Annotated in this window: 53 protein-coding genes and 1 tRNA gene (2 of these 54 running past the window's edge); 34 read left to right on the top strand and 20 right to left on the bottom strand. The window is 63.8% G+C overall.

Features of this window, described 5'->3' with window-relative positions:
• A protein-coding gene (locus tag ACF3ND_RS06285; RefSeq protein WP_394065218.1) for a TolC family protein crosses the window boundary here: on the top strand, positions 1 to 604 show its 3' portion. The gene continues 821 nt to the left of window position 1, outside the view; 604 of the gene's 1425 nt are visible here — the last part of the coding sequence; its start codon lies off the left edge, out of view; it ends in the stop codon at positions 602 to 604.
• Between the two features lie 19 nt (positions 605 to 623).
• Here ACF3ND_RS06285 and ACF3ND_RS06280 read toward each other — a convergent pair whose 3' ends face one another.
• Complete coding sequence (locus ACF3ND_RS06280; protein WP_394065217.1) at positions 624 to 1757, bottom strand: aminotransferase class V-fold PLP-dependent enzyme; 1134 nt, start codon at positions 1755 to 1757, stop codon at positions 624 to 626.
• A gap of 130 nt (positions 1758 to 1887) precedes the next feature.
• On the opposite strand from ACF3ND_RS06280, the gene ACF3ND_RS06275 reads away from it, so the two are divergent.
• Both ACF3ND_RS06275 and ACF3ND_RS06270 read left to right on the top strand, forming a co-directional pair.
• Positions 1888 to 2562 carry a metallophosphoesterase gene (locus ACF3ND_RS06275; RefSeq protein WP_394065216.1) on the top strand — a complete coding sequence of 225 codons (675 nt, stop codon included), beginning with the start codon at positions 1888 to 1890 and terminating at the stop codon, positions 2560 to 2562.
• Positions 2559 to 3425, top strand: a complete 867-nt coding sequence (locus ACF3ND_RS06270; RefSeq protein ID WP_394065215.1) for a PhzF family phenazine biosynthesis protein — start codon at positions 2559 to 2561, stop codon at positions 3423 to 3425. Before ACF3ND_RS06275 ends, ACF3ND_RS06270 begins: the two co-directional genes overlap by 4 nt.
• Here the strand turns inward: ACF3ND_RS06270 and ACF3ND_RS06265 are convergent.
• Both ACF3ND_RS06265 and ACF3ND_RS06260 read right to left on the bottom strand, forming a co-directional pair.
• Positions 3422 to 5107: an alpha/beta hydrolase gene (locus ACF3ND_RS06265; protein ID WP_394065214.1), complete on the bottom strand. Its 1686-nt coding sequence runs from the start codon at positions 5105 to 5107 to the stop codon at positions 3422 to 3424. The genes ACF3ND_RS06270 and ACF3ND_RS06265 overlap by 4 nt on opposite strands.
• Before the next feature lie 58 nt (positions 5108 to 5165).
• Entirely contained in the window at positions 5166 to 5924 is a 759-nt protein-coding gene (locus ACF3ND_RS06260) for a class I SAM-dependent methyltransferase (protein ID WP_394065213.1), read from the bottom strand.
• A gap of 499 nt (positions 5925 to 6423) precedes the next feature.
• Here ACF3ND_RS06260 and ACF3ND_RS06255 point away from each other — a divergent pair, with 499 nt between their 5' ends.
• Both ACF3ND_RS06255 and ACF3ND_RS06250 read left to right on the top strand, forming a co-directional pair.
• Positions 6424 to 6966: a GNAT family N-acetyltransferase gene (locus tag ACF3ND_RS06255; protein WP_394065791.1), complete on the top strand. Its 543-nt coding sequence runs from the start codon at positions 6424 to 6426 to the stop codon at positions 6964 to 6966.
• A gap of 1197 nt (positions 6967 to 8163) precedes the next feature.
• On the top strand, positions 8164 to 8682 hold the full coding sequence (locus ACF3ND_RS06250; RefSeq protein WP_394065212.1) for a hypothetical protein: 519 nt from the start codon (positions 8164 to 8166) through the stop codon (positions 8680 to 8682).
• Positions 8683 to 8695: 13 nt separating this feature from the next.
• Here ACF3ND_RS06250 and ACF3ND_RS06245 read toward each other — a convergent pair.
• Positions 8696 to 8772: transfer RNA gene (locus tag ACF3ND_RS06245), tRNA-Met, on the bottom strand.
• A 323-nt stretch (positions 8773 to 9095) separates the two neighbouring features.
• Between ACF3ND_RS06245 and ACF3ND_RS06240 the strand changes: the two genes are divergently transcribed.
• The 4 genes from ACF3ND_RS06240 to ACF3ND_RS06225 all read left to right on the top strand — a co-directional run bounded on the left by ACF3ND_RS06240 (position 9096) and on the right by ACF3ND_RS06225 (position 15291).
• Positions 9096 to 10496 (top strand): GntP family permease, encoded by a 1401-nt coding sequence (locus tag ACF3ND_RS06240; RefSeq protein ID WP_394065211.1) that lies wholly within the window; start codon positions 9096 to 9098, stop codon positions 10494 to 10496.
• Positions 10497 to 11552: 1056 nt separating this feature from the next.
• Positions 11553 to 14366, top strand: a complete 2814-nt coding sequence (locus ACF3ND_RS06235; RefSeq protein ID WP_394065210.1) for a xanthine dehydrogenase family protein molybdopterin-binding subunit — start codon at positions 11553 to 11555, stop codon at positions 14364 to 14366.
• Positions 14363 to 14905, top strand: a complete 543-nt coding sequence (locus tag ACF3ND_RS06230; protein WP_394065209.1) for a (2Fe-2S)-binding protein — start codon at positions 14363 to 14365, stop codon at positions 14903 to 14905. Before ACF3ND_RS06235 ends, ACF3ND_RS06230 begins: the two co-directional genes overlap by 4 nt.
• 113 nt (positions 14906 to 15018) lie before the next feature.
• On the top strand, positions 15019 to 15291 hold the full coding sequence (locus ACF3ND_RS06225) for a hypothetical protein (RefSeq protein ID WP_394065208.1): 273 nt from the start codon (positions 15019 to 15021) through the stop codon (positions 15289 to 15291).
• Positions 15292 to 15323: 32 nt separating this feature from the next.
• On the opposite strand, the gene ACF3ND_RS06220 is transcribed toward ACF3ND_RS06225, so the two are convergent.
• The 3 genes from ACF3ND_RS06220 to ACF3ND_RS06210 form a co-directional block, all read right to left on the bottom strand.
• A complete protein-coding gene (locus ACF3ND_RS06220) occupies positions 15324 to 16340 on the bottom strand; it encodes a tripartite tricarboxylate transporter substrate binding protein (protein WP_394065207.1) in 1017 nt (338 codons plus the stop codon).
• Positions 16341 to 16366: 26 nt separating this feature from the next.
• A complete protein-coding gene (gene nadC / locus ACF3ND_RS06215) occupies positions 16367 to 17230 on the bottom strand; it encodes a carboxylating nicotinate-nucleotide diphosphorylase (RefSeq protein ID WP_394065206.1) in 864 nt (287 codons plus the stop codon).
• 138 nt (positions 17231 to 17368) lie between these two features.
• The gene (locus tag ACF3ND_RS06210; protein WP_394065205.1) at positions 17369 to 18313 is read right to left on the bottom strand and encodes a hypothetical protein; all 945 of its coding nucleotides are present in this window, start codon (positions 18311 to 18313) and stop codon (positions 17369 to 17371) included.
• Between the two features lie 398 nt (positions 18314 to 18711).
• Between ACF3ND_RS06210 and ACF3ND_RS06205 the strand changes: the two genes are divergently transcribed.
• The 3 genes from ACF3ND_RS06205 to ACF3ND_RS06195 all read left to right on the top strand — a co-directional run bounded on the left by ACF3ND_RS06205 (position 18712) and on the right by ACF3ND_RS06195 (position 23165).
• Entirely contained in the window at positions 18712 to 20442 is a 1731-nt protein-coding gene (locus ACF3ND_RS06205; protein ID WP_394065204.1) for a methyl-accepting chemotaxis protein, read from the top strand.
• A 291-nt stretch (positions 20443 to 20733) separates the two neighbouring features.
• The gene (locus tag ACF3ND_RS06200; RefSeq protein ID WP_394065203.1) at positions 20734 to 22386 is read left to right on the top strand and encodes a methyl-accepting chemotaxis protein; all 1653 of its coding nucleotides are present in this window, start codon (positions 20734 to 20736) and stop codon (positions 22384 to 22386) included.
• 251 nt (positions 22387 to 22637) lie between these two features.
• The gene (locus ACF3ND_RS06195) at positions 22638 to 23165 is read left to right on the top strand and encodes a methylated-DNA--[protein]-cysteine S-methyltransferase (protein ID WP_394065202.1); all 528 of its coding nucleotides are present in this window, start codon (positions 22638 to 22640) and stop codon (positions 23163 to 23165) included.
• A 29-nt stretch (positions 23166 to 23194) separates the two neighbouring features.
• Here ACF3ND_RS06195 and ACF3ND_RS06190 read toward each other — a convergent pair whose 3' ends face one another.
• Together ACF3ND_RS06190 and ACF3ND_RS06185 are read right to left on the bottom strand one after the other, a co-directional pair.
• Positions 23195 to 24511, bottom strand: a complete 1317-nt coding sequence (locus tag ACF3ND_RS06190; protein ID WP_394065201.1) for a DUF445 domain-containing protein — start codon at positions 24509 to 24511, stop codon at positions 23195 to 23197.
• Positions 24512 to 24861: 350 nt separating this feature from the next.
• The gene (locus ACF3ND_RS06185; RefSeq protein ID WP_394065200.1) at positions 24862 to 26028 is read right to left on the bottom strand and encodes a FliC/FljB family flagellin; all 1167 of its coding nucleotides are present in this window, start codon (positions 26026 to 26028) and stop codon (positions 24862 to 24864) included.
• Positions 26029 to 26286: 258 nt separating this feature from the next.
• Between ACF3ND_RS06185 and ACF3ND_RS06180 the strand changes: the two genes are divergently transcribed.
• Together ACF3ND_RS06180 and ACF3ND_RS06175 are read left to right on the top strand one after the other, a co-directional pair.
• Positions 26287 to 27552, top strand: coding sequence for a tyrosine-type recombinase/integrase (locus tag ACF3ND_RS06180; RefSeq protein WP_394065199.1), 1266 nt, complete (start codon positions 26287 to 26289; stop codon positions 27550 to 27552).
• A gap of 332 nt (positions 27553 to 27884) precedes the next feature.
• Positions 27885 to 28727, top strand: a complete 843-nt coding sequence (locus tag ACF3ND_RS06175; protein WP_394065198.1) for a flagellin — start codon at positions 27885 to 27887, stop codon at positions 28725 to 28727.
• 19 nt (positions 28728 to 28746) lie between these two features.
• Here the strand turns inward: ACF3ND_RS06175 and ACF3ND_RS06170 are convergent, their stop codons facing one another.
• From ACF3ND_RS06170 to ACF3ND_RS06125, 10 genes are all read right to left on the bottom strand, one after another.
• A complete protein-coding gene (locus ACF3ND_RS06170) occupies positions 28747 to 28914 on the bottom strand; it encodes a hypothetical protein (protein WP_394065197.1) in 168 nt (55 codons plus the stop codon).
• A gap of 74 nt (positions 28915 to 28988) precedes the next feature.
• Complete coding sequence (locus tag ACF3ND_RS06165) at positions 28989 to 33350, bottom strand: glycosyltransferase (protein WP_394065196.1); 4362 nt, start codon at positions 33348 to 33350, stop codon at positions 28989 to 28991.
• Between the two features lie 32 nt (positions 33351 to 33382).
• Complete coding sequence (locus ACF3ND_RS06160; protein WP_394065195.1) at positions 33383 to 34489, bottom strand: DegT/DnrJ/EryC1/StrS family aminotransferase; 1107 nt, start codon at positions 34487 to 34489, stop codon at positions 33383 to 33385.
• A gap of 29 nt (positions 34490 to 34518) precedes the next feature.
• A complete protein-coding gene (locus tag ACF3ND_RS06155; protein WP_394065194.1) occupies positions 34519 to 35232 on the bottom strand; it encodes a class I SAM-dependent methyltransferase in 714 nt (237 codons plus the stop codon).
• 22 nt (positions 35233 to 35254) lie between these two features.
• On the bottom strand, positions 35255 to 35686 hold the full coding sequence (locus tag ACF3ND_RS06150; RefSeq protein WP_394065193.1) for a VOC family protein: 432 nt from the start codon (positions 35684 to 35686) through the stop codon (positions 35255 to 35257).
• Positions 35676 to 36269, bottom strand: coding sequence for a GNAT family N-acetyltransferase (locus tag ACF3ND_RS06145; RefSeq protein WP_394065192.1), 594 nt, complete (start codon positions 36267 to 36269; stop codon positions 35676 to 35678). Before ACF3ND_RS06145 ends, ACF3ND_RS06150 begins: the two co-directional genes overlap by 11 nt.
• Positions 36259 to 36498 (bottom strand): phosphopantetheine-binding protein, encoded by a 240-nt coding sequence (locus tag ACF3ND_RS06140; RefSeq protein ID WP_394065191.1) that lies wholly within the window; start codon positions 36496 to 36498, stop codon positions 36259 to 36261. Before ACF3ND_RS06140 ends, ACF3ND_RS06145 begins: the two co-directional genes overlap by 11 nt.
• The gene (locus ACF3ND_RS06135; protein ID WP_394065190.1) at positions 36495 to 38138 is read right to left on the bottom strand and encodes an HAD-IIIC family phosphatase; all 1644 of its coding nucleotides are present in this window, start codon (positions 38136 to 38138) and stop codon (positions 36495 to 36497) included. Before ACF3ND_RS06135 ends, ACF3ND_RS06140 begins: the two co-directional genes overlap by 4 nt.
• Before the next feature lie 53 nt (positions 38139 to 38191).
• Entirely contained in the window at positions 38192 to 38698 is a 507-nt protein-coding gene (locus ACF3ND_RS06130; RefSeq protein ID WP_394065189.1) for a sugar 3,4-ketoisomerase, read from the bottom strand.
• A 59-nt stretch (positions 38699 to 38757) separates the two neighbouring features.
• On the bottom strand, positions 38758 to 39516 hold the full coding sequence (locus tag ACF3ND_RS06125) for an RNA polymerase sigma factor FliA (RefSeq protein ID WP_394065188.1): 759 nt from the start codon (positions 39514 to 39516) through the stop codon (positions 38758 to 38760).
• 249 nt (positions 39517 to 39765) lie between these two features.
• On the opposite strand from ACF3ND_RS06125, the gene ACF3ND_RS06120 reads away from it, so the two are divergent.
• The 20 genes from ACF3ND_RS06120 to fliR all read left to right on the top strand — a co-directional run bounded on the left by ACF3ND_RS06120 (position 39766) and on the right by fliR (position 55765).
• The gene (locus ACF3ND_RS06120; RefSeq protein ID WP_394065187.1) at positions 39766 to 40167 is read left to right on the top strand and encodes a flagellar protein FlaG; all 402 of its coding nucleotides are present in this window, start codon (positions 39766 to 39768) and stop codon (positions 40165 to 40167) included.
• Between the two features lie 93 nt (positions 40168 to 40260).
• Positions 40261 to 41664 (top strand): flagellar filament capping protein FliD, encoded by a 1404-nt coding sequence (gene fliD / locus ACF3ND_RS06115; RefSeq protein WP_394065186.1) that lies wholly within the window; start codon positions 40261 to 40263, stop codon positions 41662 to 41664.
• A 6-nt stretch (positions 41665 to 41670) separates the two neighbouring features.
• Complete coding sequence (gene fliS, locus ACF3ND_RS06110; protein ID WP_394065185.1) at positions 41671 to 42102, top strand: flagellar export chaperone FliS; 432 nt, start codon at positions 41671 to 41673, stop codon at positions 42100 to 42102.
• Between the two features lie 77 nt (positions 42103 to 42179).
• A complete protein-coding gene (locus ACF3ND_RS06105; RefSeq protein ID WP_394065184.1) occupies positions 42180 to 42515 on the top strand; it encodes a flagellar protein FliT in 336 nt (111 codons plus the stop codon).
• Positions 42512 to 43744: a flagellar hook-length control protein FliK gene (locus ACF3ND_RS06100; RefSeq protein WP_394065183.1), complete on the top strand. Its 1233-nt coding sequence runs from the start codon at positions 42512 to 42514 to the stop codon at positions 43742 to 43744. Before ACF3ND_RS06105 ends, ACF3ND_RS06100 begins: the two co-directional genes overlap by 4 nt.
• Positions 43734 to 44054 (top strand): EscU/YscU/HrcU family type III secretion system export apparatus switch protein, encoded by a 321-nt coding sequence (locus ACF3ND_RS06095; RefSeq protein ID WP_394065182.1) that lies wholly within the window; start codon positions 43734 to 43736, stop codon positions 44052 to 44054. Before ACF3ND_RS06100 ends, ACF3ND_RS06095 begins: the two co-directional genes overlap by 11 nt.
• Before the next feature lie 142 nt (positions 44055 to 44196).
• Positions 44197 to 44532, top strand: a complete 336-nt coding sequence (fliE, locus tag ACF3ND_RS06090) for a flagellar hook-basal body complex protein FliE (RefSeq protein ID WP_394065181.1) — start codon at positions 44197 to 44199, stop codon at positions 44530 to 44532.
• A 116-nt stretch (positions 44533 to 44648) separates the two neighbouring features.
• On the top strand, positions 44649 to 46364 hold the full coding sequence (gene fliF, locus ACF3ND_RS06085; RefSeq protein ID WP_394065180.1) for a flagellar basal-body MS-ring/collar protein FliF: 1716 nt from the start codon (positions 44649 to 44651) through the stop codon (positions 46362 to 46364).
• Positions 46351 to 47361, top strand: a complete 1011-nt coding sequence (fliG, locus tag ACF3ND_RS06080) for a flagellar motor switch protein FliG (protein WP_394065179.1) — start codon at positions 46351 to 46353, stop codon at positions 47359 to 47361. The genes fliF and fliG overlap by 14 nt, the downstream gene beginning before the upstream one ends.
• Complete coding sequence (gene fliH / locus ACF3ND_RS06075; RefSeq protein ID WP_394065178.1) at positions 47354 to 48088, top strand: flagellar assembly protein FliH; 735 nt, start codon at positions 47354 to 47356, stop codon at positions 48086 to 48088. The genes fliG and fliH overlap by 8 nt, the downstream gene beginning before the upstream one ends.
• A gap of 5 nt (positions 48089 to 48093) precedes the next feature.
• Positions 48094 to 49545, top strand: coding sequence for a flagellar protein export ATPase FliI (fliI, locus tag ACF3ND_RS06070; RefSeq protein ID WP_394065177.1), 1452 nt, complete (start codon positions 48094 to 48096; stop codon positions 49543 to 49545).
• 2 nt (positions 49546 to 49547) lie between these two features.
• Positions 49548 to 49997, top strand: a complete 450-nt coding sequence (gene fliJ, locus ACF3ND_RS06065) for a flagellar export protein FliJ (protein ID WP_394065176.1) — start codon at positions 49548 to 49550, stop codon at positions 49995 to 49997.
• A 13-nt stretch (positions 49998 to 50010) separates the two neighbouring features.
• Positions 50011 to 51294, top strand: a complete 1284-nt coding sequence (locus ACF3ND_RS06060) for a flagellar hook-length control protein FliK (protein ID WP_394065175.1) — start codon at positions 50011 to 50013, stop codon at positions 51292 to 51294.
• Positions 51295 to 51470: 176 nt separating this feature from the next.
• On the top strand, positions 51471 to 51986 hold the full coding sequence (locus ACF3ND_RS06055) for a flagellar basal body-associated FliL family protein (protein WP_394065174.1): 516 nt from the start codon (positions 51471 to 51473) through the stop codon (positions 51984 to 51986).
• Positions 51986 to 52993, top strand: coding sequence for a flagellar motor switch protein FliM (gene fliM / locus ACF3ND_RS06050; RefSeq protein ID WP_394065173.1), 1008 nt, complete (start codon positions 51986 to 51988; stop codon positions 52991 to 52993). The genes ACF3ND_RS06055 and fliM overlap by 1 nt, the downstream gene beginning before the upstream one ends.
• Positions 52990 to 53487 (top strand): flagellar motor switch protein FliN, encoded by a 498-nt coding sequence (fliN, locus tag ACF3ND_RS06045; RefSeq protein WP_394065172.1) that lies wholly within the window; start codon positions 52990 to 52992, stop codon positions 53485 to 53487. The genes fliM and fliN overlap by 4 nt, the downstream gene beginning before the upstream one ends.
• Positions 53487 to 53786 carry a flagellar biosynthetic protein FliO gene (gene fliO, locus ACF3ND_RS06040; protein ID WP_394065171.1) on the top strand — a complete coding sequence of 100 codons (300 nt, stop codon included), beginning with the start codon at positions 53487 to 53489 and terminating at the stop codon, positions 53784 to 53786. The genes fliN and fliO overlap by 1 nt, the downstream gene beginning before the upstream one ends.
• A gap of 6 nt (positions 53787 to 53792) precedes the next feature.
• A complete protein-coding gene (gene fliP, locus ACF3ND_RS06035) occupies positions 53793 to 54563 on the top strand; it encodes a flagellar type III secretion system pore protein FliP (protein WP_394065170.1) in 771 nt (256 codons plus the stop codon).
• A gap of 10 nt (positions 54564 to 54573) precedes the next feature.
• Positions 54574 to 54843 carry a flagellar biosynthesis protein FliQ gene (fliQ, locus tag ACF3ND_RS06030; protein WP_394065169.1) on the top strand — a complete coding sequence of 90 codons (270 nt, stop codon included), beginning with the start codon at positions 54574 to 54576 and terminating at the stop codon, positions 54841 to 54843.
• Between the two features lie 136 nt (positions 54844 to 54979).
• Positions 54980 to 55765: a flagellar biosynthetic protein FliR gene (gene fliR / locus ACF3ND_RS06025; RefSeq protein ID WP_394065168.1), complete on the top strand. Its 786-nt coding sequence runs from the start codon at positions 54980 to 54982 to the stop codon at positions 55763 to 55765.
• A 15-nt stretch (positions 55766 to 55780) separates the two neighbouring features.
• Here the strand turns inward: fliR and ACF3ND_RS06020 are convergent, their stop codons facing one another.
• A protein-coding gene (locus tag ACF3ND_RS06020; RefSeq protein WP_394065167.1) for an exonuclease domain-containing protein crosses the window boundary here: on the bottom strand, positions 55781 to 56121 show its 3' portion. Its footprint extends 346 nt past the window's final position; only the last 341 of its 687 coding nucleotides appear in the window; its start codon lies off the right edge, out of view; the stop codon is at positions 55781 to 55783.

Below are 56121 nucleotides of genomic sequence, written 5' to 3'. Positions count from 1 at the left end.
GGGCAACGCCGCCTTGCGGCAGGCCATCGCCCGGCGCCCCGACGTGCAGGCCATGCAGGCGGCGCACCAGGCCAGTCTGGCCGGCGTGGACTCGGCCCAGGCCAGCTTCATGCCCAAGCTCATGCTGATGGGCTTTGTCTCCAGGCGGATCGGTTCGCTGAGCGTGGGCAACCTTCCCGAAGTCAGCCCGCAGGCATCCTCCAGCGGCGCGGTGCTGGCCCTGTCCATTCCCTTGTACGACGCCGGGCTGCGGACCAAGCAGACCCGCGAGGCGCAGCTGCGCGCCGAGACCGCCCGCGAACGGGTGCAGAAAACGGAGCGGGACGCCTACAAGCAGATGGTGATCGCCGCCGATGTGCTGCGCGCGGCCCTGGAATCCCATCGCGCCGCCGGCGAGCTGGTGCAGGCCGCCCAAGTCACTTACGACGGCGCGCTGGAGTCCTACAAGGAAGGGCTGACGGGCATGACGCTGCTGACCGAGGCCCATAGCGGCCTGCTGGGCGCGCTGGAAGCGCAGAGCGCCGCCCATGCGGCCGGCCTGGTGGGCTCGGTCAACCTGGCTTTTGCCATGGGCGAGCTGAACCAGGCGCCCGCCCTGCCGTGAACGCCGCCGGCGCGCGGCTTCAGTTGGCCTCGATGGCCCGCAGGGCCTTGTCCAGGCGATCCACCGTGCGGTCCAGGTTGTCAAGCTTGTCCAGTCCGAACAGGCCGATGCGGAAAGTCTTGAAGTCCGCCGGTTCGTCGCACATCAAGGGCACGCCGGACGCGGCCTGCAGGCCCGCCTTGGCGAACTTGGCGGCCGAATGGATGCCGTCGTCGGTGGTGTAGCACACCACCACGCCGGGCGCTTCGAAGCCGGGAGCGGCCACGCTGCGAAAGCCATGTTCGCGCAGCAAGGCCCGCACCCGACGGCCCAGCTCGAGCTGCCGGGTCCGGATGGCGTCAAAGCCATGGCTTTCCGTTTCCGCCATGGCTTCCTGCAGCACTTTCAGGGAGTCCGTGGGCAAGGTGGCGTGATAGGCATGGCCGCCGCTTTCATAGGTTTCCATGATCTGCAGCCACTTGCGCAGGTCGCAGGCGAAACTGGTGCTGACCGTGGTCTCGATGTGCAGCCGGGCGCGTTCGCTGAGCATGACCAGGCCGCAGCAGGCCGAACCTGTCCAGCCCTTTTGCGGCGCGCTGATCAGCACGTCCACGCCCACCGCCTTCATGTCCACCCAGGCCGTGCCCGAGGCGATGCAGTCCAGCACGAACAGGCCGCCGACCGCATGCACGGCTTCGGCCACCTGGCGCATGTAATCATCCGGCAGCATGATGCCCGAAGCGGTCTCCACATGAGGCGCGAAGACCAGCGCGGGCTTTTCGGCATGGATGGCGGCCACCACCTCGGCGATGGGCGCGGGCGCATAAGGGGCCTGGCTGCCGGCCTCGACGGGGCGGGCCTTGAGCACCGTGGTGCTGGAGGGGATGGAGCCCATGTCGAAGATCTGCGTCCAGCGGTAGCTGAACCAGCCGTTGCGGATCACCAGGCATTTGCGGCCTGTGGCGAACTGGCGCGCCACCGCCTCCATGCCGAACGAGCCGCTGCCCGGCACCACGATGGCGGAATGCGCCTGGTAGACCTGTTTCAGCGTGCGGGAGATTTCGCGCATCACCTGCTGGAAGGTCTTGGACATATGGTTCAGGGCGCGGTCGGTGTAGACCACCGAATATTCGAGCAGGCCGCCGGGATCGACGGAATTGCTTGTATCAGACATGAAGACCTCGGGATTCAGAAACAAAAGATATAAGGATCAAGGTGATTTTAGTCCATGCGGGCAAGCGCAGGTTGACGATGCGGCTGCCTCTGGGTACCTTGAGGGCCACGCTTCGCACTTCCCGGAAAAAATGATGCGCATACCTCATTTCACCCTGAACACCCAGGGGCGGGACATCGCCGTGGGCGATGTGCACGGCTGCTTCAGCAAGCTGGAGGCGGCCCTGCGCCGGGTCCGTTTCGACCCCGCCAAGGACAGGCTGTTTTCCGTGGGCGACCTGGTCGACCGCGGACCGGAATCCAGGCAGGCCCTGCAATGGCTGGACCTGCCCTGGTTCCATGCCATCTGCGGCAACCACGAACTGATGACCTGGCGGCGCGCGGACGGCCGCCCCATCCAGGAATTCGATCATCGCACCCATGGCGGCCTGTGGCTGGACGACTGCCCGCCCGAGGAACAGCAGCGCATCGCCCGGCGCCTGCAGGCTCTGCCCCTGGCCATGGAAGTGGACACGCCCGAGGGCGTGGTGGGCATCGTGCACGCCGACTTCCCCTACGAAGACTGGAACGCCATCCACGGCCCAGGCTTCGACGCCAGCGACGAATATGTCTGCCTGTGGTCCATAGACCGCTACGAAACCCGCTACGCCGGAACCGTGCGCAACGTGCGCGCCCTGATCCATGGCCACCGCACCACCCGCACGATGCTCCAGCTTGGCAACGTCTACTTCATCGACACCGGGGGCTGGCGCGAAGGCGGCCGCTTCACCCTGCTGGACCTGCATACCTTGAAGCCCTTGTCATGAAGCCATGGAAACCATTGCAGGGCGTCACCATGCCCCATGAACTAGGCCGCCAGCGCATCCATGCTTTCGCCGACGGAGAGCGCGGCGGCAACCCGGCCTATGTCATCGCCAGCACGGAGCCTGCGGCGGCGCGGCAAAGCGAGCTCATCGCCATCGCCCGCGCCCAAGGCTGCGAGGTCACGCACCTGCACTTCACCGGCGAACCCGGCACGGCCCGGGCCCGCTTTTACGTACCGACGGGCGAGATCGCCTTCTGCGGTCACGGCGCCCTGGCGGCTGCGGCCTGGGCGATGCGGGCCGGGCAGGCGCAGGATCGTTTGCTGCTGGTCCATCAGGGCGGCGAAATCCTCATGCAGAGGCACAACGATGGCCAGACAGGTTTCACCGACACCGCCGGCAATACCCGCGAACACCCCATGACCCGCCCCCTGCTCCGGGAATTGCGCGCCATGCTGGGGCTGCCGGATCTGCAAGGGGAAGACGTGGCCTTGCATCTGGGCGGCAAGCAGCGGCGCAAAGCCCTGATCGCCCTGTCCAGTCCGCGCTGGCTGGCCCGGATAAGCCTGGATGCCGAGCGGCGCGACCGCTTCTGCCGGCACCATGAGCTGACCGGCATTTATCCCTTTGCCGTGTCGGCGCACGGCGACATCCTGAGCCGTCACTTCCCCCTGGCCGCGGGTCTGGACGAAGACATGGCCACGGGTAATATCGCGCCCACCGTCGCCGCCCTGGTCTGCGGCGACCGGCCCTGGCCGCTGAACATTCTTCAGGGCGGCCCGAACTGCGACACGGCGCGCCTGCTGTTGCAGCCGACGGAGGACGGACTGTGGTTCGTAGGCGGCTATTGCCGCCACGTCGCCTAGCCGCCGCGCAGGTCCTCCTGCGCCGCCAGCATCCGCCGGCGCAGATGCTGCTTCAAGTCCAGCAGGTCCTCGTCCGTCCAGGAACGCCCCGGCGCCACCTCGCGCCACGCATCGATGTAGTGCTCGGGCGCATACACATGTCCGTAGCCCAAGGGGGCGCCCATGGACAGGCTCATGTCCAGGGCCAACTGCAGAAAGGTCACGACCGGATACCAGCGGAACTGCGGCGAGACGTCGGGACCACGAGGCGCGTTCATCCATTCCGGCTGCCGGTACAGCGCATGCTGGTCGAAGAAGGTCACCGCGTCGCTGGCGTACTGCAGATAGACGATGCGCAGCGGCCCCCAATCCTCATGCTTGCCGGGAGCCTGGCCGTCCTGATTGAGGAAGCGCACGAACGCGCCATCCCGGAACACCGGCAGCCAGGCCGGGCTGCCGGCGTTCCTGTCCCGAGTAATCCGCCGCCAGTCGCTGCTCATGAAGGGCGGGCCGCTCCATAGCGCGCCATGTATGGGGTCTTCCAGCATCTCGAACAGCAGCAGGGATTTTTCGGAGTTCATGGCGCCCAGGCTCAGGCCATGCAGATACAGCCGGGGACGCTCCTGCCTGGGCAGTTGCTTCCAATAGCCATAGACCTCGGAAAACAAGGCGCGAGCCGAATCCGCCCCCATGTCCGCCTGAAACAGCAGCGACAAAGGGCTGTTCAGGTAGGAGTACTGCATGGCTACGCTGGCCACATTCCCGTCATGCAGATACTCCAGGCCATCGATGGCGGCCGGATCCACCCAGCCTGTGCCCGTGGGCGTGATGATGACCAGCACGTCGCGCTGGAAGCCGCCTTGCCGGATCAGCTCGGCCAGCGCCTGCCTGGCCCTGTCCTGCACGGACTGCCCCACATTCAAACCGGCGTACACCCGCACAGGATCCAGGGCATCACGGCCCGTCACGGAACGGATGTCGGCCGCGCCCGGGGCGGACGCCACGAACTCCCGCCCCGCTCGTCCCAGGTCCTTCCAGGCCAGCAAGGAATCGGGTCCGCCGGTCTTGCCGGCCTGCGTGGGCTGCGGCCGTTCCGGCTCGATCAAGGCGTCATATTCCTGAAAGGACCGATCCGCCAGCGTGAACACCGCCTGCACCAAGACCCCGTTGACCAGAGTCCAGAGCAACGCCACCGTCACGCCCACGCCCAGCACCGTCCCTACCTTGCGCGGCAGATACCGCCGGGCGCCGGCCACGATCCGGCCGCCCAGCCACAACGCACAGCGGGTGAGCAGCAAGAGAATGAAGAAACTGAACAGCGCCAGCGCCGACACGCGCAAAGGATAGGCGCTGTCCAGCGGCTCCATGCGCATCACGGCATGAATGGAGTTCTGCCATCCTACCGACAAGGCCAGCGCCGCGATCGCCGCGGCCAGGCAAGCCAGGCCGATGACGGTCAGTGCGCGGCGGCGCAGCGGCGCGCCCGGTTCCGGGAGTTCCAGATAGCGCCACAAGCGGCGCAGCAGATAGCCCAGGCCATAGCCGCAACTGAAGGCCACCCCGCACAAGACCCCTTGCATGACGAAACTGCGCGGCGCCAGACTGGGCGTCAGCGCCGCCGCAAAAAACAAGGTCCCCAGCAACAGGCCCATGCCCGACAGGGAGCGGCGCAGCGCCTGGAACAACTGGATGAGCCTTGGCATAGACAACCCTGGTGAAGAGTCTCGATCTTTCATTTGAAGCAAGGCCGCTGCCCGACGCTCACAAACGACCCAGACGCATGGCGATGGGCCACGAAACGGTACGACGGATATCCTGGTCACCCCACGACCCTGCAATTTCCTTGGCGAAGGCCGCCAGCATGCCCTCCCGGCCCGCCTCCCGAGCTCGACGCACGGCGGACCAGGTCTGCACATAGCCCAGGAACTGCTCCAAATTCCAGTCCAGGCGAATGCTCAGCTCTGGACCCTGCAACTCCTTGAACGGAAAATCCAGGGTGGCGTAGCCACTGTCCACCAGCTTGCGTTCCGCCGGCCAATACGGTCCGACCTCATCATGATAAAAATGCTGGAAACGCTCATTCAAACTCGGCTCAAGCTGCATCACTCCATAGCTGACCAGCGCCAGCACACAGCCCTGACCGCCCACCCGCCTTGCTTCCGTGTAAAACGCCGGCAAATCAAACCAATGCGCCGCCTGGGCGACCGTGATCAAATCGGCGCAGCCGTCCGGCAAAGGCATGCGCTCCGCGGGCGCGCGCACATACGACACGCCCTCATGCGCCACCGCATTGGCCAACTGATCCGCACTGGGATCCACGCCAATCACCGCTCCGAAAAACGGCGCCAGCAACGTCGTCAGTTGCCCTGTCCCGCACCCCACATCCACAGCCATATCCCGGCCCGAAGCCAGCGACGCCAAAAATCCAGCCAAGTCCGCCGGATACGCCGGTCGAAACCGCGCATACGCGTCCCCGCCTTGATCAAACCAGTTGTGCGACGAAGTAGCTTGAACGGACATGGGCGAAGCCTCCTAGTGAAGGGCTAATGATGATGTCGGAAGGTTGAAACTTGAAACCTGTTGATCTTAGAGCATGGGGCCCACCATGTGGCAGGAGCAGAGCCTGGCCAAATCAGACCGCCGAACCCGGAACATAAAATACGCAGGACAAGCATTCAGCCGACAGGCGCCGTATTCCTGATTGGTCGCAACCGCCTGGCCTGCAGCTATGCGAGCTTGCCGAAAAAAGAAGTATTCCCGTTCGACCGCGGGTCATCATCCTGTGCATGAAATGGCGGAGCAAGACATTCGATTTGCGCGAGCTTGCCCTGTTTCCGTATTTCCTTTTATTGCAACAGCTCTTTGCATCGGCTCGAATGCCGAAAAGGACGCGCTTGTCGACTGCGTGCCTGGCAAGCCGGCGATACACTAGTCATACTCGAATCCGCCCCTGAAGCCGCCGGAGCCTGCGCGGCGCAAACAATGACAGGAACCAGCCCTCATGAGGACACTCGCGTCGATGCAAGCGCATAGCGTCACCGTCCGCCGCGCGGATACCGCCGATCTGCCGCACCTTGCCCGCTGCGACTTTTCCTTCGAAGTCGCCGCTGAGCTTGTCGAACCATTCGAGGCTATGCAGGCTGCGCCAGTCGAGCCGCCTTACCGGAAAGACTATGGCTTTGACGCGGATGAGCTGGCGGATTACCTTGATTTGTCCGATGGGGGGCTTTTCGTGGCCCTGGCGCGCCGGGCCCCTGTTGCTTACATGGCCGTATCCCCAGGCTGGAACAACTACGCCGTCATAGAAGACATAGCGGTGGATGCTCCCCATCGAGGAAACGGCATAGCCCGCCTCATGCTGGACACGGCGGTGGCATGGGCGCGGGAAACATCCTTGGCAGGCCTGCGGCTTGAAACCCAGTCCGTCAACGTGGCCGCCTGCCGCTTCTACAAGCGATACGGATTCCTGCTCGGCGGCCATGATCGATATCTGTACCGTGGACTGCACCCCGACAGCCGAGAAGTCGCCCTCTTCTGGTACCTGCCTTTTCAAGCTTATTGATGGCGACAGGCCATACGCGGGATTCAAGACACAATCATGCAGCGCGGACCATTTTTGATGACACGCCAATTCCAGGCACGTTTTCAGTCGCTTCACTATCAGTGATCCATTCGAAAAGGCATTTTGCTATTACCTCTGCGACAAGGGAGATCCAGAATGTTCAAACGCCTGATACTGCATTTCACGGCTGGCATTTTTTTGATTCTTCGAGGAATTCCAGGAGCCAATTTGCCAGGTCAATGACGAAATTTGCCCGGTCGATGCCGAACTGTTCTTTTTTAAAGACGCCGTTCAAGGCACAGAAAGAGCGGACGGGGCTGATGTCTTGCCGCCGCCGGCCTCATACCCTGTGCGAGACGCCATCCTGTCCTGTTGCCCTTCCGACTGTCGACCTTGAAAGCAGAACCCAAGACAGACACACAAGGATACATTTGAGACTCTTGATCACGTTTATGGGTTTGTAACTCCGGAACGGTTGGGTATTATTCCCACGCGTCTCGTTACACGCATATTCACTCTGGAAACGGATGTCAAACCCACGATTTTTCGTTATTTAGTCTCTAAGAGGAGAAGGAAATGGGTAAGCTTGACCACGGAACAATGTGCATCATGTGCCAGACCCTGCCGCTATCGAAGCCACACACTTCTCGACATATCAACATGCACCCTCTTACCCGACTGGAGGATTTTGGGCAGGACGGCGCCGAAAGCCTGTATCGCTGTTCAGTCTGCCATACGCACTGGCTTTACCAGCAAGACAAATGGCATGCCTGCCTGGGCTTCAAGCTCTGGCCCGGCGACTTGCGCAGCTACCGTGCGCAGGAAAGAGCGCCACGGTCGTCGCCCAGCCAATTTGCTCCACAGAAAATCTTCCGTGGTCCTGTACGCTTGAATTAGCTCCCATCCAGACCTAGCTGAGCGTACTTATCGCTTACAGTCTCCATATACCGCATGGCCCTGAACGGCGCAGCGTCAGCCTCAGGCGGCCAATCAGATGCGGGCAGGGCCACATCCCAGCAAGGACTTCGTGGCCCTGTTATGCAAGCGCTGACAGGCATGCTCACCGGCAACATCAACCCTCAGCACCAAACCCCACCACGTCCGCCGGCCCTGCAGGACTATTCAGAGAAAACGCTCCATCGGCGCGTTTCACGCTTAATCCGTCTCTCTGAAACTCAAAAGGCACGAGGCCCCCCTATGAATATCCCAGAGCATTGTCATATTTTTGAAAGCTCCGGATGGGTTGTGAGTCACCGGATGAACTCCACTCTTCCGGGCTATCTGATGATCAGCTCAAAGGTAGACGCCCAAGATTTATCTGAGCTTTCGGAAACAGCACTAAGCGAGCTCGGCCCGCTATTGGCGGTTGCTCAGCGCGTCTTGAAGCATGAATTGCTCGCTCAATGGGTCTATATTGGTCGGTACGGACATACACCGGCCTGTCCTATCCACTTTCATGTCATCCCGATATACGACTGGGTGGCAGACCTGTTCTGGAAGGACCATCGGTATCGTTTGCTTGAGACCTTCACAGACGGGGCAAGCAACAGCTTGACGGATGGATCTGAGTTGACGCTGTTCGTATGGCGCGAATTTTGCGAACGCCCGGACCCACCGCCAGTCAGCGGCCCTTCAGTCAGGGAGGTGATTGCGCTGCTTCGGGAAAAACTCAGGCCATATCTGGCGGCAAAGAAAAAGCGGCCCACATTGCTGTGAGCCGCTTGTATCTTGGTGGCGCATCCCTGATTCGAACAGGGGACCTGCGGATTATGATTCCGTCGCTCTAACCTGCTGAGCTAATGCGCCGAAGAAGAAATTATAGCAAGGTTTTCGATTTTGGCAAACGTTTTCGGAAGACTTTTTGCCTGCCCTTGCGGAAAATTCTGCAAACCCTTCCGAAACCCGCATGAATGCTGGCTCAGGCGCAGGAAGATTTTTTCTTCCTCCGCGAAAAAGTGTCACTTAAGGTATCCAGACTGTCTGTCTGGTCTCACGCGGGACTGCGTGGGCAGCGTTGACGGCCATCAAGCGGCGCGCCCCGGAGGTGTTGCTACACTGGCGGCTTGGCGACCCGCCTGTTCTGCCCCATTTCTCGTCCGCGATCCGGACTCCGACAGGAGCTTTTTCCTATGGCCAGTACGCTTGCTATTGTTGTTTCGCTGTTGCTGTTGATGTTTCTTGCTTACAGGGGGGTGACGGTGCTGCTGCTGGCGCCCCTGATGGCCGCGCTGGCGGTGCTGCTCTCGGGCGATGCGGGCTTTCTGCTGCCCATCTACACGTCCACCTTCATGAGCGCGCTGAGCAATTACGTGCTCCAGTTCCTGCCCATCTTCCTGCTGGGCGCCCTGTTCGGACAGTTGATGGCCGACTCGGGCGCCGCCCACACCATCGCCCAATGGATCACGCGCAAGCTGGGGCATCGCCACGCCATTGCCACCGTGGTCATGGCCTGCGGCGTGCTGACCTACGGCGGGGTGTCCCTGTTCGTGGTGGCATTCGCCATCTATCCCATTGCCAAGGATCTGTTCCGCCAGGCCAATGTGCCCAAGCGCCTGATTCCGGCATCGATCGCGCTGGGCTCCTTCACCTTCACCATGACGGCCCTGCCCGGCACGCCCGCCATCCAGAACGCGATTCCCATTCCCTATTACGGCACCAATGTGTTCGCCGCGCCGGGCCTGGGCATCATCGGCGGCCTGGTCATGGCTCTGGGCGGCCTGTGGTGGCTGCAGTCGCGCGCCAGGAAGGCGGCCGCCAGGGGCGAAGGCTACGGCGAACACCTGGAAGACCTGGGCGACATCCCTGAAGAGGATCACCAGGGCCTGAGCCACATGCCGCTGTTCCTGGCCGTGCTGCCCCTGCTGCTGGTGATCGGCGTCAACGCCCTGTTCACCTACGGCATCTTCCCAGACACCAATTTCGATTACCTGAGCGAGCGCTTCCCGCAGATCGCCCCCGCCAAGATCACCGGCCTGTGGGCGCTGATCATCGCGCTGGTGGTCGCCAACCTGGTGCTGATCGTCAGCCGTCTGGGCCGATGGAAGAACCTGCGCGAAAGCATCAACAAGGGCGTATTCGGCTTCATGCTGCCGCTGTTCAACACGGCCTCGGAAGTGGGCTACGGCGCCGTCATCGCCAGCCTGACCGGTTTCGTGATCATCCGCGACTTCGTCCTGAACCTGGCTCCCGGCAATCCGCTGATTTCCGAGGCGGTGGCCATGACCACCCTGGCCGGCATCACGGGCTCCTCGTCGGGCGGCCTGAGCATCGCCCTGCAGACCCTGGGCTCGGACTACCTGCAGATGGCCCAGCAAGCCGGCATCAGTCCCGAACTGCTGCACCGCGTGGCGGTGATGGCCGCCGGGGGCCTGGACACCCTGCCCCACTGCGGCGCGGTGATCACCTTGCTGTCCATCTGCAAGCTGAACCACCGCCAGTCCTATGGCAACATCGCCGTCGTCACCATGGTATGGCCGCTGATTGCCGTAGCCGTCGTCATCACGCTGGGCACGCTGTTCGGCAGCTTCTGACACCACAATGCCGACACGAAGAAAGCCAGCCGCAAGGCTGGCTTTTTCTTGGTTCTTCAAAGAATTCCGGGGATACCTCCGTGTTTGGCGAGCCGTTTGGGCCAAGCGGAAAGAACCTCGGGTTCTCGCGAAGCAGGCCGCGGCGGGCCTCGCGAGAACGGCGCCGCTGTTTTGGCCCAAACGGCGGGACGTCCGCGCAAGCCGTATGACGACGTATCAACCTTTCGCTGAATTTTCTGCTTGGTATGGATGTTCAGGGCCGGGTCGATGCCATCGGCATTTTGAGCCGTTCAAGGCGCGGGAAGATCGGACGGGGCGGGTCCGATGGCTTGCCGCAGGCGGGGCGCAGGGACGGGAGCTAAGCGTCGTTCTGTTCGACGGCGGCGCTTGTTGCTCGCCCGGGGGGCGAGCAACCCGCCGGAGTTAACGACGCGCCCGGCCAGGCGCCCCGACCAGGGCACCGGCGCACCGCGCCGGCAAGCCATCAGCGCCGTCCGATCTTCCCGCGCCTTGAACGGCGTCTTCAAAAAACCAGTTCGGCATCGACTTGGCAATTCAGTCCCCCGAATTCTTCGAAGAACCTTTTTCTTTGCCGGGCCTCCCGCCAGCCGCGTTCGTCAGAACGGCGGCGACTCAAGAAAACCACAACAAAAATCCGTCCACGAACCGATCAGTAAAAACACCGAGCCCGCCGAAACCAGGTGCAAGGCCATGTTTTTTATGAAAAAAGCAATAACATAACCAAAACAATATAATCATTATCATGCAAATTGCATGCATTCTCCGTCACTATCCCAACAACTTGATTCTTACAAAGTTAGCTAACTAACTTGAATCAGGCCGGATCCCGCGTCCAGAGAAAGCCACGACAAGCGGGGTCCCATACAACAACAACGATTCGGAGACACGCACATGCAACTCGGCCAACAGCCCTACCCTCGGTTCTGACACGTCCCCGCTCCAGGCAGTCACGTGCAGCGCAGCAAGACTGCGCGCGCCCGGCTGCGTGCCGCTCTCGATACCGCGACGCATCTTTCCATTATCCGGAGGTCCTGCATGACCACTGCAACATTCAGCCGGCGCCGATTCCTGAAGTTCGGAGTCGTATCCGGCGTATCCGTCTACATGGCGCCCTTCCTGCCCAAGGCGGCTCAAGCCACGCTGCTGGGGGAACAGAACACCCGGCCCACGCCCTGGAATGCCTCGGGGCGACAGGCGCCCTTCAAGATCGACGGCACGCGCCAGGTCACCGGCAGCAAATTCTTCGTGCGCGACATACGCGCCAAGGACATGCCGGGCTGGCCGCAGCAGCAGGCGCACGCCTTCATTCTGCGCGCCACCCAGGCCGATCATCTGTATACCGGCCTGGACCTGCAGAAGCTGGGCGCGGACCTGCAGCCCGACATTCTGATCCAGGCCGAAGATCTGAAGAAAGCCGGCCTGGAGCTGCCTGACTACTACAACGACGAAATGCTGCTGGCCGCCGGCAAGACGGCCCGCTTTCTGGGCCACCCGGTCGCCATCCTGATCTACAAGGACTTCGATCGCTACCGTCGCGCCAAGAATGCCAGCCAGACGCCCGGCGTGGTGGGCTATGGCGAAAAAACCGGCTTCCGGGAACTGGACGCCTACGGCGGCGCCCGCTACATCCGCGTCGAAGGCGCCGGCGGCTCACCCGACGATGTCTTTTCCAGCATGCGCGACGGCGCCGTCTTTCCGGACAAGGTCCAGGGCGAGACGCCTGTCTGGCCATCCAGCCAGGGAGACTCTCCAGTGGCCAAGGCCATGGCCCTGAGCGAGCAGATGCACAAGGACTTCCAGCAACCGCCCGGCGACTGGCTGGTGCTGGAGGGCGACTATTATTCCCAGTCCATCGACGGCTCGCCCCTGGAGCCCGAATGCATCAATTGCTGGTACGACGGCAAGAAGCAGGAACTGCAGATGGTGGTGGGCTCCCAGACACCCGGCGCGGACGGCGCCGAAGCGGCGGGCATGGTGGCGGCCTCTTCCTTCGGCCTGAAAAACGTGGTCGTGCACCCCTGTACAGCCACCGGCTATGGCGTCAAGGAGCACAGCGCCTTCAATCATTATGGCGTGGTGGCGGCCCTGTTCGCCGGCAACCTGCCGGTGCGCCTGGCCAACAACCGCTTCGAGCAATTCCAGGCCGGCCAGAAACGGCATGCGTACCGCATGAAGAACCGCATCGCCATCGACAAGGCCAGCGGCAAGATCATGCAATATCAAAGCTTCAGCCTGTCCGACGGCGGCGGCCGGGCCACCTGCAGCTGGCCCGTCACCACGGGCGGCGCGCAAAGCGCCCAAGGCATCTACTACCTGCCCAAGAGCGACGCCTGGGGCGTGGCTCTGGCCTCTCGGGCCGTGGAAGCCGGTTCCATGCGGGGCTTTGGCAAAGGCCAGACCATGACCGCCATCGAGCTCATGATGGACGAAGCGGCGGCCCGGCTGAACATGGACCCCATAGACCTGCGCCTGAAGAACGTCATGCTCAGCGGCCAGAAGAACATGGAAGGCGGCATCCCGGCCGGCTCGCTGCGGGCGCGGGAAATCCTGGAAAAGGCGCGCCAGCACCCGCTGTGGACCGGCCGCGAGCAGAAGAAGAAAGAGTTCGAGGCCGCCAACCCCGGCAAGCTGTACGGCGTGGGCTTTGCCTGTGTCATGAAGAACTACGGCACAGGCTCGCAGGGCGACCATTCGGGCATCGAGATCGACGAGCAGGGCCAGGTGCATCTGCGCACCTCCATCGTGGAAATCGGCACCGGCTCGGCCACTTCCCAGGCGGTGATCTGCGCCAAATGGGTGGGCCGCGCCGCACACACCGTCCAGGCCTCGCACCTGGACTGGCCCGAGCTGGGCATGGAGGCCACCCACAACCCCTACATCCTGAAGCAGGCCGACCAGGACAAGCAGCAAGCCAACCCGCGCTGGACGCCGGTGCTGTCCTCCGGCTCATACGCCAGCAGTTCGTCCTACTTCGGCTCGCACGGCACCTCCGAAGCCGCCCGCTTGCTCTTCCTCTACGGCCTGTGGCCCGCGGCCGTGTCCATCTGGGGCGAAGGCTATGGCGGAGGGCAGATCGCCCCGTTGACCGTGCGCCCCGAGGACGCCCGCTGGACCAGCGACGGCCGCCTGAGCGCCGGCGGCCTGGAGCCCTTGTCCCTGGCACAACTGGCCAAACGCGCGCACGACATGAAGCTGGTGACCGGCGTGGTGCTGCACGCCTTCAACCGCTACCAGTGGGCCGAAGCCGACTACGACGTGGCCGGCCAGAACGTGCGCCTGCCCGTGGACGGGCTGGCGCTGCGTTATGGCGCGGGCGATCCCAAGGCCAGGGAGCTGAATGGCTACCAGCGGCTGGAGCGGCGCAACATCGCCTATCCGCCGGTGGCGCGGCGCCGCGGCGGCTACCTGTACTACTCGGCGGTGGGCGTGCTGACGGAAGTGGAGGTCGACCGCAAGAGCGGCGAGCAGACGCTGCTGTCCGCGCACACCTGGGTGGACTGCGGCAAGCCCATCGTGCCGCAACTGGTCATGAGCCAGGCCGAAGGCGGCCTGGCCATGGGCCTGGGCCAGGCCTGGTACGAGGACCTGCCCCTGTATGAAGGAGGTCCCGGCGACGGCACCTGGAACTTCCACCGCTACCGCTTGCCGCGCGCCAAGGACGTGGCCGTCTGGAACACCAGCTTCGAACTGCTGGAGCCGCTGTCCGAGACCGACGCGCCCAAGGGCATTGCCGAAGTGGTGATGATCCCCATCATCCCGGCCGCCGTCAGCGCCGTCAATCACGCCACCGGACAGTTCTTCCGCGAACTGCCCGTCACCGCCGAAAAAATCAAGGAGCGTCTGGCATGAGCAATCCGACCAAGAAACTGCGCCTGAACATCAACCGGGTCGACCTGCAGGCAATGGAAGTCAGCCAGGATCTGCCCATGATCGACTTTCTGCACGAATACGCCGGGCTGACCGGCACGCACCTGGGCTGCGGCATGGGCATCTGCCACGCCTGCGTGGTGATCGTGGACCATCCGGACGGGCGCAGCGAAGAAGTGCGCACCTGCGTCATGCCGGCCAGCTACTTCGAAGGCAAGAAAGTGCGCACCATCGAGGCGCACGCCCAGCGCGACGGGCAGGACAAGGTCACGGAACTGCATCCGGTGCAACAAGCCTTTCTGGAGCACTTCGCCTTCCAGTGCGGCTACTGCACGCCGGGCTTCGTCAATGCCGGCATCGTGCTGTACGAATCCTTGCAGAAGCAGCCGGTGGCGCGCGACCAGGTCGAGGCCAAGGTGTCCGAGGGCCTGCAGAACCACATCTGCCGCTGCACCGGCTATGTGCGCTACCACCAGGCCATGAAGGACCTGATCCTGGCCACGCCCGGCATGGTGAGCTAGGCCCAGGCGCCGGGGACGGCCCCAGGGTTGTCCCCGGCTTGCCGGCGCGCCGGACATGCTACGATTTGCGCAGCAGGACTTGAACCTGGAACAGCAAGAACAAGGAGCGCGCCATGAGCAACACCTACAGCCTCAATGACCTGGGTCGTGAAGCCGTCCGCCAATTCGTGCAAGACCGTGGCCTGCCCGACCTGAACCTGGATGCCTACTACGCCGCCGCCGAGGTGGAGGCCGATAATTTCAATGAAGATGGCAGCCAGCGCGGCGAGATCGAAATCACCCCGCCTTGCAGCAAGGACGGCCTGATGCACACCCTGCTGCTGGAAAAACACTGGTTCAGCGCCGAACCCGTGCCCGAAACACCGGACGACGATCCGCTGTTCTGATGCCGGCCCGAGACGCGCCCCACCCGGGCGCGTCAGTCCACCTGCAGGCCGATCTTGCGGGCCAGCAGGCCGAAGCGGTCGATATCGTTCCAGACGATGTCCCGGAACCCCTGCGCCAGGGCTTGCTTCCCCGGCGATTGCGGCGTGTAGCCCAGGTCCATCAGTTCGCGCTGCAGGGCGGGCTGCGCCACGGCCTCTCGCACCGCCTCGTTCAGGCGCCGCACCACCTGCGCCGGGGTGTGGGACGGCGCCAGCAGGCCGTGCCACTGATCCAGCTCGAAGGGCTGGCCGATGATTTCCGCCACGGTCGGCACGTCCGCCAGCACGGGGCTGCGCTGGGGCGAGGTCACCGCCAGGGCCCGCAGGCGCCCGGACGCGATCAGCGCCGACGCGCTGGACAGCGTGACGATGCCGACCGGCACCTGCCCGGCCACCACGTCGTTCAAGGCCGGGCCGCAGCCCCGGTACGGGATGTGCAGCAGGTACGTGCCGCTGGTCTCGTACAGCATCTCCCCGGCCAGGTGCTGCGGCGTGCCGTTGCCGCAGGACGCATAGGCCAGGGACGGCTCGGAGCGCACCGCCAGCACGTCCTGCAAGGAGGCGATGCCGAAACCTTCCGCCGTCACCAGCACGGAAGGCACGAATCCCACATTGGCCACCGGCGCGAAATCGGCCTTGGGATCAAAGCCCAGGTTGCGGTAGACGCCGGGGTTGATGGCAAAAGAACTGTTGGCCATCAGCAAGGTATAGCCGTCGGCGCGCGCATAGGCCACGGCGCGAGAACCGATATTGCCGCTTGCGCCGGGGCGGTTGTCCACGATGACCGCCTGGCCCAGGCTTTCCTGCAGGCGCATGCCCAGCTTGCGGGCCAGCAGATCGGTGCCTCCCCCCGGCGGGAAGGTGACGATGATGGTGATGGGTCGGCTGGGATAGTCCTGGTCTTGCGCAGGGGCCGCGGGGCCCGCCACGTCCGCCGGGGCAGCCAGCGCCAGTGAAGCGGCGGCCAGCGCTGCGCCGCCCAGTGCGCAACGCTTCAGGAACGACAACATGGTGTTTCCAGTAAGGTGACGGTCTATCAGGCGTCCAGGCCTATGTCCAGGACCCGGGCGCTATGGGTGATCCAGCCCACGGCGATGCGGTCCACCCCGCAGCGCGCGATCTGCACGGCGGTTTCGGGCGTGATGCGGCCCGAGGCCTCGGTCTTGGCCCGGCCGGCGACTCGGTCCACGGCCTGTTTCAGCGTATCCGTGTCCATATTGTCCAGCAGGATGCTGTCCACGCCCAGCTCCAGGACTTCGTCCAGTTGCTCCAGCGTGTCCACCTCCACCTCTATGCATACCAGGTGGCCGATGTAGGCTCGCGCCGCTTCCACCGCCGCGCGCACCCCGCCGGCCACGGCGATGTGGTTGTCCTTGATGAGCACGGCGTCGTCCAGGCCGAAGCGGTGATTGCTGCCTCCGCCGACCCGAACCGCATACTTCTGCAGGGCGCGCATGCCCGGCATGGTCTTGCGGGTGCAGGTCACCTTGGTGCCGTAGGGCGCGATGGCGCGGCCAATGGAAGCAGTGGCCGAGGCCACGCCGCTCAGATGGCCCAGGAAATTCAGGGCGCAGCGCTCGGCCGTCAGCATGGCGCGGGCCGAACCGCTGATGACGGCGATTTCCGCGCCGGGCGCCAGATCATCGCCGTCCTGCAGCCGGGCCTCGAATCGCAAGGACGGATCCAGCAGCCTGAAGGCGATGCGCGCCAGGTCCAGGCCGGCCAGCACGCCGTGCTCGCGGGCCACCAGCCGAGTCCGGGTGCGGGCCTCGGGCGACACGATGGCATCCGTCGTCAAATCGCCGGCGCGACCCAGATCCTCCTGCAGGGCGGCGCGCACCAGCGGCTCCAGGATGACGTCCGGCAGCGGCGGGACGCGGTTCACGCCGGGGACCGTCATTTGCGCAGTCGGCGCAGTGATTTCTTTTATGCTCATTTTGAGTATTAAAAAGGATAAAAAGAAGGCCTGTCGGCACCATACATTTATGCTATTCCTGAGCATAAAAGCTGTCAAGCCGCAGGCCTTGCCCTCTCCCTCCTAGCGGGCCTGTTTGGCCAGCGGGAGCTTGCTGCCGGAAATAGCGCGCTCCAGCAGCACGTCGCCCCGGAACCGGAACAGTTTGGCGGGCCTGCCCGAGCCGCCCAGGCTCATGGCGCCCGTCTCTTCCACCAGGGCCTGCTGCTCGATCAGGCGCCGGAAATTCTGCTTGTGCAGGCCTCGGCCCGCCAGCGCTTCCACCGCCTGTTGCAGTTGCAGCAAGGTGAATTCCGGCGGCATCAGCTCGAACACCACGGGCCGGTACTTGATCTTGGCCCGCAGGCGAGCCAGGCCCGTGGCCAGGATGCGCCGATGATCATGCATCATGGGCAACCCCAGGCGGTTCTCCTGCCCCACCGCATCCGGACGCGGTTCGCGGCGGCGGATCGCCTCCGGCAGCAAACCCGCCTCGTACAGCAATTCGTAGCGCTGCAGCACGAAATCCTCGTTCCAGGTCGCGCCCTCCAGACCGAAGCTGTAGGCCACGCGCTGGCGGCGTATGGCCTGCGCTTCCGGATCCTGGTCGCACCACTGCATCAGGGCGGGCGCGATCAGGTCCTGGATAAGGGCGGGCGCGCCCCGGCGCCAATCTTCCCAGGGGAAGTAGCGATAGCAATCCTGCCAGATGACCTGGGCGACGTCCGGCCGCCCCACTTCGCGCGTCAGCCCCACATAGCTGACCGACACCACGCGCGCCCCGTGGGCGTCGAAGCGGTCCCGGTCCGCAAAGGTGTAGAGCTGCTCCACGTAGCCCAGGGGATGATGGGTCTGCGCCTCCACCCAATCGCGCAGGCCGGTCTGCAAGGAACGGTGCGCCTGCTGGAAAGGGCCGGCCGGCAGGGCCTTGCCCGCATCCGTCGTCAGCACGCGCGGCTCGCCATCAGTGACGGCGACCAGTACGGCCACCAGCTCGGCGCTGACGGCGGGTTCCTGCAGTTCGATCACATGCTCTCCTTGAAAACCGCGCCCGCAAGCGGGCGGCGTCGCCGAATTATAAACGCAGCACATACGGCGCCGAACCAACACACGAGCCCGACGCGTTACGATGAACGAGCGGCAAAATATACCGATGAAAAAGTACATATCTAAAGAAAAAAAGCGACCATCCGTAAAGCTGATAAACCCTATTTCTAAAACGTTATGTCAGTTCAAGCCGCCGGTCAGACACCGGATATGCGCCTAGTTTCTGCTTTTGCCGCTGTCAGCCATTCGCAAAAATAGAGAGATTTGTGTGGTTTAAGGTCATATTCAGAAAAAGACTTGCCCGTGCGTGCGTCTCCCGACGATTTCCGTCGGTCCGGCTGACCCCAAACATCACACGTAGTGTTCCTGCAGGATGTTGAATGCGTAAGAATTTTCCCGTTACCCAGGACGAGGTGCGTGTCCGGGCTGATCAGTACCTGATTTCCAAGACGGACCTGAAAGGCCGCATCACCTACGCCAATGCCGCGTTCATCGCCATCAGCGGTTTCTCGCGCGAGGAACTGGTCGGCAAGGCGCACAATATCGTGCGCCATCCGGACATGCCGCCCGAGGCCTTCCAGGACCTGTGGGACACGCTGCAGAAAGAACGCCCCTGGATGGGCGTGGTCAAGAACCGCCGCAAGGACGGCGGTTTCTACTGGGTCTACGCCATGGCGGTGCCCATCTACGAGAACGGCGCCGTCACCGGCTACGCCTCGGTGCGGGTCAAGCCCACCCAGGAACAGATCGAGGAAGCCGACCAGTTCTATCGCGCCATCAACGAAGGACGCGCCCAGGGCTATCGCGTGTTCGAAGGCCGCAAGGTGCCCACGGGCTGGCGGCGCGGCGTGCAGCTGCTGCGCAAGCCCTTCAGCAATTCGCTGCGCGCCAGCCTGTTCCGCATGGGCGCCCTGGCGCTGGCCACGACTGGCGCGGCCCTGTACTTCGCCCTGACCGGCGGCGTTCCCCAAGGCTCGGGCCTGTGGCTGACGGGCGGTCTGTGCCTGGCCAGCGCCGCCATGATGGCCTATGGCTGGCTGATCGCCCAGCGCGTCATCCGCCCGCTGGACCAGGCCTCCCTGATCGCCCAGCAGATCGCCACCGGCAACCTGCAGCTGGACATCGACATCGGCGCGAGCGAAGGGAATTCGGAAATCGGGCAGCTCTACTTCTGCCTGGACCTGATGCGCAAGAGCCTGGTGGGCATCGCCAGCGACGCCCGCCATGGCATCGAGGCGTCCATCCATGCCGCCCGCATCCTGGAGGTGAACAATACCAACCTGGCGGCGCGCACCGAGGACCAGGCCGCCTCCCTGCAGGAGACCGCCGCCAGCATGGAAGAGCTGACCGTGACCGTGCGCCAGAACGCCGACAACGCCAACCAGGCCAGCCAGCTGGCCGACGCCAGCATGCATATCGCGCAACGCGGCGGCGCCGTGGTCAACGAAGTGGTGCAGACCATGCAGGGCATACACGACAGCTCGCGACGCATCGGCGACATCGTGACCGTGATCGAAGGGATCGCCTTCCAGACCAACATCCTGGCCTTGAACGCGGCGGTCGAATCGGCGCGCGCGGGCGAGGCCGGACGCGGCTTTGCCGTGGTGGCCGGCGAAGTGCGCAGCCTGGCCCAGAAGAGCTCCCAGGCCGCCGGCGAGATCAAGATCCTGATCGATAAATCGGTAGGCCGCATGGCCAAAGGCGCCGAACAAGCCGCCCGCGCCGGCGACACCATGGAAGAAATCGTGGATTCGGTCAAGCGCGTGACGGACATCATCGGCGAGATCTCCACCGCTTCCATCGAACAGGCCAGCGGCCTGGACCAGATCAACCAGGCCATGGCCAAGATGGACGGAGTCACGCAGCAGAACGCCGCCCTGGTCCAGGATCTGGGCAACACCATGAGCGGCCTGGCCCAGGAAGCGTCGGAACTGGCCGACGCCATCAAGGCCCTGAACACGGGCGAAGACGGCAAGGCCGACACGGCGCCCCCGGCCGCCCGCCTCTCCCGGGCCCCTGCCCCGCAGGTGCTTTCCTACCAGCCCTCGCCGGCCGCTGTCGTGCCCAGCGCGCGAACGGCATCGGCCCGGCTGAGCGCCGTGCGCCGCTGAAGCGCCAAAACAGGGTCGGATACCGTGGCAGGATTTCCGACCCTGTCAATACTGACAGCTAGACAAATTCAAAAAACTCCCGAACAAAATCCGGATTCAGCGTCCGCGATAAAAATAAAATAAATAAATCAAGCGCATGTGAAAAAAGCGCGGAGTGCTTAAAACAATTATCTGCCACGTCATCAGCGTGACACATTTGGATTCCATGATTAACACGATGTAATAGGAAGACGCAGATCAGTAACATAAGGGGTTGCGTTCCCTGTTGCTTAGCCCTCCATAGGCCTGATCATGCGCGAAAACCACCCCATCACCCCACATGAAACTCAGGTGCCCGACAAGGTCTACCTGATCTCCAAGACGGACCTGCAAGGCCGCATCACCTACGCCAATCCCGCCTTCATCGAAATCAGCGGCTACAGCCACGACGAGCTCATCGGCTCGCATCACAACATCGTGCGCCATCCCCACATGCCGCCCGTCCTGTTCCAGGACCTGTGGCAGACCTTGAAACAGCAGCGTCCCTGGTCAGGTCTGATCAAGAACCGGCGCAAGGACGGGGGCTTCTACTGGGTCAAGGCGCGCGTCATTCCCCTACTTGAAAACGGCCGGGTCAGCGGCTATGCCTCCGTGCGCGTGCGGCCCGACGCGCAGGAAATCCGCGAAGCCGAACATCTGTATCAGGCCATCAATGAACAGGGCCTGCGCGGTTTCCGCATCCGGGAAGGCCGCCTGCAATCCACCGGCTGGCGCGCGGCGGCGCGCGCCATGCTGCAGCCGCTGAACCGCAGCCTGCGCGCCAGCCTGCTGCGCTTCGGCCTGCTGACCGGCGGCCTGCTGGCCCTGTGCGCCGCCCTGCTGGCCGGCAGCGGCGCCTCCGCGGCCTACCTGGCCGGCGGGCTGGGCGCCCTGGGTGCGGCCGGGCTGGCCACCCTGGCCTACGGCTGGGTGGTGGCCCAGCGCATGATGCGGCCGCTGCAAAGCGCCACCCACATCGCCCAGCAGATCGCCACCGGCAACCTGCTGATCGAACTGAATCCGCAGCATACGCGCAGCCAGGAGGTCGCCCAGCTCTACTTCTACATGGACATGATGCGCAAAAGCCTGCTGGGCCTGGCGCGCGACGTGCACCAGGGCATACAGGCCTCCCTGGACGTATCGACCCGCCTGGAAGACGGCAACCGCCAGCTCTCCAGCCGGACTTCGGCCCAATCCGGTTCACTGCAGCGCACCGCGGCCAGCATGGAACAACTGACCATGACCGTGCAGCAGACCGCCGACAACGCCCGCCTGGCCAACAAGCTGGCTGGCCAAAGCCTGTCCACGGCCCGGCGCGGCGGAGAAGTCGTGCAGGACATGGTCAACACCATGCAGGACATCCACAACAGCTCCGAGCGCATCGGCGACATCGTCACCATGATCGAGGGCCTGGCCTTCCAGACCAACATCCTGGCGCTGAACGCCGCCGTGGAGTCGGCCCGCGCCGGCGAGGCCGGCAAGGGCTTTGCGGTGGTGGCGGGCGAAGTGCGCAGCCTGGCCCAGAAAAGCGCCCAGGCGGCGGGCGAGATCAAAGCCCTGGTGGACGATTCCCTGCAGCGCATGGCCACCGGGGCGCGCCACGCCGATCGGGCTGGCGCCACCATGGACGAGATCATGCAGTCGGTCTCGGACGTCACCCACCTGATCAACGAGATCTCCACCGCCTCGGACGAACAGGCCAGCGGGCTGGCGCAGATCAACGAAGCGGTCTCCCACATGGACCAGGACACCAACGACAACGCCGATCTGGCGCGCAACCTGGGAGACACCGTCAGACAGCTCAGCCGGCAGGCGCTGGAATTGAAGCTGTCCATCCAACTGTTGAACACCGGTCATGGACGCCCCACCTACATCCCCGACCCTGGCGCCACGCAGGACCCCATTCCCTTGTTGAAAGTGGCCTGATCAAGGGCGCAGACGCCGATCGCAGAACGATGGCATGAACGGACATGGCCCCTCTGACCGCCGGGTGTCGCCGGCGGCCCTGGACGCGGGACGCCCCATGAACCTCTGACCGGCTGGCTTGGGGGCCGGCAGGACCGCTTGCCCTCCTCCTCAGCCTGTGCTGCACTAGAGCTTCACATTCCGCCCGCGCTTTTCGGCTGGAAATGCCTCGTCGACCAGGCAGAAAGCGTGCATCCCCAGGAGAGAACACCATGCCCGACACCCTGGAACTGAATTACGCCATCGCCCCCTGCGACTTCGGGCTGCTGCTGGCGGCCATGCACGGCAAGAAACTGATCGCCGCCAGCCTGGGCGATGACAAGGATGCGATGCGCGCCGAGCTGCAAGGCCATTTTCCCGGCGCGCAACTGAACGAAGTGCCAGCCGACAGGATTCCCGCCCTGCAAAAGCTGGCGGACTACCTGCACGCCCCCACACAAGCGCCGGACATCCCCATGGAGCTGCATGGCACCGACTTCCAGCTCAAGGTCTGGGACGTCCTGCGCCGGATCCCGCCCGGCCAGACGCGCAGCTACACCGACATCGCCCGCGCCATCGGCGAGCCCGCCGCCACCCGCGCCGTCGCCCGCGCCTGCGCCTCCAACCCCATCGCCCTGCTCATCCCCTGCCACCGCATCCTGCGCAGCGACGGCGGCATCACCGGTTACCGGTGGGGCGTGGAGCGCAAGAAAGCCATGATCCGGCACGAGAAGGAGTTCACGGCGAATGCCGGCAAGTAACGATTTTGCGTGGGCTTGGAACAGAAAGGTCACACCAGACCGAACATCAATAGCGCATGCAGCGCAACACCCACCAGGCCGCCCACCAGCGTGCCATTGAAGCGTATGAATTGCAGGTCGGTGCCCACGCTCAATTCCAGTTCGCGCACCAGGTCCTGGTCGTCCCAATTGCGCACCGTGCGTGAAATATGGTCTTTCGCGCCTTCGCGCAGATGCTCGGCCAGGCCCGCCGCGGCGGACAGCATGTGTTCATTCAAGGTGGCCCGCAGCTCTTCATCCTTTTCCAGGCGCTGTCCCAGGTCCTGCGCCAACTGGCGCAGATGCGCGGCGACCGCGGAATCGTCCCTGTCCAGGTCAGTGCGCAAGGTCCTGATGACGTCGTTCCACAGGCCATCGATATAGGCGCCGACTTCCCGATGCTCCAGAAGGCGCTGCTTGATGGACTCCACCTGTTCGATTAGTGCGGGATCGCGTCCCAGCCGCTGGATATAGGTCTCCACCCAGCGTTCGTAATCCTGGCGCAACTCGTGATCGGGCTGGCAGAGAATGTCCTGCAGCTCGTCCACCAAGGCGCGCGCCAGCTTGTCGGCCAGCTTGCCCGATAAATCGTCCACCGAAGCGACCACCCCCACAAGCTTCAGGATGCCGGGCCATTCGTTCTGGGCATGACGCAGCAAAACGCCGGCAACACGCTGCCTGACGGCCTCGTCCGCCAGGTAAAGGCCCAGCTGCTGCAAGACCTCGTCCAGCAGCCTCTGATGGCGGCCATTGCGAGTCAGCAGGCCCAGGATCTCGGACGCCGTGCCTGCAAGGTTCCAGCGCAGCAGGTACGCTCGCAGGCCGTCCGTCAGCGCCTGCTTGACACTTTGTTCATCCAGCAGACGCAAGGCCTCCCGCAGGCCCGTCCGCATATAGGCCGCCGCTTTTCCGCTTTGCTCCGGCCGGGACAGCCACTGCCCCAGCCGCGCCGCCGGGTCCAGGGCGCGCAGCTTCTCCAGGATGGCGGCGGAGTCCAGGAAATGATCGCGCACGAACACGGCCAGGCTGTCACCCAGGCTGTTCTTCTTGTTGGGAATGATGGCCGTATGCGGCAAAGGAAGCCCCAAGGGCCGCCTGAACAAGGCCACGACCGCGAACCAGTCGGCCAGAGCCCCGACGGTGGCGGCCTCGCTGAAGGCCCGCAGCCAGGGCCACAGACCCGCCGCCGGCGCCGCCTCGCCCTGACGCATCATGGCGTGACTCAGCAGGAACAGGCAGACAGTGACCGCCAACAGCGCCAGAGCGCTGAGTTTCATCTTGCGCAGGCGGCGTTCGGGATCGGACAACAGGACATCGGGACGGGGCATCTGGGCAAGGTTCCGGACAAAGACAAGACGCGGGAGGCCGCCTCTACGGGATATAGAGAACCACGAAATGGGCAGCTTGAGTGTAACCATGTCCCGCCCTCCCGGCCTCTGCTTTTCCACGGCATCAGACGAACGAGAAAGAGTCCGGCCTTGCGTACGGTCGGACCCGATTTCCCAGCAAGGCGCTCAGGCCTTCGCGAACTGTGCCGGCCAGAAAACCATCCCCTGAACGTCAGGCCCCTCCTGATTCGCTTTCATGCTTGCTCTATTTCCGATCACCCACGAAACAGCCCCCTCGCCATGGGCAAAGGGGGCTGACGAACATCACTGCCGCGGATTGCGCGATGCGATCAGCGCAGCAGCGACAGCACGGTTTGCGGAACCTGGTTGGCCTGAGCCAGAACCGAAGTGCCGGCCTGCTGCAGGATCTGCGCGCGGGTCATGTTGGACACTTCGACGGCGTAGTCGGCGTCTTCGATGCGGGAGCGGGCCGCGGACAGGTTGGTGACGGTGTTGTTCAGGTTGGCGATGGTCGATTCGAAGCGGTTCTGGATGGCGCCCAGGTCGCTGCGCTGATTATCAACAGCTTTCAATGCAGCATCAATTTTGTTGAGGGCATCGGAAGAACCTCCGGCGACAGAGACATTACCGCCAGCTGCTACTACGGTAGTAGATGCCATAGCAGCTTGAGAGGCAACGGCTCCAAGTTTTTCCCCTACTGTGGCCTTGCCATCTTTATCAAAAGTTAAAGCAAATGCTTCTTGGTCAGCACCAGCGTTTCGGGTTATGACTGCATATTGTGGATTGGCCGCATCTCCATAGGAGCGCACCTCAAAACCATCCGCACCGGCTGTTTTTGCTTGAGCGGCTGCTCCTGCGGCGTTGAAGCTGACAGTATCTGAAACAACAGTCGATGCAACTGCAGACCGCACATCAAAACCCAGGGCTTTAACAGTTCGGGCCTCTCCATTGACAGTCGTGCCAGGCACGGTGCCAGCAGTGTCGAGCAAGTTCCAGTCAGAGTTTTTATTGATGCTGATGTCGATGGTTTCGTTGTCTGCAGCACCAACCTGAACTGTCAGCGTTATACCATCGGTTTTATCTTTGAGTACCTTAATACCGTTAAAGTTTGTTTGATCTGCAATACGATTGATTTCTTCCAGCCGAAGATTTACTTCTTGCTGAATAGAGTCAATGTCAGACGCGGAGTTGGAGCCATTTTGAGCTTGAACAGTCAAATCCCGAATACGCTGCAAGTTATTGTTGATTTCGTTCAGCGCACCTTCGGTCGTCTGCGCAATGGAAATACCATCGTTGGCATTACGGGCAGCCTGCTTCAGGCCATTGATATTGGCGGAGAAACGGTTGGCAATCGCCTGGCCCGCTGCGTCGTCCTTGGCGCTGTTGATGCGCAGGCCGGAGGACAGGCGCTCAATGGCCTGGCCCAGAGCGCCTTGGGATTTGTTCAGGTTGCCTTGGGCAACCAGCGACAGGTAGTTGGTATTGACAATCGACATCCACTCCAGTAGCAGATAAGCGCTTTGTTTTCAAACCATTAAGAAATTTTATTTCCACATAAAGAGGTATTTTTGATTCTGCCATGTACCTCTTGGTGGCTCTCCATTCAGAGCTCTCTTTTTTCCGAATCAGGCGCAGGCATTTTTCAAATCCCTTTCCCCCTTCGCCATGCCCCTATGATTCAGGTTTCAATAATGTACATTTCTGTGTAGATGGAGTCCTATACTGCGCTTCGCAACTCTATGGAACGCATCTCTATGGCACTCCATCTCCTGACCAAGCGCAGCATCGAGCGCGCTCCCATCAAAGACAAACCTTATTCCTTGCGCGATGGCGGCAGCCTGTACTTAACCATCACGCCCGCGGGCGGGCGCCTCTGGCGCTACCGCTACAGGATAGGCTCAAGCGCGCATGTGTTCTCCATTGGTCCCTACCCCGACATCTCGCCGGCCGACGCGCGGCAGGAGCGGGACCGCGCGCGGGCGTTGGTGCGCCAGGGTGTGCATCCGCTGACAGAACGCCGGGCCAGACTCTGCCGGCAGGAAGAAAATCAACGCCATACCTTCGAAATGGCGGCCCGGCTGTGGTTGGCGGCCAATCCCGGATGGAGCGCCGGCTATGCGCTGCAGGTTCGCCGCTACCTGAAACGTGACATCCTGCCGCGCATCGGCCGACTGCCCATCGCCAGCATCGACGTCGCCCATCTGCGCCCGCTGATATTGGCTGTGGCCCAGCGCGGCCCCTGCGCCGCCATGGCCGTACGCCAATGGCTCAGCCAGATCTTCGTCCATGCGGCGCAGCAGGGCCTGTGCACGCAGGACCCTGCGGGCATGCTCAAACGCCTGATAAAACGGCCCGCCGTCCGGCACAACCCGCCGCTCTCCTGGCAGGAAATTCCGTTTTTCATGGCCAGGCTCGAAGCCTGGGGCGGCCGGGCCCTGACCAAGGCTGCTCTGCGCCTGCTGGCGCTGACATTCGTTCGAACCGTGGAGCTGCGCCGCGCCACTTGGGATCAGTTCGATCTAGACAACGCCGTCTGGACCATACCAGCCGCCAACATGAAGATGCGCAGGCCCCATATCGTGCCCCTGTCCCGCCAGGCCCTGGCTCTGCTGCTGAGGTTGCGGGAAACGGCGCGCCCCGACGGCTATCTCTTCCCCAACCAGCGCCATGCAGGCCAGCCCATGGGGCCCACTACCCTGAATCACGCCATCGATGCATTGGGCTACCAAGGCCGCTTTTCAGCCCATGGCTTTCGCTCCACCGCCACCACCCTGCAGGGCTTGCTGAGCTACCCCGAAAACCGCATCGATCTGCAATTGGCGCATGCCAGGAAAGACCCCTCCCGGGCGCCCTATGACCATACCCGCTATCTCAGCTCCCGCCGTCTGCTCATGCAGGACTGGGCGGACATACTGGATGGACTCGCACACGGGCACAGCCTGGACGATATGACCCGCCGCTTCGGCCCGATGTCGACGCGGCGCACCGAGCTGCTGAGCGTGGTCGAACGCGAGCATTGAATCTGAACCGGTCCGCAAACCGCCGCCAGGCCTCGCCTTTTTCTGCAATCCTAAAGCTTGCATGACCGCTGCCGTTATCCATGCAGCGTTTAACGACGAGCGCAGGCCACCAGGCCTTCTTCCCCAGCCAGACCGGGCAGGTTGCAGGTAACTGAATTTTTTTCTGAAAAATTCCCTAAAGTTCCCAGGGCCCGCTCCGTAAATGCTGGTGTACAGGAAGAACGCAGCGTGTCGAATGCGCGATCAGCCTTAACCGGCCCAGCAAAACGTCAACGCTTTCCTGGGCAAAGGGCGAAACCGTTTCGCCGCTCTACTCAACATTGGGAGTTACCATGTCTGTTATCAATACCAATTACCTGTCGCTGGTTGCCCAGGGCAACCTGAACAAATCCCAAGGCGCTCTGGGCCAGGCCATCGAACGCCTGTCCTCCGGCCTGCGCATCAACAGCGCCAAGGACGACGCCGCCGGCCAAGCCATCGCCAACCGCTTCACCGCCCAGGTTCGCGGCTTGACCCAAGCTGCCCGCAACGCCAACGACGGCATCTCCATCGCTCAGACGACCGAAGGCTCGCTGAACGAAATCAACAGCAACCTGCAGCGCATCCGCGAACAGATCGTTCAAGCCTACAACGGCACGAACTCCGACGACGACCTGGACTCCATCAATGCTGAAATCAAGGCTCGCCTGGACGAAATCAACCGCGTTGCCAACAAGAGCGAATTCAACGGTACCTTCGTGCTGAACGGTTCCGCTTCGGCTTCCGGCATCAGCATCCAGGTTGGCGCCCGTGACAACGACACCATCACCATCAAGGGCACCGACGCACGCGTCTCCGCTCTGCTGAGCGGCACCACCGCCATCACCTCCGGCGGCCTGTCCATCAGCGGCGGCGTTGTGACCAGCGGCGCTCTGGCCGAAATCGACTCTGCCATCAGCAAGGTCGACAGCATGCGTTCCGACCTGGGCGCCATCCAGAACCGTTTCGAATCCACGATCTCGAACCTGAACAACACCATCACCAACCTGTCCGCATCGCGCTCGCGCATTGAAGACGCCGACTACGCCGTCGAAGTCTCCAACATGACCCGTGCTCAGATCCTGCAACAGGCTGGCACCTCGGTTCTGGCCCAGGCCAACCAGGTTCCACAGACTGTTCTGTCCCTGCTGCGTTAATACCCGGTTTAATCCTGCATTAAGCCAGACAGGCTCCTTCGGGGGCCTGTTTTTTTTTTGCCGCGCCCGTCCCTTCCCCCTGCTCATGGCAGACCGATTCCAGGCAGCCAACCAAGTTTTCCTCATGAAAACGGAACAGCAGCTCAACGGCGGCGAACTGAAACAGCCACTTGCGCTGTTCATCCACAGCCCCGAAGGCAGCATAAAAAAAGCGGACCGAATCCCTTCGGTCCGCTTTGATTCAGGCCTTGACCCGCGGAATCAGATCGTCCAGGCAGCGACCCACTGGTCCATGAAACTGCCTTCCAGCATCCAGGACGAGCGGACCGCATCGCGCAGCGCGTCGCCCCGACGGGCCATTTCCTGAGGATCGGCCAAATGGGCGCGAATCGCGGCCGCCCATTCCTGATGCCGATTGCGCACCCGCGTCACGGGCAAGTCGCCTTGATAAGGATCTATATCAGTGCAAATCACCGGCACGCCGCAAGCGCCCAATTCCAGCAGGCGCAAATTGCTCTTGCAACGATTGAACTGATTGAGCTCCAGCGGAACTACAGCCAGATCCAGGTTCAGCGAAGCCAGCTTGGCAGGATATCGGTCAATGGCAACGCCGGGATGAAACTCACAAACCACGCCCTCCGGCTTCATACCCATGAAGACCCATTCGACTTCGTCCTCCAGCTCCTTGACGACGGAACGGATGACCGCCAGGTCGCCGGTGTGGCTGCTGCCGCCGGCCCAGCCCACCCGGGGCTTGCGCCCGACGCCGCGCGCCGTTTTCAGGTCTGACCACCACTGCGGCGACAACCCGTTCCGGGCGATACGTATGGAAGGATGGAACGCGGCATACTCAGCCGCCAGCGTCGGCGTGGACACCACCAGCCAATCGGCCTGTTCGATGGCGCGCCGCATGGTCTTGATCAGACTGCGCGGGATCTGCTTATAGTAAATGCTTTGGACCGGAATATTGGGCGTGTAGTCGTCGAACTCCAACACGACTTTGCAGCCCAGCAGATCACGATAGCGTTGCATCTGCGTCAGAATACCGGGATTGATCCAGGCCCCCTGGAGCACGACCACGTCTGGGGCCGCCCTGGCCAGATCCAGGAAGTGGAAGCCGCCATGCGCCAGGCCTCCCTCCATGCGGAGCTCCTGCTCGAGCGCCTGGAATGGATGGATGACGCGGTAATAGCCGCATCCCTGCCAATCGGCATGCGCTGCCGCGACCACGGGCAAAGGTCGGCCTGGCAAGGGCTCATTCAGACGGGAAGCCTGCGGGCTCAAGGCGAAGCCGGGCTCCTGGCGATCAAATGCAGGATGATGATAAGGATCCAGGCTCAAGCGCGGCAGCCAACGTTGATAGAGGGCCTGCAGCACCTGGTCCGGGTCTACGCTCTCCAGCTCGCCCTTGGCCGCCAGCAGTCGGCTTGCACCTTCCAGATGCTGCAATCCCGTATCAGGCAGGATGGTCAGCAGGAAACCCGCCTGGCCGGCGCGCAAGCACAGATCCACATCGCCATGCTCCAGCGGAAAAGCCTGCGCATCGAAGCCGCCGAGTTCCTCCAGCACATCGCGGCGGGCCATCAGGCACGCCGCGCTCAAGGCGCTGACATTGTGCTGGACCTGGGCGCGGCTCATGTAGCCCTGGGTGGTGCCCGGCTGTCCCCGCAAGGCGGCGCCAACGGCTTCTCCCATGCCCAGGATCAGGCCGTTCTGCTGGATTCTCCCGTCCGGGTAATCCAGGCGCGCGCCCACCAGGCCGATTTCCGGCCTCAAGGCATTGCCGACCATATCATTCAGCCAGTCCTTGCGCGCAGTGGAAAACTGGACGTCATTGTTCAGGAACAGGATCAACTCTCCCCGGGCATGTTCCAGAGCAAAATTATTGATGGCCGAGAAATTGAAAGGGTGCGGCCAACGCAGCACGCGCAATTGCGCCATGGCCATTTTCTCCAGGCGCTCCAGGAACTCGCAGGCGTCCGGTTCCGTACTGCCGTTGTCCACGATCAGCAATTCGAAATTTGCATAGGCGGTACGGGCCAGCAACCCATCGATGCAATGCCTGAGCAAAGCGGCGTGATTGCGCGTGGGCACGACAATGGAGACCATCGGCTCATGCCCGCTCGAATAACGTACGGCATGAAAGTCCGTTCCGGCTTGGGGCACGACCTGCGCTTGCACGCCCATGCGTTCCAGGTGGGCGCGCGTGCACCGCAAAGCCTGCTCCCGGACGCTGTCCCGCCCCGCCCAATCGAATAGCGGCCGCTCCGTGCGCAGCAGAACCTCCGACACGTGGCCTACCACCGGCGGGCCGGCTTGCTCGACAGCGCGCCAGAGCAGGTCGACCAAGGCCAGCTCGCCATATCCGGCCTCCAGGCCGCCCAGCTCCCGAGCCAGCGCCGTATCAAAGCCCAGCGCGCGCCCCACATAGGGGTAGGAACGCAGCATGTCCAGGTTGAAGTCAGGCCGCAGGATAGGTTTGGCCGCCTGGTCGCCTTCCAGCACATACTCATCGATGTACACCAGGCGCGAGGTCGGATGCCGCAACCGATGCTCGGCCACCAGCAGCAAGGCCTGCGGCAAAAGGCAATCGCCGGCCATCAGGACGAAAAGAAAGTCGGGAGCCGGCAGCCCGGACATCAGCCGGTCATTGAGGCAGGCCGTCCAGGACCCGCCGGGCTGCAGCCACTCCACGTCCTGCTCGCCATCCAGCTCGATGTCGGAGCAGACCCAGACGCATTGCGCCGGCTCATCCTGCTGGCGCAGGCTCTGCAGGGATCGGGCAAGCGCCTGCGCGTCGCCACGCTCATCCACGAGCGCCACGCCAATATGTCCGCGTCCCTCGTTGGCAGCCAGAAGAGCCTGCAAAGCCGCCGTACGGGCCGCGGACGGCTTGCGTTCAGCCAACCATTGCTCGATTCCCCAGGCCGGCGCCGCCGGCGCGGGCGCCGGTCGGCCCAGGGACTCAAGCAGGGCCTGGCGCTCTTTCTCGATGCGCGCATCAGCGGCCTGGGGATGGCGAGAATAAATCCGCTTGTACAGAAAACGAAAGTGGCCCGATTCGCGCGCCAGCATGTGATCCCCGCCCGCTTGGGCTCGCTGGCGCACTTCGGCGGTGACCTGCTCGACGTGCGCGACATCCAGAGGCACCGAGACCAGCCGCAGCAGCATGTCCCAATCCTCGAAGGCGCTCAGACTGATGTCGAACCCGCCCGTCCTGTCCAGGATGGCGCGAGGATGCGCCCAGGTATTGACGGGAATATAGTTGCGCACGAAGAGCAGGTCGCGATCGAAGCCATCATGGGCAGTGGGAAAACTACGTCCCAGCTCGACGCGGCGGTCGCCTTCCAGCCGCTCCTGCACATACACGACGTCCGTATAGACCAGGGCATCGGGCTTGGCCAGAAAAGCTTCATGCAGGGCGGCCAGATGCCCGGGCAGATAGATATCGTCGTCATCCAGATAGCACAGGTAGCGGCCGCGGGCGACAGCGATCCCCGCATTGCGGGCGGCCGACAAGCCCTGGTTGCTTCCCAGGCACAGGTAAGTAACCGGGAAATCCAGTCCTTCGAGCACACTTTCCACTGGCGAGCCGTGGTCATTGACCACGATCACTTCAAAATCGCGAAACTGCTGATCGGCCAGGCTTTGCAAGGCATGGCGCAGAAGGTCGGGACGATTGAAGGTTGTCAGGATGACGGAGAAGCGCGGCTGCGCGTGCGCAAGCCGCGTCACCAATGCGCCGTCGCCCAGCAGCTTGCGTTCGATGGCGTCGACGCGCTCGCCCAAGGCCTGCCTGGATGTCTCTGGATAGGCCTGGAGCCGGCGCTCGTACAAAGACCAGACCGCAGCCACGTCGCGCCCCAGCACATCGCGCACGGATATATCCGCCAGCACGCGCTCCAGGATCTCGGTATGTTCGCGCAGCGGCCGGTCGTCAGCATAGAACTTCTGCGAAACCTGGCCAGCGTGGATGCGATAGCCTACGGTCGCCTGCTTCAGAAACACGAAGTCAGGGTGGTGCAGGGCGATCCGCACCCATAGCTCCCAGTCCGCCGCTTGCAGATGCTTCTGTGCGAACACCCCGTGCCTGGCCACGATCTGCTCCACGCCGGAACGGCGGAACACGATGGCCGAGGGAGTGATGTAATTGTCATGGCTCAACAGCGCCGCCACCTCGTTGCGGCCGCCGCTGTAGCTGGCGCGGGCGTGGCCGGGGTGGACCGCCTGTTCCAGGCTGCGGCCATGCTCGTCGATCCATTCGCACTGGGTATAGCCCAGCATGGCGGAAGGACAGGCGTCCATGGCGGCGCACAGACTGCGCAGATGATCCGGCAGCAGAATATCGTCCGATCCCAGCACTGCCACGTAGCGGCCGCTGCCCTGCTGCGCGCAATAATTGTAATTGTCCCCGGCGCCCATGTTGCGAGCGTGCACCTGATAGCTGAAACGCGGATCACCGACATAGCGCTCAAGGATGTCCACGCTGGCATCAGTGGAACAATCGTCCACCACGATCAACTCGAGGTTGATCCCCTCCTGAGCCAGCACGGACTCGATGGTGGCCGCCAAAAACTTCTCGTTGTTGTAGGACATGACAACAACGCTTACGTCTACATTCATTCTTTTCCTTTGCGCCCGATCGACCAGGCCGGTCAACGATAGCTATTGCAGGCATCCACGACGGCATCGATCTGGGCGAGGCTCAGATAAGGCCCCAATGGCAGACTCAACACGGTGTCGTGCAAATGTTCGGATAAGGGATAGCGGTCCCGGAAGGCGCCGGCATAGGCCTGCTGCCTGTGCGGGGGCACGGGGTAATGAACCAGGCTGCCAACGCCCGCCTGCGCCAGATGACGTTGCAAGCCGTCCCGGTCGGCCGTGCGCACGACATACAGATGCCAGACATGGGACTCAGGCTCGTCCATGGCGAGCACGGGCAACTCAATCAAGGGGTTGCGGATCCGGCTTCCGTAAACCTGGGCGATGGCGCGCCGCTGCTCGATGCTGCGATCCAGCGCGCGCAGCTTGACGCGCAGCATGGCCGCCTGAATCTCGTCCAGGCGACTGTTCACGCCCAGCCGCTCGTTATGATATTTTTCCCGAGAGCCGTAATTGCGCAGGGCAGCCAGAACATCGGCCAGGTCCTGGTCATCGGTGACGACGGCCCCGGCATCGCCTATCGCTCCCAGGTTCTTGCCGGGGTAGAAGCTGAACCCGGCCGCGTCTCCCCAGGCGCCGGCGCTCCGTCCGCCAAGCCGGGCGCCATGCGCCTGTGCGGCGTCCTCCAGCACCAGCAGGCCATGTCGGCGCGCCCAATCGGCGATGCGCGGCATGTCGGCCAGCTGGCCATAGAGATGCACGGGCAGAACGACTCGAGTCCTATCGCTCAATGCCTGCTCCAGGCGCTGCGGACAGAGATTGAAACTACGCGGATCGGGCTCGACGAGCACGGGCGTGAGCCGGTTCTGGCTGACGGCCAGCACGCTGGCGACAAAAGTATTGGAAGGCACGATGACTTCGTCGCCCTCCCGCAGCCTGCCCATCTGCAGCCAGGCTCTCAGGACCAGGACCAGGGCGTCCAGCCCATTGGCCACTCCAATGCAATGCGCAACGCCGCAATAACGTGCGAACTCGGCTTCAAAAGCCTCGACCTCCGGCCCATTGATGTACCATCCGGAATCGATGACGCGGGCGCATGCGGCGATCAGCTCATCACGCAATTCGGCATTCAGTTGCTTGAAGTCCAGAAAAGGGATCACGCGCTTTCCTTCCAGAACCAATCAGGGCTTCAGGCCGAAGCCACGACATAGATTTCGGCGGCGATGTCGGGATAGCGTTCCCCCAGCGCCATGAAGGCCTCGACCATCTGCGGCGTCCAGGTCGCCTCGATCTGGCTATTGGATACGGGCTTGATCCAGTAACCGCCGAAATAGTCGACCTTCAAGCCGGCCTGCGTGAACGCCGACCGGAACGACTCCGGATTGAAGACGCGTCTATGGCCATGATGCCGATCGGTGTCATTGAGCTGGTCTTCCTGTGCCAGCAAGCCCATCATGACCGCCGCCTGGCGATGAAGTGAACGAGCATTGGGCACTGCCGCGAATACGCGGCCCTCTGGAGTCAGCCACTCCCGCACCCGGCTCAGGATGGCCACGGGGTCCTGGACATGTTCGAGCACATGGCCCAGGACGATGGTGTCAAAGGCCTGCCTGGGCTCGAACTCCTCGAACAAGGCATGCTCGACATGAATGCCGGGAAAACGGGCCGCGAGGTCGTCGCAGAAAAGCTGGGAGCCTTCCACCACAGTCAGCTCCTTGCCCAACTGCACGAGCAGTTCGGTCATCACCCCTTCTGCCGGTCCCATTTCCAGGATGGAACGTCCCTGGACGAAACGCCGCGCAATGCGAAAGGAATATTCCACCGTGGCGCGATTCACGCCAGCCGCGTACAAGGAGTTCTGGGAGATGGCCTCCAGATGCAACAGTTCATCGTTCAACGTCATTTTTTTCAACTCTTGAAAGGTTTTACACAGCGAATTCGATCAGCTCGACGAGCAGACGATTCGGAAGCATCATGAAACAGATCCGCCGGCCTTCGAACGCAACAGCGGGCGCGGGCCCCGATATCAGCTTGGCCCGCATTTCGCGCAGGTGCGCCACGCCCTGTTCGATGTCGGCAAGCTCGTAGGCGAGGTGATACATGGACACGCCCGACTGCAGCCACGGCGTCAACGTCTGAGAGCCTTCCAGGTTCTCCAGCAGTTCAATGCGCTGCGCGCCCAGCTCCATGAAGCAGCCGCGCACCCCTTGCCGGGGATCGATGAACTCCGCCCCCGCCTGCACATAACCCAGGCCCTCGAATGTGCGTCTGTCCCGGTCCAGAGACCGGCAGGCGTAGCCGACATGGTGAAAGGCCCACCCCTCCGGGCCCCAGATTGGCGCGGACTCAACCGCCATGGCGATTCATCCTTTGCGCCAGCCGCGCCGCCAGTCCCTGCAGACGCTGGGCCATCTGTCCTTCCCAGGCCGCCGCCGTCACCCTGTGTTCGACCGCGTCCAGTCTGCGCCCACGGATAGTGAAAAAGGCGGGGAGCACGGTCTTGTCCGGACAGCCGCAGGTGTCGTGGAATGCAACTACCGCCTGGTTGTCGCGCACAGTCCGGCAATACACCTGCTGCAAGCCCAGGCGCTCGAATGCGAAGCGATAGACGAGCCAGGCGCTTTCCAGCGCCGCCAGCGAGCCCTTGCGCAAGATCCAGCGGCCCCACTCGGCGCAGCCCGCTTCAAGCTGGACGTCGTACAGCGAAACAAGCCCCTCCGGCTGCCCCTTGCCGCGGCGTTCGATCACAAAGTAAAAGTCTCCCGGACGACGCTCGTATTCGCTCAGCCAGTCGACCTGGGCCTGGCGGTCGGGCGATACGGGGTTCAGGAACTGGGTGAGCTGCTCGTCGCAGCGCAATTCCAGAATGAAGTCCACATCGCCAGGAGTGACCGGCCGCAGGCGAAAGCCTTCACCCTCCAGGACGAAATCATGCTTCATGACCGTCCCGCAAACGCTCCACCAGCGCCTGCACGCTACTCAGCTCGGACAACTCTTCCTCGGAAAACTGCATGTCGAAGTCTTCCTCCAGAGCGAACATCACCTCGATGTGCTTGAGCGAATCCCAAGCCGCCAGATTTTCCCGGGACGACTCCATCGCCACAGGACATTTCAAGACCGCCGCCAGCAGCGACAACACGCGATCAGCGACCGCAAGCTTTTCATTCATGCTTGTTTCCACATCAAAGTTACGTCGGGATGAAGTTCAAACTCCCGCAGGCGCCCGGCATCCAGGCAATTGCCCTGCAAGGGTCCCAGAGCCGCGAGCCACTCCCGGGCGGGCTGGTTGCGCGGGCCCTCGGCCAGCTCGAACACCACTTCGCGACACTGGCCGAACACAGGCATGCTGCGCAGGGCCGAAAAGATGATCATGTCCTCCAGGCGCCGGCCCAGCGCGCGGCAGCTCATGCACAGCTCTTTGACCACCAGCCGCTGGGCCTCCAGGCTGGCCACAACCACGGCGATGATGCCGCTGCTGGACAGGCTGTCGGACAGCGAGACCGCCGCCACGCAAGCTTGCGCCGACATCATGAAATCGTGCAGCTGGGCTTCCGAGTACCGCTTCAGGGAAAGGTTGAACTGATTGGTCTTGCGGCACAGATCGGCCAGGCGCGGCAACTGGGCCGGTTCATCGTACGACAGCTCCAGCACCGCTCCCAGGCTGGCGAAGTACTGGTCCGCCGAAACCGCTGCTCGCAGCATTACCTGACGTTCGCTGTTGGCCCGCCAGTCCGCGACGCGTTTGAGGTCGTCGTCGGACGTGGTCCAGCGCCACAACCCGGGATACAGGGACAAGACCCGCCAGGCCGGCAGGCCGCCCGGATCGGCATGGATGAGCTTGATGCCTGGATGCGCATGGCGGACCGACAGAAGCTCTCCGGGATTGTCATCGATGAACAGCACCGCGTCGGGCGATATGTTCAACTGGCGGGCAATGCGCAGAATGGCCTGCCCCTTGCTGTCCCAGGAAACTTCAGTCAGGGCGAAATCCTCCAGCGCCAGCGGATAATCACGGCGCTCCTGAAACAGGGCCTGCACATCGGCGGCGTCATTGCGCGAGACCAGCGTAATGAACACGCCCCGCTCCTTGAGCGCCAGCAAGGCCTGCTGCAAGGCAAGGTGCGCCGGCTCCAGGACCAGGGAAGAGGCGCCATCCTCGCCGAGCACGCCCGCATGCAAGGTGTTATCAAGGTCGACGGCGATCGCCTTGACCGGTGGCAGAACGCAGGCGGGCAGCCAGCGCAATCCCAGCAGGCGGGCCAGCAGCGGCTGCGCCTGCCGGGACAGCGGCGTACCGGCCAATGCCTGCGTGCGTCTGTCCAGCAAGGGAACGCCTTGCTCGGCGCAGGCCCCGTGCAGATCGGCGAACTGCACTCCCGGCATGCTATGGACCAGCGCCTGCAATACGGAGGCGTTCTCGGGCTGCCACGCGTTCCAGGTGGCCAGCACGATGGGCGCCTGGGAGAGTTGGCGCAAAGCCAGCAGGCGTCCCTGGAGCCAGGCCAGCCACTGTTCCTGGCTCATGGTGGACTGATAAGGCGAGGGATCGAGCCAGAGCAACTCCAGCTCGGCCGCCGGCGCCTGCTCGAAGCCGAAGGAGTCATCATAGGCGCCGATGTGAAAATCGGCCGCCAGCTCCGCGTAATCCAGGTAAGGGGCGGCCAGTGCGGCAAACGATTCGAAATTGTGGTTGCGCCAGACATTGACCGAAAAAGGCCTCGGCTGCCCGCACAAGAAGACGGGTTCATTCCAACCCAGACGGGAGGGCCGCTCCGCGAACAGGACATCTTGCGCCCGGAAACGATTCAACAGCCAATCCTTTGCCTCCGCACGTCCGGCTTCATGTTGCACTGCGTCGCTCGTCACATCCCACCTGTCTGGTTCATCGGGTTCATCTGCTCGCGCAAAGCCAGAAAATCCTGGTAATTGCGTATGTAGTCACTCTCGTCGTAATGTTCGCTGGCCAGTACCAGCAGGACGCAGTCAGGGCTGAAGTCGTGCATCTCGCGCCAGACCATTTCCCTGAGCAGCACGCCTTGGACCGGCGAGCGCAGCAGCACTTCTTCACGCCGGCAGCCGTCGTCCAGAACCATGCGGCAACTGCCCGTGACGCAGATGGCGACCTGCCGCAAATTGATGTGAGCATGAAACCCCCGCGCCACCCCTTCCTTGGTGGCGAACAAGTAATACACGCGCTTGATCGGAAACGGCACGGACTTCATTCCCTCCAGCGCCACCAGAGAGCCGCGCTCGTCTCCCAATGCCGGAAAACGCACCCATTCGATGAGTTCCCGGCCATATCCCAGGCCTTCGCCGGCCAGGCCGTGGGGCAGCAAGGCCGCCGGTCCGGCAATCTGCGATGCATTCATGTTCAGTCGTCTTTCCGTTGATCCGCAATACAAAACACCATTCTTTCCCATCTCCTGAACTACAGAAGGAACTGGTATTCGGCGTCGCTGCTCGCCCGGTCCCAGTGATCCTTGGCCAACAGGGCGCGGATGCGACTGACAGCCTGGCTGCGCAACTGCGACACCCGCCCTTCGGTCACGCCCAGCACGAGCGCGATCTCTTTCTGGTTCAGGTCCTGCTCGAACTGCAGGGACAAGAGCAGCTTTTCCCTTTCCGGCAGGCTGTCGATGGCATTGACCAGCGCCGAACGCAGTCCCTGCGACACCAGTTGATTGAGCGGATTGTCGAAGTAGGCGTCGTCGCTGCCATCCTCCTCCAGGAATTCCAGCGCATCGCCGCCGTCGCTCTTGCGCATCAGATCCTCGTAATGGACGACCTGAATGCCAGCGGCCTCTTCGAGCAAAGTCTGGTACTGCGTCAAGGTCAGACCCAGCGCGTCGGCGATTTCCCGTTCCGAGGGCTCGCGCAGCAATTTCTGGCGCAATGCGGCAATGGCCTGCTCGATCTGCTTGCCTTTGGTGCGCACGCTGCGCGGCAGCCAGTCCTGGCTGCGCAGCTCATCGAGCATCGCGCCGCGGATGCGTGTGATGGCATAGGTCTCGAACTGCGCCTGCGCGACTACCTGGTAGCGGCGAACAGCGTCCAGCAGCCCCATCATGCCGGCTTGCATGAGGTCGTCCAGTTCCACGCTGGAGGGCAAGCGCGACACCAGTTGCAATGCCTGGCGACGCACCAGCGGAGCGTATTGCTCGACCAGGGAGTCTTCAGAACGAAACATGGAAATAAACGGATTCCGGAATAAGGGACGATCCATTGTGCAATCTGCCAGTCGCCCACAGTCCCCTAATCAAAGTAGCTTTCGCCAGCCTGTTTCCGTGTTTGAGGAAAAATAAATCGAGCGCGCGCTGCATTACCGCTAAAGAAGCCCCCAGCCATGCCGTAACAAGCCATGTCAAACGGAACCGCACAGGTGCGCGCGCACGGATGGACTGCGACCTGTCGTAAAGCAACCCTCTGGAGCGATGTCATGATCCACCCAGTCTCATCACACGCAGCGACCCTGGCAGCCAACGCCACCCCCGTCGATGCGAATCCGGGCCAGCCCCTGCCGCAAGCGGCCACCGCCGTCACTCCCGTCCAGGAAACCGAAACGAACACCAGCCTGCAGCAACGCTGGCCCGATCGCCCGGATCCGCTGCCCGGCACGATCAACACCCTGGAGCAGACCCTGGACAACATCAATGCCACCATGCAGGCCTGGTCCACAGGCATGCGTTTCGACATGGACGAAGACGCCCAGCGTCTGGTGGTTTCGATCGTGGACAACAAAACCGGCGAAGTGCTGCGTACCGTTCCGTCCGAGGCCGTCATCCAGATTGCCAAGATGATTGTGCAGCTGCAAGGCAACACGGTCGACGTCAAGGCGTGACACTAACAGTCGAACTGACAGCGAAAGCCCCCATTAACGTGTGTTTTGACCCAGTTGGCGCCAAGGCACAATAGAACAAATCGAGATACTGTTATGGCTACTATTTCTTCCATTGGCGTCGGCTCCGAGCTGCCGCTCGACACCCTGCTGACCAATCTGCGCAAAGCAGAGAACGTGACCCTGGAGCTGATCCAGACGCGTCAGGCCGCGAACACCAACCGTATCTCAGGCTACGGCAAGCTGAAAAGCGCCATCACTGCCCTGCAGACCGCTGCCAAGGCGCTCAGCAAGGCCGACGTATTCGGCGCCGTCAAGGCCACGCCGGGCAGCGACGCCATCTCCGTGAGCGGCAGCAATACCGCTTCGCCAGGCCAGTACAGCATCGTCGTGGACAATCTGGCTTCGGCCCAAACGCTCACCGGCAGCGCGCTCGACAGCCGCACCTCGCCCCTGGGCGCGGACGGCAAGATCACGGTCACCCTGGCCAACGGCAAGGAACACTCCATCGACCTGACCGGCAAAGACACCTCGCTGCAGGGCATCATGAAGGCCATCAATGCAGATACCGACCTGGGCGTCAGCGCGACCATCATCAACAACGGCGACCCCGACCACCCCTATCAGCTGCAGCTGACGGCCCGCGACACCGGTGAACAGGCATCTGTGGCGAAAATCCGCGTGGAAGGCAATTCGGCGCTGGAGAACATCCTGTCCTTTACCAGCAGCGGCACCGTCAATGACGACGGCGCGCCCGCCGGGATCTTCACCGAGAAAGCCGCCGTCAACGCCAAGGTGCATGTCAACGGCATCGAGATCATCAGCAGCAGCAATGTCCTGAAGAACACCATAGAAGGCCTGGAAATCACCCTGAACAAGGCCAGTGCCGAAGCCGTCAAACTGGACGTGACACGCGACGACGAAGTCGCCACGAAGGCCATCAAGGAATTCGTCACGGCCTACAACGCCTTGAACTCGACAATCAAGGGCTTGACCGCCTACGATGTCGAACAGCAGAAAGGATCGGCGCTGACCGGCGACTCCATGGTACGCCGCGCCCAGAGCAACCTGCGCACCGCCATCAACGTCGTCTCCGATCAGGGCGATCTGCGCACGCTGAACAGCATCGGCATCAAAACCGATCCCAAGACAGGCGATCTGATCATCGAGGATGAAAAACTCGCCGAGGCGCTCAAGACCAACCTGGAAGACGTCAAGCGCCTGTTCATCGGCGACAACGGCCTGGGCAAGCGCCTCTACGACGCCGCCGAAGAATACGTCAAGGTCGACGGTTTCATCGAGAATGCCAAGGAAGGCGCCGAAAAGATCGCCAAGACGCTGGAAAAGCAGTATCTGGCCGCCTCGGACCGCATCGACACCAAGATCGAGATGTACCGCAAGCAGTTCCTGCAACTGGACAAGATGGTCAACCAGATGCAGGGCCTGAGCAGCTACCTCACCCAGCAACTGTCCATGCTGGGCAACATGAACAGCAAATAAACGTTTATGAGTTACCCCGCCCCTTCCCGTCGCTTCGGCCAGCAGTCGGCCCGGGCCTACGCCCAGGTCGGCCTGGAAACCGAGGTGCTCAGCGCCAGCCCTGAACACCTGATCACTCTCTTGTTCAACGGCGCGCGCGCCGCCATCCTTCAGGCCCGCCTGCACATGCAGAACGGCAACGTGACGGGGCGCGGGCAGGCCTTGTCGAAGGCGATCGACATTGTCGACACCGGCTTGAAAATGGCCGTGGACGTCGAGAAAGGCGGTGACTTGGCTCGGAACCTGGTTGCCACGTACGACATCATTCTGCAAAACCTGATGCTTGCCAATCTTCGCAACGACCCGGATAAGCTCGCGCTGGCCGAACGTTTGCTGACCGACATTGCCGATGCCTGGCGCACCAGTGTCGATACGCAGCGCGCCAACGTGCCTACCTGACTCCGGGGTTCGCAGGAAAAGCTGCACCCGACCCTGCACCCCCAACCCATTCTGCGCCCCAAGCGCCTGGTACGAACATGAGCGATACCCCAAGCCTGATCGTCGATCAATACGAAACCATCGCCGGCATTACCCGCCACATGCTGGAACTCGCCCGTACGGCGCGCTGGGACGATGTCCTCGAACAATCCGAACACTATCGGCAAGCCGTCGAGCAGCTCAAGAACATGGAAGATTTGTCTGCCACCGACAAGCAGGCGCGGCGCCAATTGCTGACCCAGATCCTGGAAGACGATGCCGAGATCCGCCACCTGGCCATGCCTGAACTCGCCCGTCTGGGCGCTCTGCTGGGCAACATGAAACGCCAACAGACCGTCCTGCAGGCCTACTACAGCCCCGGCGTCCATTCATGAGCATAGGCGGCCCCTCCCCTCTGGGGACGCTGCTGATCCAGCGGCTGGACGCCGTGCTGGGAATAGGCACCTCCCAGCAAAGCAATATCGCCAGCGGCGCCCGTCCGGACGCCGTCAGCCAGACCCCGGGCAGCACGCGCGCGGAGCGCCCGGAAAACACCACGGGCCGCGACCCGCGCCAAAGCGTCGATCACGTACGGGCCGAATCGCAGCGCCAGGCATCGACGCCTCTGCGCACTCAAAGCGGGCGCGAGCCGGTCGATCCCAAGCTGCTGGACAGCGGGACCAATACCTCCAGCACGCCTTCGGCTCCCACCACGCTGGGGCGCACCGCCCAGTTCATCCTGGCTCTGCTGGAGCGCTTCCCCGACCGTGCTCCCGCCGTCCAGGGGCGACAGGCCCTGCTGCCCGCCGACCCCGATCCGCAAACGTCTTCTCCGCAACGTCCGGCCACGGACGCGGGCGGCAACGCTCGCGCCGACCAGGCTCCGGCCCAAACCGGCGGCTCCCTCGTGCAGACGCTGGCGCAGCAACGCCTGCCCCTGCCCGCGACCGGCGGACCAGCGCCGGGCGCAGCGGGCCCCGGCACACCGGCCGCGCAGGCTTCCACGGCCCAGGCCGGCGACGCAGGCCCGGCAGCCGCGCTGGCGCGCCACTTCGCGCAGGCCCTGCCCCAGGCGCTGCAACACAGCGGCCTGTTCTATGAATCCCATCTGTCCGACCTGCATTTCGGACAGCGCAGCGCAGCCGAACTGCAGCAGGAACCCCAGAATCTCGCCCCGCGCCCGGCCGCCGACCCGGCCTCCCCCGCGCCGTCCGCAGGCCCTTCCGGCCACGCCGCCCAGCAGGCCGATCAGTCGCCGGCCCTGCTGGTGCGCCAGCAATTGGACGTGCTGGCCAACCAGGTCATACAGTGGCAAGGGCAGGCCTGGCCGCAGGCCGACATGGATTGGACCATCCAGCGCCACGAGGCCGGACCGGACGAAGAACCCGAACACTGGTCCAGCACCCTGCACCTGGACCTGCCCGCCCTGGGCCCGGTCACGCTGCGGCTCAATCTGCTGGACCAGCAACTGCTGGTCAACATCCAGGCGCAGCAATCCGCTTCCTATCTGGACGAGCACAGGCTGGCGCTGCGCGAGCGGCTCCACGAACAAGGCCTGCACCTGAGCCAGTTGCACATCGAGGCCGAAACGCCTGAACCGGACGAGCCCCGCCATGTCGACTGACGCCTCCTCCAACCGCCAGCAGGCCGTCGCGCTGCGCTACGATCCCCAGGACGGCGCGCCGCGGGTCGTCGCCAAAGGCTACGGCACCCTGGCCGAGAACATCCTGCGCACCGCGCGCGAACACGGCCTGTACGTCCACGAGTCCCCCGAGCTGGTGGGCCTGCTCATGCAGGTCGACCTGGACCGCCATGTGCCGCCCCAGCTGTACCAGGCCGTCGCCGAACTGCTGGCCTGGCTGTACGCACTGGAGCAAGGCCATCCCAAGGCCGCCTCGGCCTTGCAGGCGCTGAAAGAAAACGGCCAACCCTGACCGTGCCGTTCATAAGGGAAGAAAAGCCCCTGTTTTTGGCGATAGATACCCTGCTTACCATCGAGCTCAAAACGTTACATTAAGCAAGGCAAGCTGCCCGCACCTGCGTGCGCAGCCCATCGTGACTTTGTGGCAAGCGAATATGTCGATTTCCAATCTCTCCAGCATTGAAAACGTTCTGGCCCAGATGCGCGCCGTGGCCCAGGCCGCCGGCGCTCCCGCCTCGGCCTCCTCGCCGGCGGTCGCCTCCGCGACAGGCGGCTTCGCCGCCGAACTGGCCCGCTCGCTCAGCCGGGTGTCGCAGGCCCAGAACGCCGCCAATGCGCAGGCGCAGGCCTTCGAACTGGGCGAATCGGGCGTCTCCCTGAACGACGTCATGATAGACCTGCAGAAAGCCAGCATCGCCTTCCAAGCCACTGTCCAAGTGCGCAACCGGCTGGTCGCCGCCTACCAGGAAATCGCCAGCATGCCTGTCTAAGGCTGCCATCCCACTCGCGGCATACGCCCTTCCTCCCACCGCCAGCCTGAGCCCGCCCTGATTTGAACTCCCCTGATTCCATGCAGAACCCCGCATCTGCCTCACCGAGGTCACCCATGAGTCAGACAGCAGAAATGCTGAGCAGAATTCCTGGCTACAATGCAATCCGTTCGCTGCCCAAGGTCGCGCTGATCGGCTTGGGCGCCGCCCTGGTCGCCCTGATCGCCGGGCTCCTGATGTGGAGCCGCAGCCCCGACTACCAGGTCCTGTTCTCCAATCTGGACGACCGCGACGGCGGCGCCATCGTCTCCGCCCTGGGCCAGATGAACGTGCCCTACCAGTTCAATGGCACCGGCACGGCCATCCTGGTTCCCAAGGAGCGCGTGCACGAAGCCCGCATGCAACTGGCCGCTCAAGGCCTGCCGCGCAGCGGCAACGCCGGCTTCGAACTGCTGGACCAGAGCCGCTTCGGCGCCAGCCAGTTCAATGAACAAGTCACCTACCAGCGCGCACTGGAAGGCGAACTGGCCAACTCCATCAAGGCCGTGCATTCCGTCCAGGAAGCCCGCGTGCACCTGGCCATGCCGCGCGAGACCCTGTTCGTACGCGACCGCCAGTCGCCCACCGCTTCCGTGGTGGTGTCGCTCTATCCCGGGCGCAGCCTGACCGAAGGCCAGGTGTCGGCCATTACCTGGCTGGTCTCTTCCAGCGTCCCCAACCTGGCCGCGGACAAAGTCTCCATCATCGACCAGAACGGCCGTCTGCTGACCGCGCCATCGGGCGAATCGGGCGCCGACAGCCTGCAGCGCAACTTCGTCAACGACATCGAGTACCGCGCCGTACAACGCATCCTGACGCTGCTCAATCCCCTGGTGGGCGCCGGCAATGTGCGCGCCCAGGTCACGGCCGAAGTGGACTTCTCGCGCCGCGAACAGACATCCGAGGTCTACAAGCCCAACCAGGCGCCGGGCCAGGCCGCCGTGCGCAGCCAGCAGACCAGCTCCACGCTGCAGCGCAATCCGACGCAGGCGCAAGGCGTGCCCGGCGCGCTCAGCAACCAGCCGCCGACCAATGCGACAGCCGACATCGTCAATCCTCCCCAGGGCCAGGACGGCCAGGCCCAGAACGCGCAAGGCGCACAGAACGCCCAGGCGGCGGGCAACGCGCCCAATGCCGGCGCCAACGATCCGTCCCTGGGCTCGCTCGCCGAGCAGGCGCGCCTACTGCAAAGCGCCGGCAACGCCCGCAACGACGCCACGATCAATTACGAAGTGGACCGCACCATCAGCCACGTCAAGGGGCCGATGGGCCAGCTCAGCCGCCTGTCCGTAGCCGTGGTGGTCAACTATCGCAACAAGGACAACGAAAGCCAGCCCCTGGAACAGGACGAACTGGAAAAGATCCGCGACCTGGTCAAGCAGGCGGTGGGCTACTCCGCCGACCGGGGCGACACCCTGAGCGTGGTCAACGGTCTGTTCAACGAACAAGGCGAAACCGACCCACCCTTCTGGAAGAATCCGGAGTACCGCGAGCTCGCCATGGACATGATCAAATACCTGGTCTTCGCCTTCATCCTCTTCATGGCCTGGCGCATCGTCGTCAATCCCATCATCCAGGGCCTGATCCAGGCCAAGGCCAACGCGGACGCCCGCGTCGAGCGCCAGAAGGAAGACAAGGCGCGCGAACAGGCCGCCGAACAGCGCGCCGCCGAGATGAACCGCTATGAAGACAATCTGAACACGGCGCGCGCCATGGCCCACAGCGATCCACGCGCGGTCGCCATGGTGCTGCGCTCCTGGTTGACCAAAGAAGACAAAAATGAAAACGGCTAAAGCAGACAACTCCGTTGAACGCAGCGCCATCCTGATGATGTCGCTGGGAGAGGACGCGGCGGCCGAGGTATTCCGCTACCTCTCGCCACGCGAAGTGCAGCAGCTCAGCTCGGCCATGGCCTCGCTCAAGCAGCTCACGCGCGCCGACATGGATGAGGCCCTGGAAAGCTTTCGCCAGGAAGCCGACCAGTTCATGGCCGTCACCCTGGACTCCAACGCCTACATACGCTCGGTGCTGACCAAGGCCCTGGGCTCGGATCGCGCCGCCGGCCTCATCGAGGACATCCTGGAAGTGGGCGAAGGCGCCAGCAGCGGCATCGACGCCCTGAACTGGCTGGACGCCTCCAGCGTGGCCGAACTGATCGCCGACGAGCACCCCCAGATCATCGCCACCATCCTGGTGCACCTGGAGCGCGACCGCGCCGCCGACATCCTGGGCCACCTCACGGAACGCCTGCGCGACGACGTGGTGCTGCGCATCGCCACCTTCGGCGGCGTGCAGCCGGCCGCCCTGCACGAACTGACCGAAGTGCTCAACTCCATGCTGTCGGGCCAGGGCGCCAAGCGCAGCAAGATGGGCGGCCCGCGCACCGCCGCCGAGATGCTGAACTATATGAACGCCAGCACCGAGGAATCCGTGCTGACCAGCCTGCGCAGCATGGACGCGGACCTGACCCAGCGCATCGTGGACGAAATGTTCGTCTTCGAGAACCTGGCCGACATCGAGGACACCGCCATCCAGCTGCTGCTCAAGGAAATCGAGACCTCGGCGCTGACCATCGCCCTGAAGGGCGCGCCCGAAGAGCTGCGCGACAAGTTCTTCCGCAACATGTCCAACCGCGCCGCCGAGATGCTGCGCGAAGACATCGAATCGCAGGGCCCGATCCGCATGTCCAAGGTCGAGCAGGAACAGAAAGCCATCGTGCAGGTGGCCCGCCGGCTGGCCGAAAACGGCCAGATCACGCTGGGCGGCATGAGCGGGGACGAATATGTCTAACAAGGCATCTGCCTACGCCGAGCTTCAGGAGAGCTGGAGCCGCTGGCAGATGCAGGGGCTGGACGAACCCGAGGAGCCGGCCGTCCCGGCGGAGCCCGAGTTCGTTCCGCCCACTGACGAAGAACTGCAGCGGCAACTGGAGGACCAGCGGGCGCAGGCCCAGGAACGGGGCCACCAGGAAGGCTATCAGGCCGGCTATGAGCAAGGCCGCGCCGCCGGCGAGGCGGCTGGACGGGAAAGCGGCCACGCCGAGGGCTATGAAGCCGGCGTGGCGGCCGGCATGGCCAAGGCCCAGGAACAGATCGAGCAGCACGCCCAGGCCTTCATGGCCCTGAATCGCGCATGCAGCCATTCCATAGAAACGCTGGACCAGGAGATCGGCCAGGCGCTGATCAGCCTGGCCACGCGCATTGCCGAACACGTGCTGCGCAGCACCCTGGATGCCCAGCCTGAACGCATCCGGGATCTGGTGGCCGACGTACTGCGCGCCGACCCTGGCGACACGAGCCTGCTGGTGCTGTCCCTGCATCCGGAAGATGTGGCCCTGGTGCGCGAATACCTGAGCAGCGAAGCCGAATTGCGTCCCTGGCGCCTGCAGGCGGACGCCAAGCTGCAACGCGGCGACTGCATCGTGCGCTCGGCCTACGGCGATATAGACGCGACACTGACGACACGCTGGCGACGCGCCCTGGCCGCCCTGGGCCTGCAACCCGACCAGGAATCCTGAGCACCATGCCGCATCGCGCCTATTGTCCCTATGCCGATGCCTCCGATCGCTGGCGGGCCCAGTTGCTCTCGGCCCAGCAGCGCGTGCAGGCCATCGAACCCAGCCTGCGCAGCGGCCGCGTGGTGCGCGCCACCGGACTCGTGCTGGAAGCCACCGGGCTGAAACTGGCGGTGGGCGCCGCCTGCAGGATCGAGCTGTCGGCCGCCCAGGGCATCTGGGCGGAAGCCGAGGTGGTGGGCTTCCAGGGCAATTCGCTGTACCTGATGCCGCTCAGCGACATCTCCGGCCTGCCTCCGGGAGCGCGCGTGGTTCCCGTGGAGCCGGACGTGCAGCCGCCCGTTCCCCTGCCCTGCTCCGACCAGCCCGACAGCCTGCCCGCGCAGGCCCGCTCGCGCCACGTGCCCGTCGGCATGGGCCTGCTGGGCCGGGTCGTGGACGGCAACGGACGACCTCTGGACGGCCTGGGTCCGGTCGAGGCCGAAGCCTCGGTATCGCTGAACCACACGCCGCCCAATCCCTTGAACCGCAGTCCCATCGACACGGTGCTGGACGTGGGCGTGCGCGCCATCAACGGCCTGTTGACCGTCGGACGCGGACAACGCATGGGCCTGTTCGCCGGCTCGGGGGTGGGCAAGAGCGTGCTGCTGGGCATGATGGCGCGCTACACCCAGGCCGACATCATCGTCGTGGGCCTGATCGGCGAACGGGGCCGCGAAGTCAAGGAATTCATCGAGCACAACCTGGGACAGGACGGGCTGCAGCGCTCCGTCGTGGTGGCGGCTCCGGCGGACGTCTCGCCGCTGCTGCGCCTGCAGGGCGCCGTCTACGCGACCCGCCTAGCCGAGTTCTTCCGCGACCAGGGCAAGAACGTGCTCCTGATCATGGATTCGCTGACCCGCTACGCCATGGCGCAGCGCGAGATCGCCCTGGCCATCGGCGAACCCCCTGCAACCAAGGGATATCCGCCCTCGGTATTCGCCAAGCTGCCGGCGCTGGTCGAGCGCGCCGGCAACGGCGAACCCGACGCGCAGGGCCGCAGCGGCTCCATCACGGCCTTCTATACCGTGCTGACCGAAGGCGATGACCAGCAGGACCCCATCGCCGACTCCGCCCGCGCCATCCTGGACGGGCACATCGTACTGTCGCGCAGCCTGGCCGAGACCGGCCACTATCCGGCCATCGACATCGAGGCGTCCATCTCGCGCGTGATGTCGGCCATCGTCCAGCCTGAACAATACAGCCAGGTGCACCGCTTCAAGGGACTGCTCTCCAGCTATCAGCGCAACCGCGACCTGATCGCCGTGGGCGCTTACACCCGAGGCAACGATCCGCGCATCGACGAGGCCATCGAACGCTACCCCTGGCTGGAGGCCTACCTCAAGCAGGGCATGCAGCAGCGCGTGGATGTGGCGCGCGCCTTTGACGAACTGAATGCCGTACTGAACCACGGACAATGACCATGAAAGCCAATGCCTCCCTGCATACGCTGGTCGACCTGACCCAAGGCCAGGTCGACGAGGCCGGCCGCCAGCTCCAGGAGCTGACCGGCCAGCGCGATGCGGCCAACAGCCAGCTGGACATGCTGCAAAGCTATCGGCAGGACTACGCCCAGCGCCTGCTGGACGCCGGCCGGACCGGGCTGTCCATGGCGAACTACCACAATTTCCGCCGCTTTATCGCCACATTGGACGATGCCATTTCCCAGCAGAATAAGGTCATCCTGACGCTGGAAGACAAGATCGAGCAAGGACGCCAGGAGTGGCATGCGCGCCAGCGGCGCCTGAACGCCTACGAGACCCTGATCGGCCGTCGCCAGCAGGAACAGCAACGCAAACAACTCCGGATGGAGCAGCGCGCCAACGACGAGATCGCCGCGCGCCTGTACCTCCGCAGCCAGTCAGCCTATTGAACAAGCGCCGCACATGACCTCGCCCACCCTCCTGGTTATCCCTTCGGCCGGCCCCGCCGGCAAGGACGCCGCCGTCAACACCGGCGCTGCCGCGCAACGGGGCGACGGCGCCTTCGCCGCGCACCTGCAGGCGCAACAGCAGCAAGTCCAGGGCGGCGCGCGCCCGACGAACGGCGATATTCCCGCCGACGCACAGGCGGCGGAGACCAATGCCGCCCTGCCCCTTCTGATGACAGACCAGGACCCGACCGCCTTGCTGCCCACGGATGAGGCGGACGTGGCTGCCGCCGATGACACGGCGCAAAGCGGCCTGCCCGCCCTGGCGCTGTCCATCCTGTCCGAAATCAAGGCCTTGCGCCAAGGCGCCGCTCGCAGCGAGGCGCCCTTGTCCGCCGCCCAGGCCGAAGAATCGACGAACGGCCGCGGGCTGCCCGGCCCGACTCTGGCTGCCGCGGCTCTCGGCATCGACTCGGCAACTGTTTCGTCCCCCGATGCGACTGCTCCAACGCCCGGCCAGGATGCCCCGCTGCGTTCAGCCCCGGCTCCTGCCGGCGACGCCGGCCTGGCGGCCGCCGTGGCGAGCGCCGCGCGCAGCCAGCGCCTGGCGCCCGCCTCCGCTGTTCAGTCCCAGAACGCCGCGCCGCGCGCCGGCGCCAAGTCCGAGCCCGCACCGCAAGCCGTCTCCGTCTTCTCCACAATTCCGGAACCACGTCTGAACGCCGAAACGCCTTCGGCGCCGAACGAACAGGCCGCAGCACCACGCATCGCGGCCCAGCCGCTGAGCGTACCCGCGGCCCCGGCGCCCATGTCCGCAAGCACGACTCCTGTCGCCCAGGCAAGCATTCCGACCCCGCTGCAGTCGCCCGACTGGAGCGCCGCCCTGGGTCGCCAGTTCATCGCTTTGGCCCAACAGGCCCAGGGACAGATCCAGAGCGCCGACATCCGCCTGGACCCTCCGGAACTGGGACCTCTGCGCATCACGCTGCATATCCAGGACGGCGTGGCCCACGCCATGATCACCTCCCCCCATGCCCAGGTACGCCACACCATTGAACAGTCCCTGCAACAGTTGCAGCAGCAGTTCGCCGACGGCGGGCTGACCCTGGGGCAGGCCGACGTGGGCGACCAGCACGCCTCGCATCAGCAGTTCCAGGAGCAGTTGGCGGCCCGCCGACAAGCGTCCAGCGGACCGGCATTCAGTCTGGACGGCCATGCCGAAGCCGACGCAGCCGCTGCTCCGGCCGCCCCGCCCGCCCGCCTGCTGGATGCCAACGCGCTGGTGGACACCTTCGCCTGAGCACCAGCCCGACGGTCTCCACGGCAAAAAGCATGATCAAGCTTGAAAAGCAGCGTCTATTCGCCGCGCCCGCGGCCTTGCGCCTCGGGCACAATAACCTTGGGAAGCGTGCCGGCCCAGGCCGCATGCACGCTTGTCCTACCGTATTACGCTAGTTACCCACCGCTCACACTCACATGGCCCGAAAAGCATCCACCAAACTCGCACGCCTGATCAAGACCGGTCTGTTGGTTCTGTTTATTGTCGCCGCCAGCGTGGGCGCCACCCTGTACTATTCCTGGCAGCAGGACAGCCCGCCTTCCTGGCTGCAGTGGTCGGAAAAAGGCAATCCCGCCGCCGCCGCCGAAGCCGATGGCGCGCCGGCACCCATCGCCGCCAAACCCATTTTTGCGCCGCTCGATCCATTCACCGTCACCCTGAGCGAAAACGGGCGCTCGCGCATCCTGTACGTAGGCATCACGCTGCGCGTGCAGGACGACGGCTCGCGCGCCATGCTGCTCGAATACATGCCCATGGTGCGGGACCGCGTGCTCAAGATTCTGGCCGAACAGCAGCCTTCCCACATCCAGACGCCGGAGGGCCGCCAAGCCCTGGTCCAGCAGCTCACTGCCGGGTTGAAGGAGCAGTATCCTCCGAATCCGGCCCAGCCGCGCATCAACGATGTCCTGTTCACCGCCTTTGTCATCCAATAATGTCGTATCAGAGCTTCCTATCCCAAGACGAAGTCGATGCACTGCTGGCCGGTGTCACCGGCGAAGGCGCTGACACCAAGCCGCTGAGCGAGAACACCTCGGGCGTACGGGCCTATGACCTGACCTCGCCCGACCGGGTGGTGCGGCACCGCATGCAGACGCTCGAGCTGATCAACGAACGCTTCGCCCGCCGGCTGCGCTCGACCATGCTCAGCTTCATGCGCCGCAACGCCGACATCACCGTAGGTTCGATCCGCATCCAGAAATACTCGGATTTCGAACGCAACCTGCCGGTGCCCAGCAACCTGAACATGATCTCGCTCAAGCCCCTGCGCGGCGTGTCCCTGTTCACCTTCGACCCCAACCTGGTCTTCCTGATCATCGACAGCCTGTTCGGCGGCCATGGCCGCTACAACACCCGCGTCGAAGGCCGGGACTTCACCACCACCGAACAGCGCATCATCCAGCGCCTGCTGACCCTGACGCTGGAGAGCTACTGCGGCGCCTGGGAATCCATCTATCCGCTGGAAGCGGAGTACATGCGCTCGGAGATGCACACCAAGTTCGCCAGCATCAGCAGCAGCAACGACATCGTGGTGGTGACCTCCTTCAACATCGAATTCGGCGCGCAGGGCGGCAACCTGAACATCTGCCTGCCCTACTCCATGATCGAGCCAGTGCGCGACATCCTGACCCGGCCCCTGCAGGACACGGGCTCCAACGCCATCGACCAGCGCTGGACGCACCAGCTCTCGCGCCAGGTGCGCAGCGCCCAGGTGGAACTGATCGCCGACTTCGTGAGCATAGACATGACCATCTCCCAGCTCACGCAGCTCAAGGTCAACGATGTGCTGCCCATCGACATCCCGGACATCATCGAAGCCCACGTGGACGGCGTGCCCGTTCTGGAATGCCGCTACGGCACGTCCAACGGCCGCTACGCCCTGCGCGTGCAGAACATACTGGCCACCAACGACACCGACTTGACTAAAGGTAAGTCCCTATGACCGACCCTCTCAACCCCAACGACCGGTCTGCTCCCGAGGACGACTGGGCCGCCGCCATGGCCGAGCAGCAGGCCGGCCAGACCAATCAGGCCCAGGGCCTGGGACAGTCCATGGACGACGACTGGGCGTCCGCGCTCGCCGAGCAGACGGCCGCCACCACGCCCGAGCCGACGCCGGCCGCCAGCACGCTGTTCCAGCCCATCCACCAGAGCAGCGAAGGCGGCGGCAGCGACATCGACATGATCATGGACATCCCCGTCCAGTTGTCCGTCGAACTGGGCCGCACGCGCCTGACCATCAAGAACATCCTGCAACTGGGCCAGGGCTCGGTCGTTGAGCTGGACGGCCTGGCGGGCGAACCGCTGGACATCTATGTCAACGGCTACCTGATCGCCCAGGGTGAAGTGGTGGTCGTGGACGAAAAATACGGTATCCGGGTGACCGACATCATCACCCCGTCCGACCGCATCCAGCGCCTGAACGGACGACGCTGATGGATCAGGGCCAACTCGTCAGAATCCTGCTCAGCCTGATCCTGGTGGTGGGGATGATTCTGGCGGCGGCCTGGGCGGCTCGCCGCGGCGGGCTGCTGCGCCAGAGCCAGACGAGGCGCATCCGCATCCTGGACAGCCAGCGCCTGGGCGCGCGGGCCACCCTGGCGCTGGTCCAGGTCGACGACCGCGAGATACTCATCGGCGTCACACCCCAGCAGATCAGTCTGCTGCATGCCGGCGCCGCCCCGCGCGATGACGACGACTTCCGCTCCCATCTGGATCAAGCGCGCTCGTCCTGAGGCATCATGACCGCATCCTCCTTCTTTCCGCTGTTCCGCCGGCTGTCCCTGCTGCTGCCGGCGTTGCTCGTGCTGCTCGCGCCGCTTGACGTCTGGGCGCAGGCGATGCCCGCCCTGACATCCACGCCCGGCCCCAACGGATCGCAAACCTGGTCGCTCAGCATCCAGACGCTGGCCATGCTGACCATGATGTCGTTCCTGCCGGCGGCGCTGCTCATGATGACCGGCTTCACCCGCATCATCATCGTGCTGGGCCTGTTGCGCAACGCCATGGGCACCGGTACGGCGCCGCCCAACATGGTGCTGGTGGGCCTGGCCCTGTTCCTGACCTTCTTCACCATGTCGCCGGTCTTCGACGAGGTCTACGAACAGGCCTACAAGCCGCTGTCGGAAAACAGCATTTCCTTCGAGACGGCGCTGGAACGCGGCGCGCAGCCCCTCAAGACCTTCATGCTGCACCAGACGCGCGAGGCGGACCTGAAGCTGTTCGGCGACATGGCCGACGTGGGAGATCTGCAAAGCCCGCAGGACGTGCCCTTGCGGGTGCTGGTCCCGGCCTTCGTCACCAGCGAGCTCAAGACCGCCTTCCAGATCGGCTTCACCATCTTCATTCCCTTCCTGATCATCGACCTGGTCATCGCCAGCGTGCTGATGTCGCTGGGCATGATGATGGTGCCGCCCGTCACCATTTCGCTGCCCTTCAAGCTCATGCTGTTCGTGCTGGCTGACGGCTGGCACCTGCTGCTGGGATCGCTGGCGCGCAGCTTCTACCAGTAAAAGGACTGCCATGACTCCCGAAGCCGTCATGACCATGACCTACATCGCGCTCAAGCTGGCGCTGACCATGGCCGGGCCCATGCTCATCGTCGTGCTGGTGGTGGGCCTGGGCATCAGCATCTTCCAGGCCGCGACCCAGATCAACGAGATGACCCTGTCCTTCATCCCCAAGCTGCTGGCCATGGGGATCACCGTCGTGCTGCTGGGCCCCTGGCTGATCAGCACCATGGTGGACTACATGCAGAACCTGCTGCGCGGCATTCCCGGCCTGGTGAACTGAGAACCTTGTTCAATGTCGTTTCATTGCGCCCGCCCATCCTCCTGCCGCGTCCATCCAGGCGCGGGGCGCCGCTCATGCTCCGGCCTGAGCGACAGGCGCCATGAAAAGACCTTGAACAGGTTCTGAAGGTCGGCACATGCTCCAGGTCACCGCGGAACAGCTCTACGCCTGGCTGAACGCCTTTCTGTGGCCCTTCGTGCGCATCCTGGCCACCCTGGCCGCCCTGCCCTTCTTCAGCGAATCCGCCATTCCCAAGCGCGCCAAGGTCGGGCTGGGCGTGCTGCTGACGCTGGTCGTGGCCCCCTCCCTTCCCGAGCTGCCCGCCGTGCCCACGGCGTCCTGGACGGCGCTGCTGATCGCTGCGCAGCAAGTGCTGATCGGCCTGGCCCTGGGGCTGACCATGCGCATCATATTCGCCGCGGTACAGGCCGCCGGCGAATTCATCGGCCTGCAGATGGGCTTGTCCTTCGCATCTTTCTTCGACCCCGCCACCGGCTCAAACACCGCCGTGCTGTCGCGTCTGCTCAATGTGGTGGCCGTGCTGATGTTCCTGGCCCTGAACGGCCACCTGCTGGTGCTGGGCGTGCTGGCGCGCACCTTTCAGGTACTGCCCATAGGCCTGGGCCTGGATGTGGGCGGCTGGGGCGTCCTGCTGGACTGGAGCAGCGAACTGTTCATCGCCGGCATGCTGCTGGCCCTGCCCTTGATCATCGTGCTGCTGTCCATCAACCTGGCCTTCGGCATCCTGAACCGTACCGCCCAGCAACTGACCATTTTCGCGGTGGGCTTTCCCATCACGTTGACCATAGGGCTGGTGCTGCTGACGGTAGTCATTCCCCAGACCACGCCATTCCTGGCCCAGCTCTTCAATAGCGGCTACGAAGCCATGATGCGCGTCGCTCTGGGCCTGGCAGGCGGCTAGAGCCTGTTCGCACGCCTAGAACACGACCGCCAGGCGCCGGCCATGATGCTGCATGGCCTTGCGCACCTGGCCCACGGTGCGCAGCCCCTTGCGCTCGGCGCGGCTCATCAGCAACTGGAGCAGCTGGGCGCTGGCCAGGGCGTCGCCCAGGGCATCGTGCCGCTCGATCGCCGGCAGGCCGCAGTATGCCAGACAATCATCCAGGCCATGGCGCCGACCCTGCCATTCCGGCAAGAGGCACGCCGCCATCTCGGCCAGGTCCAGGCAGACAGGCATCGGGCCGTCCAGCCCGGCGGCCCGCCAGGCCGGCTCCAGAAAGGACAGATCGAAATCCGCGTCCCAGGCCGTCAGCAAGG

Origin of the sequence: Alcaligenes sp. WGS1538, assembly GCF_043187505.1 — a bacterium.
GTDB lineage: Bacteria > Pseudomonadota > Gammaproteobacteria > Burkholderiales > Burkholderiaceae_B > Alcaligenes.
Note: the sequence above shows the minus strand (reverse complement) of the source record. Positions and strands in the feature narration are given on the sequence as shown.

What these genes read in the sequence shown, in the direction of transcription:
- fliN (WP_394065172.1), top strand. Translation starts at nt 52,990, where the DNA reads ATGACCGACCCTCTCAACCCCAACGACCGGTCTGCTCCCGAGGACGAC.
- ACF3ND_RS06060 (WP_394065175.1), top strand. Translation starts at nt 50,011, where the DNA reads ATGACCTCGCCCACCCTCCTGGTTATCCCTTCGGCCGGCCCCGCCGGC.
- ACF3ND_RS06255 (WP_394065791.1), top strand. Translation starts at nt 6,424, where the DNA reads ATGCAAGCGCATAGCGTCACCGTCCGCCGCGCGGATACCGCCGATCTG.
- ACF3ND_RS06130 (WP_394065189.1), bottom strand. Translation starts at nt 38,698, where the DNA reads ATGAATGCATCGCAGATTGCCGGACCGGCGGCCTTGCTGCCCCACGGC.
- fliO (WP_394065171.1), top strand. Translation starts at nt 53,487, where the DNA reads ATGGATCAGGGCCAACTCGTCAGAATCCTGCTCAGCCTGATCCTGGTG.
- fliF (WP_394065180.1), top strand. Translation starts at nt 44,649, where the DNA reads ATGAGTCAGACAGCAGAAATGCTGAGCAGAATTCCTGGCTACAATGCA.
- fliQ (WP_394065169.1), top strand. Translation starts at nt 54,574, where the DNA reads ATGACTCCCGAAGCCGTCATGACCATGACCTACATCGCGCTCAAGCTG.
- ACF3ND_RS06225 (WP_394065208.1), top strand. Translation starts at nt 15,019, where the DNA reads ATGAGCAACACCTACAGCCTCAATGACCTGGGTCGTGAAGCCGTCCGC.
- ACF3ND_RS06280 (WP_394065217.1), bottom strand. Translation starts at nt 1,757, where the DNA reads ATGTCTGATACAAGCAATTCCGTCGATCCCGGCGGCCTGCTCGAATAT.
- fliD (WP_394065186.1), top strand. Translation starts at nt 40,261, where the DNA reads ATGGCTACTATTTCTTCCATTGGCGTCGGCTCCGAGCTGCCGCTCGAC.
- ACF3ND_RS06195 (WP_394065202.1), top strand. Translation starts at nt 22,638, where the DNA reads ATGCCCGACACCCTGGAACTGAATTACGCCATCGCCCCCTGCGACTTC.
- ACF3ND_RS06260 (WP_394065213.1), bottom strand. Translation starts at nt 5,924, where the DNA reads ATGTCCGTTCAAGCTACTTCGTCGCACAACTGGTTTGATCAAGGCGGG.
- fliR (WP_394065168.1), top strand. Translation starts at nt 54,980, where the DNA reads ATGCTCCAGGTCACCGCGGAACAGCTCTACGCCTGGCTGAACGCCTTT.
- ACF3ND_RS06240 (WP_394065211.1), top strand. Translation starts at nt 9,096, where the DNA reads ATGGCCAGTACGCTTGCTATTGTTGTTTCGCTGTTGCTGTTGATGTTT.
- ACF3ND_RS06235 (WP_394065210.1), top strand. Translation starts at nt 11,553, where the DNA reads ATGACCACTGCAACATTCAGCCGGCGCCGATTCCTGAAGTTCGGAGTC.
- ACF3ND_RS06275 (WP_394065216.1), top strand. Translation starts at nt 1,888, where the DNA reads ATGATGCGCATACCTCATTTCACCCTGAACACCCAGGGGCGGGACATC.
- fliE (WP_394065181.1), top strand. Translation starts at nt 44,197, where the DNA reads ATGTCGATTTCCAATCTCTCCAGCATTGAAAACGTTCTGGCCCAGATG.
- fliJ (WP_394065176.1), top strand. Translation starts at nt 49,548, where the DNA reads ATGAAAGCCAATGCCTCCCTGCATACGCTGGTCGACCTGACCCAAGGC.
- ACF3ND_RS06150 (WP_394065193.1), bottom strand. Translation starts at nt 35,686, where the DNA reads ATGGCGGTTGAGTCCGCGCCAATCTGGGGCCCGGAGGGGTGGGCCTTT.
- ACF3ND_RS06175 (WP_394065198.1), top strand. Translation starts at nt 27,885, where the DNA reads ATGTCTGTTATCAATACCAATTACCTGTCGCTGGTTGCCCAGGGCAAC.
- ACF3ND_RS06230 (WP_394065209.1), top strand. Translation starts at nt 14,363, where the DNA reads ATGAGCAATCCGACCAAGAAACTGCGCCTGAACATCAACCGGGTCGAC.
- ACF3ND_RS06185 (WP_394065200.1), bottom strand. Translation starts at nt 26,028, where the DNA reads ATGTCGATTGTCAATACCAACTACCTGTCGCTGGTTGCCCAAGGCAAC.
- fliM (WP_394065173.1), top strand. Translation starts at nt 51,986, where the DNA reads ATGTCGTATCAGAGCTTCCTATCCCAAGACGAAGTCGATGCACTGCTG.
- ACF3ND_RS06250 (WP_394065212.1), top strand. Translation starts at nt 8,164, where the DNA reads ATGAATATCCCAGAGCATTGTCATATTTTTGAAAGCTCCGGATGGGTT.
- fliP (WP_394065170.1), top strand. Translation starts at nt 53,793, where the DNA reads ATGACCGCATCCTCCTTCTTTCCGCTGTTCCGCCGGCTGTCCCTGCTG.
- ACF3ND_RS06265 (WP_394065214.1), bottom strand. Translation starts at nt 5,107, where the DNA reads ATGCCAAGGCTCATCCAGTTGTTCCAGGCGCTGCGCCGCTCCCTGTCG.
- ACF3ND_RS06125 (WP_394065188.1), bottom strand. Translation starts at nt 39,516, where the DNA reads ATGTTTCGTTCTGAAGACTCCCTGGTCGAGCAATACGCTCCGCTGGTG.
- ACF3ND_RS06165 (WP_394065196.1), bottom strand. Translation starts at nt 33,350, where the DNA reads ATGAATGTAGACGTAAGCGTTGTTGTCATGTCCTACAACAACGAGAAG.
- fliH (WP_394065178.1), top strand. Translation starts at nt 47,354, where the DNA reads ATGTCTAACAAGGCATCTGCCTACGCCGAGCTTCAGGAGAGCTGGAGC.
- ACF3ND_RS06105 (WP_394065184.1), top strand. Translation starts at nt 42,180, where the DNA reads ATGAGCGATACCCCAAGCCTGATCGTCGATCAATACGAAACCATCGCC.
- ACF3ND_RS06140 (WP_394065191.1), bottom strand. Translation starts at nt 36,498, where the DNA reads ATGAATGAAAAGCTTGCGGTCGCTGATCGCGTGTTGTCGCTGCTGGCG.
- ACF3ND_RS06180 (WP_394065199.1), top strand. Translation starts at nt 26,287, where the DNA reads ATGGCACTCCATCTCCTGACCAAGCGCAGCATCGAGCGCGCTCCCATC.
- ACF3ND_RS06120 (WP_394065187.1), top strand. Translation starts at nt 39,766, where the DNA reads ATGATCCACCCAGTCTCATCACACGCAGCGACCCTGGCAGCCAACGCC.
- ACF3ND_RS06200 (WP_394065203.1), top strand. Translation starts at nt 20,734, where the DNA reads ATGCGCGAAAACCACCCCATCACCCCACATGAAACTCAGGTGCCCGAC.
- ACF3ND_RS06095 (WP_394065182.1), top strand. Translation starts at nt 43,734, where the DNA reads ATGTCGACTGACGCCTCCTCCAACCGCCAGCAGGCCGTCGCGCTGCGC.
- ACF3ND_RS06055 (WP_394065174.1), top strand. Translation starts at nt 51,471, where the DNA reads ATGGCCCGAAAAGCATCCACCAAACTCGCACGCCTGATCAAGACCGGT.
- fliG (WP_394065179.1), top strand. Translation starts at nt 46,351, where the DNA reads ATGAAAACGGCTAAAGCAGACAACTCCGTTGAACGCAGCGCCATCCTG.
- nadC (WP_394065206.1), bottom strand. Translation starts at nt 17,230, where the DNA reads ATGACGGTCCCCGGCGTGAACCGCGTCCCGCCGCTGCCGGACGTCATC.
- fliI (WP_394065177.1), top strand. Translation starts at nt 48,094, where the DNA reads ATGCCGCATCGCGCCTATTGTCCCTATGCCGATGCCTCCGATCGCTGG.
- ACF3ND_RS06155 (WP_394065194.1), bottom strand. Translation starts at nt 35,232, where the DNA reads ATGACGTTGAACGATGAACTGTTGCATCTGGAGGCCATCTCCCAGAAC.
- ACF3ND_RS06220 (WP_394065207.1), bottom strand. Translation starts at nt 16,340, where the DNA reads ATGTTGTCGTTCCTGAAGCGTTGCGCACTGGGCGGCGCAGCGCTGGCC.
- ACF3ND_RS06190 (WP_394065201.1), bottom strand. Translation starts at nt 24,511, where the DNA reads ATGCCCCGTCCCGATGTCCTGTTGTCCGATCCCGAACGCCGCCTGCGC.
- fliS (WP_394065185.1), top strand. Translation starts at nt 41,671, where the DNA reads ATGAGTTACCCCGCCCCTTCCCGTCGCTTCGGCCAGCAGTCGGCCCGG.
- ACF3ND_RS06100 (WP_394065183.1), top strand. Translation starts at nt 42,512, where the DNA reads ATGAGCATAGGCGGCCCCTCCCCTCTGGGGACGCTGCTGATCCAGCGG.
- ACF3ND_RS06205 (WP_394065204.1), top strand. Translation starts at nt 18,712, where the DNA reads ATGCGTAAGAATTTTCCCGTTACCCAGGACGAGGTGCGTGTCCGGGCT.
- ACF3ND_RS06145 (WP_394065192.1), bottom strand. Translation starts at nt 36,269, where the DNA reads ATGAAGCATGATTTCGTCCTGGAGGGTGAAGGCTTTCGCCTGCGGCCG.
- ACF3ND_RS06270 (WP_394065215.1), top strand. Translation starts at nt 2,559, where the DNA reads ATGAAGCCATGGAAACCATTGCAGGGCGTCACCATGCCCCATGAACTA.